Raw genomic sequence first — 57,671 nt, forward strand, 5'->3', positions numbered from 1 at the left:
GTCATGGTATTTCTGTTTTTAAAAAATGGATTATTGTTTTATTTTTAAAAAAATAAATGCTGGCTAAATTAGTTCTTTTTTTAAATTTTATTGCAATATTTTGTCAAGTAATTTTTTTGATTTTTTACCCCTAAATAAAAAATAATCCTTTTATTTTTGAGTAAAATATAGAAGTATTTTCGTAATTAACGACCTTTTAAAGTTTAGAAGATACTATTATGGTTAGAATGCCTTATAATTTTAAAGTTCTTTTTTCAAAAATTTGGCAGTATAACTTGTTTTGTGTTTTGCAACTTGTTCAGGTGTTCCGGTTACCAATATTTTTCCACCTTTTTTTCCACCTTCCATACCAACATCAATTACATAATCAGCTAATTTTACAACATCCAAATTATGTTCAATAATCAATACCGTATTGCCTTTATTGGCTAGTTTATTCAAGACTTCCATTAAAACTCGAATATCTTCAAAGTGCAAACCTGTTGTGGGTTCATCTAAAATATAAAAGGTGTTTCCCGTATCTCTTTTAGATAGTTCTGCGGCTAATTTTATACGCTGGGCTTCACCACCAGATAGTGTTGTAGATCTTTGTCCTAGAGTGATGTATCCTAAGCCAACATCTTTTATTGTTTTTAATTTTCTGTGTATTTTAGGAATCAATTGAAAGAAATCTGTAGCATCTTCAATCGTCATATTTAAAACATCAGAAATTGACTTTCCTTTGTATCTAATTTCTAGCGTTTCTCGGTTAAAACGTTTTCCTTGGCAGGTTTCACATTCTACATGCACATCTGGTAAAAAGTTCATTTCTATGACTCTAACGCCACCTCCTTGGCAAGTTTCGCAACGGCCACCTTTTACATTAAAAGAAAAGCGTCCTGGTTTGTATCCACGAATGGCAGCTTCTGGTGTTTTTGCAAATAAACTTCTAATTTCATCAAAAGTTTTGGTGTATGTTGCTGGGTTAGATCGTGGGGTTCTGCCGATAGGAGATTGGTCTATATCAATTACTTTATCGACATGTTCTAAGCCTTCAATTTTTTTGTAAGGCATTGGTTTTTTAACACCTCTATAAATATGAGCGTTTAAAATAGGGTAGAGCGTCTCATTGATTAATGTAGATTTTCCACTTCCAGAAACTCCAGTAACGCAAATCATTTTTCCTAAAGGAAACTCAACCGATACATTTTTTAAATTATTTCCTGAAGCTCCTTTTAGTTTGATGCTTTTTCCGTTGCCTTCTCTTCTTGTTTTTGGAACTTCAATTTTTTTTCTTCCGGTTAAATAATCTGCGGTTAAAGTGCGCTCTTTTTTCATAGAATTAAAAGTGCCTTGGCTCACAATTTCTCCACCATGTCTTCCGGCTCCTGGACCAATATCTAAAACAAAATCGGCTTTTTTAATCATATCTTCATCGTGTTCTACCACAATAACAGAATTACCAACATCACGCAATTTAATTAAAGAATCTATTAATTTTTGATTATCTCGTTGGTGTAAACCAATACTCGGTTCATCTAAAATATATAAAACGCCCACTAATTGAGATCCAATTTGAGTTGCCAAACGAATTCTCTGAGCTTCACCACCAGAAAGCGATTTTGACGTTCTGTCTAAAGTTAAATAATCTAAGCCAACATCGAGTAAAAATTGTATTCTAGTGCTTATTTCTTTTAGAATTTCTGATGCAATGGTCAGTTGTTTTTCCGATAAATCTTTTTGAATCGTTGCAAACCAATTCGCTAATTCAGTGACGTCTAATTGCGCTAAATCGCTAATATTTTTATCCTTAATTTTAAAATGAAGTGCCTCTTTCTTTAATCTTTTGCCGCTGCAAGTGTTGCAGGTTACTTCATCCATAAAACCTTTTGCCCAGCGTTTTATAGAAGTGCTTTCTGCATGGTCATATTGTCCAGTGATAAAAGCTACGATGCCCTCAAAATCAATTTTATAATTTCTTGTGATGCCTACCGTTTTAGACTCAATTTCAAAAGATTCGTTGCCACCATGCAAAATAATCTCTAAGGCTTCTTTGGGGATATCTTTAATGGCATCCGTTAGTTTAAATTGATACCGTTCTGCAATATTTTGAACTTGTTTAAAAATCCAGCTATTTTTTTGTTCTCCTAAAGGAACAATACCGCCATTTTTTATGGAAACATCGGTGTCTGGAATTACTTTTTTTAGGTTGATTTCATTTGTGATTCCTAAACCATTGCAGGTATCACAAGCTCCTTTTGGCGAATTAAAAGAAAAATTATTCGGTTCAGGATTTGGATAAGCAATTCCTGTTGTGGGGCACATCAACTCACGACTAAAATAACGAGGATTGTTATCTTCAATATCAATCACCATCATGATATTATTGCCAGAATACAAGGCTGTTTTTATGGTTTCTTCAAGTCTTTTTTCTGCGGATTTGCTAATGGCTAATCGATCAATAACCACTTCTATATCGTGGGTTTTATAGCGATCTAACTTCATGCCTTTTTCAATTTCTTTGATCTTTCCATCAACCCGAACTCGTAAAAAACCTTGTTTAGAAATTTGTTCAAAAAGTTCGCGATAATGTCCTTTTCTAGATTTGATTAAAGGTGCTAAAATGGCTATTTTTTTATCCGCAAAATCTTTTAAAATAAGTTGTTTAATTTGTTCATCAGAATAACTCACCATTTTTTCACCTGTATTGTAAGAGTAGGCATCTGCGGCTCGGGCAAACAATAATCGTAAAAAATCGTAAATTTCAGTGATGGTGCCCACGGTAGAACGCGGACTCTTATTCGTTGTTTTTTGCTCTATAGAAATTACTGGAGAAAGGCCGTCAATTTTATCAACATCGGGTCTTTCTAGTCCTCCTAGAAATTGACGTGCATAGGCAGAAAAAGTCTCTATATAACGCCTTTGTCCTTCGGCATAAATAGTATCAAAAGCTAAAGAAGATTTTCCACTTCCGCTTAAACCAGTGATGACCACTAGCTTTTCTCGTGGAATTTTTACATCAATATTTTTTAAATTATGAACTCTAGCTCCGTAAACTTCTATATATTCTTGGTCTTTCAAAAAAAGGTGGTTTTGGCAAAAGCGCAAAGTTAATCAATAGAAATCATTTTAGATAAAAAAGTAGAGATCAAATAGGCAGATTATAGTATCTTGCATTTAAAATTTTACAAATGAAATCAATGCACGCTATTCGTCATTTTTTTGAAAGACATGGCTTTGGAGTTTTTTCAAGACTAGCCGATAGGTTGGGTATGCATGCAAAAAATGTGCGCATCTATTTTATTTATGTAACCTTTTTTACTGTAGGTTTATCTTTTGGGTTTTATTTAACTTTTGCATTTTTAATAAAGTTAAAAGATTTAATTTATACAAAAAGAAGCTCGGTTTTTGATTTATAGGTTATGAAGGTTTTAGATTCTAAAATAAATAAAATTCTAGTTTTAGTTGCATCAATTATGGCAATCGGTACCCTAGGTTATATGTGGTTGTCGCACTATACTTTTATCGATGCTTTATACATGACTGTAATTACAGTGACTACAGTAGGTTTTGGCGAATTAAGGCCATTTTCTCCAGAAGAAAAAGTATTTACAATTTTTTTAATTTTAACAAGTATTACGGTGTTTGGATATGCAATATCTTCATTTTCAGAATATTTAGTTAGCGGAAAACTATTTGATCATTTTAAACAAAGAAACGTGGAAAAAAAAATAAATAGATTAGCGGGGCATACGATTGTCTGTGGTTTTGGTAGAAATGGTAGGCAAGCAATTTTAAAATTAAAAAACTACAATATTGATTTTGTAGTGATAGATAATTTTAGAGATGTTATTGATTTTTTAGATTCTGAAAACGTACTAAATGTTCATGGAGATGCTACCACAGATGATGTGTTGCTAAATGCAGGTATTTTAACGGCATCTAATTTAATTACTACTTTACCTTCGGATGCAGATAATCTATTTGTAGTTTTAAGTGCAAGACAATTAAATCAAGGTTGTACCATAATTAGTAGAGCTTCTAAAGAAAGTTCTTATGGTAAATTAAAAATTGCAGGTGCAGATAATGTAATTATGCCAGATAAATTAGGAGGCAATCACATGGCATCTTTAATAGCAACTCCTGATGTTATTGAGTTTGTAGACCGATTAACAATTGAGGGAGAAACGACCGCAAATTTAGAGGAAATTGCGGTAAATGATTTACCTCTGATGTATTTGAATAAAACTATTTTAGATTTAGATTTAAGAAAAAAAACAGGTTGTACGGTAATAGGGTATAGAACCCCAAATAAAGATTATATTATAAATCCGGAAGCAAATTGTAAGCTAATTGAAGATTCTCAATTAATCGTTTTAGGAAGGCCAGAACAGATATTAAAATTAAGAGAAATTTTTTAAAATGATAAAAGTAGTTATTACAGGTAGTAACGGTTTATTGGGTCAATCACTATTAAATTTATTACTAAAGCAAAAAGAGAAATATCAAGTTTTTGGTTTTTCAAGAGGAGAAAATAGAAGTGGTAGAAAAGATTTTTCTTATGTTTCTATAGATCTTACCAATCAAAAAAATCTTAAAAAAAAGCTTCAAGATATTCATCCAGATTTTATTATTAATACTGCGGCGATGACTTTAGTGGATGTTTGTGAAAATCAAAAAGAAGCATGTGATTTATTAAATGTTTCTGTTGTAAAGTGGTTGTCAGAAATCGCTGATGAACTAGGTGTTCATTTAATTCATCTTTCTACAGACTTTGTTTTTGATGGAATAAAAGGAAATTATAAGGAAACCGATACACCAAATCCGGTGAGTTATTATGGAGTATCAAAGTTGAAATCTGAAGAAGTTCTTGTAAATTCAAAAATTAACTTTGCAATTTTAAGAACCATTCTTGTATACGGAAAAGTATTTGATATGAGCCGAAGTAATATTGTGCTTTGGGTAAAACAAATGCTAGAAGCTGGTAAAGAAATTACGGTTGTCAATGATCAATATAGAATGCCAACATACGTCAAAGATTTGGCTAGGGCTTGTAAAATTACTATGGACAAAAGGGCAACAGGAATTTATCATGTTTCATCAAATAAATTGTTCAGCGTATACGAAATTGCACAGCAAATTGCCGAGGTTTTTCAGTTAGATAAAAGCTTGATAAAACCAATTTCGTCATCCAGCTTAAACCAAATAGGAAAAAGGCCTCCTAAAACTGGTTTTGATTTATCTAAGACTCATAAAGAATTAGATTTCTATCCGAGACCATTTAAAGAAAGTTTACAAAAATTTAAAGAAAGCATTACTTAAAAAAATACTTTTAACGCTCAAAAGTTGTTAGAACTTCATTTTTTTATGATATTGCGCAAACTAATTGAAAAACTAATAATAAGATATTATGAATAAAAAACTTTTATCACTACTCTTTTTAATAGCACCATTTTTTACCTTTGCTCAAGAGAAAGGGTTAGATCAGCAAATCGACGAGGCATTTGGAAATGCAACAGGATGGTTTGTTGATTTTATTTTTTACCAAATCCCCTTTACAGATACAATTAACATTTATTGGGTTTTATTTCCTTTAATCTTAGGAGCAACTTATTTTACCTTCTATTTTAATTTTATTAATTTTAAAGGTTTTATTACGTCAATTAACATTGTTAGAGGTAAATATGATGATTTAGAAGGAAGAGAAGATCATCATGTAGAAATAGCTAAATCAGAATTTACAGACGAAGAAGACAATCCAGATACCATTAGAATAGAGGGCCATGATGGAGAGGTTTCTCATTTTCAGGCATTAACCGCCGCTTTGTCCGCAACCGTTGGTTTAGGAAATATTGCCGGTGTTGCAATTGCCGTTTCTATTGGTGGTGCAGGTGCTACTTTTTGGATGATTGTTGCCGGGTTTTTAGGAATGGCTTCTAAATTTGTAGAATGTACTTTAGGGGTAAAATACAGGGATATTGAAGCCGACGGAACGGTTTATGGAGGTCCTATGTACTATTTAACAAAAGGTTTAAAAAATAAAACATTAGGAAAAATTTTAGCAGGATTATTTGCAATTTTTGTAATCGGAGGTTCTTTCGGAGGCGGAAATATGTTTCAAGTAAATCAAGCTTTTCAATTAGTTGAGAATATTACAACGCCAGTTGGTGGCGTTTCTTTTTTACACGGAAAAGGATGGGCTTTTGGTCTTGTTATGGCAATCTTGGTAGGGATTGTAATTATCGGAGGAATTAAAAAAATAGCAAAAGTAACCGATAAAATTGTTCCTTTTATGGTGGCAATTTATGTAGCGGCATCAATTTTTGTGATTTTTGCAAATTATGATATGATTGGAGGTGCTTTCTTGCAAATTTTTAACGGAGCATTTAGTCCAGAAGGAATTGCCGGTGGAGCAGTCGGAGTTTTAGTGCAAGGATTTAGAAGAGCAGCTTTTTCTAATGAAGCCGGTATTGGATCTGCCTCTATTGCACATTCAGCTGTAAAAACAAAATATGCAGCAAGTGAAGGTATGGTTGCTTTGTTAGAACCTTTTATAGATACCGTTGTCGTTTGTACTATGACAGCTTTAGTCTTAATTATTACTGGAAACGTAAATGCAGAAAATGCTTCTTTGAATGATGCGCAAGCTATCTTATTAACATCTGGAGCCTTTGAGTCTGCAATTTCTTGGTTTCCATATGTATTAACTGTAGCTGTAGTTTTATTTGCCTTTAGTTCTATGATTTCTTGGTCTTATTATGGTTTTCAAGGTTGGGTTTATCTTTTTGGAAGGTCTAAAAAAATGGAATATACTTACAAAGTAATATTCTGTATATTCGTTGTCATTGGCGCGGCAGCTAGTTTAGGTTCTGTAATTGGTTTCTCTGATGCTATGGTTTTTGCAATGATGGTTCCCAATATGATCGGTTTAATTTTTCTAGCACCAAAAGTTAAAGAAGAATTAGTGAGATTTATGGATGCAATTAAAGCTAGCAAAGCATAAATAGTTTTTATGAAAATATATAAATCCCATTTCTGGTACAATAATAGCCAAAGAAATGGGATTTTCTTTTTGGTATTACTTATTGTTGTTTTTCAAAGTGCTATTGTTTTTGATGTTTTTTCTTCGGATAAAACTGTAGCTATAAATCAATCAAAAATACGTGCGTTTCAAAATCAAATAGATAGTTTAAAGATTATAGAAATAGAAAATAGAAAACCTAAAATTTATCCCTTTAACCCAAACTATATTACAGACTACAAAGGAGAACAATTAGGCATGTCTTTAGATGAAATTGATCGATTACTCGCTTTTAGAAAAACGAATAAATTTATCAATTCAAAAAAGGAATTTCAAAAAGTTACCAAAGTTTCTGATTCTTTATTAGCTAAAATTTCGCCATATTTTAAGTTTCCAGATTGGGTTGTAAAAAGAAATCAATCTAATAATTCTTCCTCTAAACAAGAATCTAAGTCTTATTTTAAAAAATCTAATAAGGAAATAGTTTTAACAACCACAGACATCAACAAAGCAACCGCAAAAGATTTGCAAACCATAAACGGAATTGGTCCTGCTTTTTCAGAAAGAATTATTAAGTATCGTTCTAAATTACAGGGTTTTTCTTTTAACAATCAGTTGTATGAGGTTTGGGGTTTAGAAAAAGAAATAGCAGATAAAGTACTTTTAACTTTTAAAATTGACCAAAAACCAGTCATCAAAAAGATAAACATAAACACAGTAACGTTTAAGGAATTGCTAAAAAACCCGTATATAGATTACGATTTATGCATTAAGATTTTTAATTATCGAGATGAGGTTGCTGAGCTCCAAAACATATCAGAATTAAAAAACATCAAAGATTTCCCAATAGATAAGTATGCTAGAATAGTACTATATTTGTTGGCAGAATAAATAACTCAAATTCGTAATTAATGAATAGCATGTATTTTACTGAAGAGCATGAAGCATTTCGCCAAAGTTTTAAAGATTTTTTACAAAAAGAAGTAGTTCCACACATCGAAAAATGGGAAAAAAATGGTTCGATAGAACGTTTCATTTGGAAAAAGTTTGGGGAAATGGGGTATTTCGGATTGTCAACTCCAGAAGAATTCGGAGGAATGGATCTCGATCTTTTTTACACCGTAATATTTTTAGAAGAATTACAGAAAATTAATTCCGGCGGATTTGCAGCTGCCATGTGGGCACACGAATATTTAGCAATGACCCACTTAAATAAAGAGGGTGATGATTTTATTAAAAATAAATATTTAGTTCCAAGTGTAGAAGGAGATATGATAGGGTGTTTATGCATCACAGAACCTTTTGGAGGCTCTGATGTTGCTGGAATGCGCTCTACAGCAATTAAGAAAGGGGACAAATATATTTTAAACGGGTCAAAAACATTCATTACCAACGGTGTTCATTCAGATTATTTAGTAGTTGCTGCAAAAACTGATCCTTCAGAGAAGTATAAAGGAATTAGTATGTTTGTAGTAGATAGAAGTTCAAAAGGAGTATCTGCAACAATGTTAAATAAACTAGGTTGGAAAGCAAGTGATACAGGAGAAATTGCTTTTGATAACGTAGAGATTCCGGTTTCAAATTTATTAGGAGAAGAAGGCAAAGGCTTTCCGTACATTATGCAACATTTTGCTTCAGAACGTTTAATTATGGGAGTAAATGCGCATGCTAGAGCAGAATTTGCTTTAGAATATGCAATCAATTATATGCACGAGCGCACTGCTTTTGGTAAATCTTTGGATAAATTTCAAGCATTACGCCATAAAATAGCCGAAATGGCGAGTAGAGTAGATATGTGTAAAGAATATAATTACTCCATTGCCAAACGCTTAAATGATGGTCATTATGTTGTAAAAGAAGCAAGTATGTCTAAATTGTTATCCACTAAAATGGCAGATGAAGTAATTTATGACGCTTTACAAATGTTAGGTGGGTATGGTTATATGGAAGAATATCCTATGGCGCGTTTGTTAAGAGACAGTAGATTAGGCCCAATCGGAGGCGGAACCTCTGAAATCTTAAAAGAGATTATCGCAAAAATGGTTATTGATAAAAAAGAATATAAACCAGCAACGTAATTATAGTCAGCTGATTCTTTTTGCGAAAATCATTCTGATTCGCAAAAATGGTTATTGACAAAAAGGAGTATAAACCAGCAACTTAATTATAATGAGGTAATTATTTTTTGCGAAAATCATTTTGATTCGCAAAAATGGTTATTGACAAAAAGGAGTATAAACCAGCAACTTAATTATAATGAGGTGATTACTTTTTGCGAAAATCATTTTTGATTCGGAAAAAAAATCATCGATAAAAAGGATTATAAACCAACAACTTAATTATAATGAGGTAATTACTTTTTGCGAAAATCATTTTTGATTCGGAAAAAATAGTTATTGATATAAAGTGTTGTAAATCTTGTGCTTAATCTTCTGAAATCAAATTTATTGTAAAACATCATCCTGCAAGTATTCCAAAAACTTGCAGGATTTTTTTAACTTTGAACATGGAAAACTTAATGTTTTTTTAAGGGCGTTCCTTTATCTTGAAAGGATTCAAGATAAAGGTCGGGCTTTCACTACTCGCTTTTTTTATGAAAAATAAAAAAGAGCTCAAACAAACCGTTCAATCCCTAACGCAAATTGAGTGTTTAAAAATAAATTGCAAATTTTAATTTGTAGTAAGTATTTAATAATTACATTTGCAGTCCAAAAAATAAACCAATAGTTTAAGGACTATACAAAATATAAAGATACGATGAAGGGAGGTGCCAACATATGTTAATTATACCAATTAAAGAAGGAGAGAATATAGATAGAGCTTTAAAGCGTTACAAAAGAAAATTTGATCGTACAAAAACGATGAAAAACTTACGTGCAAGAAAGAACTTTACAAAGCCGTCAGTAGCAAAAAGAGCTCAAAACATTAAAGCCTCTTATGTACAAAGATTAAGAACACAAGAAGAAGTAGGTTAAAGGAACTTAATTTTGAGTAGTTTTTAAAGAAACCATCAACATGATAAGTGCAATGAATTCCTAACTTTTTGAGGAATTTTTACTGAAAATTTTACAATATTAAACTCGTATTGATTTTTCAATACGAGTTTTTTTATGCGCTATTTTTTGTAAATTTACATTTATTTATAACCAATAACTCCTATTTTGATAGAAGCATTTCTAGATTATTTATCATTTGAAAAGAAATATTCTGACAACACAGTTACGGCGTATAAGAACGATTTAATATCATTTGCGGAATTTATTCAGATACAATTCGACCAAAAAGAATTAATAGAGGTTCATTATCCTCAAATTAGAAGTTGGATCGTTTCTCTTGTCGATGCTGAAATTTCGAATAGAACTATTAACAGAAAAGTTAGTTCATTAAAATCATTTTATAAATTTCTTCAAAAGAGCGAACAAATAACAATAAATCCACTTTCAAAACATAAAGCTTTAAAAGTATCTAAAAAAGTTCAGGTACCATTTAGTGCTAAAGAAGTAAAATCGGTACTCGATGTACATCATGCAGAAAACGATTTTATAGCAGTAAGAAATAAGTTAATGGTAGAATTATTTTATTCTACAGGCATAAGAAGAATAGAGCTCATCAATATAAAAGAAAGTGACATTAGTTTTTCTAACAAAACAATTAAAGTTTTAGGAAAAAGAAATAAAGAACGTTTTGTGCCACTTTTGCAAAGCGTTTTAAGTACTCTAAAAAAATATTTAGAATTAAAGGTAGAATTTTCTAAGGATTTAGATGATCTTTTTATCACAAAAAAAGGAAATAAAATTTACGAAACGCTTGTATACAGAATTATAAATTTGTACTTTAGTAGAGTCTCTTCAAAGGTGAAAAAGAGTCCTCATATTTTGAGACATTCCTTTGCTACTCACTTGTTAAACGAAGGGGCAGATTTAAATTCGGTTAAAGAATTGCTAGGGCATTCTAGTTTAGCCTCCACTCAAGTCTATACTCACAATAGTCTTGAGGCCATTAAAAAAGTGTATAACCAAGCTCATCCTAGGAGCAATAAAAAAGAGTAACTTATGAAAGTATTCACACAGTCAGTTAATTTCAACGCAGACAAAGAGTTAGTAGCCTTTGTAGAGAACAAAGTTGGTGCATTAGTAAAGTATCATGATAAAATTGTTGATGCAGAGGTGTTTTTAAAAGTTCAAAAAACAAGTGATAAGGAAAATAAAATCACCGAAGTAAAAATAAATATTCCAGGTAACGAGTTGATTGTAAAAAGAGAAACAAAAACCTTTGAAGAAGGTATTAACACTGCGGTAGACAATTTAAAAAGACAATTAAAAAAGTCAAAAGAAAAGCTTCGAGATTCTCTTATTTCATAAAAAGTAAAAAAAAAGTAAAAAAATAATTATAAAAAGTTTTAGAATATAAAAAAACTTTATACATTTGCAATCCGTTAGAAATAGCGGGTTGTTTTTTTGCAGCAGAAAGCCGATGTAGCTCAGCTGGCTAGAGCAGCTGATTTGTAATCAGCAGGTCGTGGGTTCGAGTCCCTCCATCGGCTCAAAAGCAAAAAATATAGTTCATTGAAATAGTAAATTTAAGGGGAGATACTCAAGCGGCCAACGAGGACGGACTGTAACTCCGTTGACTACGTCTTCGCAGGTTCGAATCCTGCTCTCCCCACAAATTTACATATTGCGAAAGTAGCTCAGTTGGTAGAGCGTCAGCCTTCCAAGCTGAATGTCGCCGGTTCGAACCCGGTCTTTCGCTCTAAGAGTTTTTGTTTTAAATATAAGTTTCGTGGCATAAGAACGTTACTTTAATGCAAAACAAAAGGCAAGTTGATAAATTTACGTAAGGCATGCTTAAGTTATTTTTAGTATTCCTTTATAAATAATCAGTAAGCCGGTGTAGCTCAGTCGGTAGAGCGCATCCTTGGTAGGGATGAGGTCGTGGGTTCAAATCCCATCGCTGGCTCATTAAAAACGTATTAATTAGACACTAAATATATTTAAACTAAGAATTAAAATCAATAATTATGGCAAAAGGAACTTTTGACCGTTCGAAACCACACTTAAACATTGGTACTATCGGACACGTAGATCACGGTAAAACAACTTTAACTGCGGCTATTACTAAAGTATTAGCTGATGCAGGATTCTCTGAAGCTAGATCTTTTGATCAGATTGATAACGCTCCAGAAGAAAAAGAAAGAGGTATTACAATTAACACTTCTCACGTTGAGTATCAAACAGCAAATCGTCATTACGCACACGTTGACTGTCCAGGTCACGCGGATTACGTAAAGAACATGGTTACGGGTGCTGCTCAAATGGATGGAGCAATTTTAGTTGTTGCTGCAACAGACGGACCAATGCCACAAACTCGCGAACATATCCTTTTAGGACGCCAAGTAGGTATTCCTCGTATAGTAGTATTCATGAATAAAGTGGATATGGTTGATGATGAAGAATTAATCGAATTAGTTGATATGGAAGTAAGAGAATTACTTTCTTTCTATGAATATGATGGAGATAATGGACCTGTAATTGCTGGTTCAGCTTTAGGTGCATTGAACGGAGAGCAAAAATGGGTTGATACCGTTTTAGAATTAATGGCTGCTGTAGATGATTGGATTGAAGAGCCTTTAAGAGAAATTGATAAAACTTTCTTAATGCCAGTTGAAGATGTATTTTCTATCACTGGTCGTGGAACTGTTGCTACAGGTCGTATCGAAACAGGTATTGCGAATACAGGAGATGCAGTAGATATTATTGGTATGGGTGCTGAGAAATTAGTTTCTACTATTACTGGTATTGAAATGTTCCGTCAAATCTTAAATAGAGGTGAAGCAGGAGATAATGCAGGAATCTTATTAAGAGGTATTGCAAAAGAAGATATTAAAAGAGGTATGGTAATCTGTAAGCCAGGTTCTGTAACACCACACGCTAAGTTTAAAGCTGAGGTTTATGTTCTTAAAAAAGAAGAAGGTGGTCGTCATACTCCATTCCATAACAACTATCGTCCGCAGTTCTATGTAAGAACTACAGATGTAACAGGTACTATTAATTTACCAGCAGGTGTTGAAATGGTAATGCCAGGAGACAACTTAACAATCACTGTAGATTTACATCAAGCAATTGCCTTAAATGTTGGTTTACGTTTTGCAATCCGTGAAGGTGGTAGAACTGTAGGTGCAGGTCAAGTAACTGAATTATTAGACTAATAAGTCATTAGTTTATTAATAAAATAAATAAAAGGTATTCCGTTTTTAACGGAATACCTTTATCAATGAATAAAATACGGGCGTAGTTCAGCGGTAGAGCACTGGTCTCCAAAACCAGCTGTCGGGAGTTCGAATCTCTCCGCCCGTGCAATAAAACATAAAAGAAAAATGAAATTTATACAATATATCAAAGATTCTTTTGACGAGTTAAGCAACCACATGACGTGGATCTCAAAAGAAGATGCTCAAAAAACAACTGTAACTGTAGCTGTATTTACAATTCTGTTTGCATTGGCAGTAGCTGGTATAGACTATGTTTTTCAATCTGGGTTAGATAATTTTTTCGAAATGTTTAAATCCAATTAATAATGGCAACTGATTCAGTAATGAAATGGTATGTTGTTAGAGCCATTGGAGGACAAGAAAATAAAGTAAAAGCATACATAGAAACAGAAATTTCTAGAGTAGGCTTATCAGATTACGTGAGTCAGGTAATTGTGCCTACTGAAAAAGTAGTGCAAATTAGAAATGGAAAAAAAGTAAACAGAGAAAGAGCCTTTTTTCCTGGTTATATTATGATTGAAGCGAATCTTTCAGGAGAAGTACCGCACGTAATTAAAGGGATAACAGGTGTTATAGGTTTTTTGGGTGAAGTAAAAGGTGGGGAACCTGTACCGATGCGTAAGTCTGAAGTAAATAGAATGTTAGGTAAGGTCGATGAGCTTTCTATACAAGATGAAAATATGGCAATTCCTTTTAATATAGGGGAAACTGTTAAAGTTGTAGATGGTCCTTTTAATGGATTTGACGGAACCATAGAAAAAGTAAACGAAGAAAAGCGTAAACTTGAAGTGATGGTAAAGATTTTCGGAAGAAAAACACCATTAGAATTAAGTTATATGCAAGTAGAAAAGATATAATTGTTACACAAATATATAGAACGATTTGTTTTTAGCTTCCAAATAAAATCAAATCATCATTAAACATTTTTAAAATGGCAAAAGAAGTTAGTAAAGTAGTTAAGTTACAAGTAAAGGGAGGCGCAGCGAATCCATCGCCGCCGGTTGGACCTGCTTTGGGTGCTGCTGGTGTTAACATTATGGAGTTCTGTAAACAGTTCAATGCAAGAACGCAAGACAAACAAGGTAAAGTTTTACCTGTTGTTATTACTGTTTTCAAAGATAAATCATTCGATTTTATTGTAAAGACTCCTCCTGCAGCAGTTCAGTTACTAGAGGTAGCCAAAATTAAAAAGGGTTCAGGTGAACCAAACAGAAAGAAAGTAGCATCGGTTACTTGGGATCAAATTAAAGTAATTGCAGAAGATAAAATGGTAGATTTAAATGCCTTTGAAATTTCTTCAGCAATGCGTATGATTGCAGGTACAGCACGTTCTATGGGTTTAACAGTTAAAGGTGATGCACCAGCATAAGCTTTATAAAAAGTAGCAAAATGGCAAAATTAACAAAAAAGCAAAAAGAATCGCACGCAAAACTAGATCGTTCTCAATCTTATGATTTAGCAGCGGCTTCAGAGCTAGTCAAAGAGATTACTAACGTAAAGTTTGATGCATCAGTAGATTTATCAATTCGTTTAGGAGTAGACCCACGTAAAGCAAATCAAATGGTTCGTGGTGTGGTAACATTACCTCATGGAACGGGTAAAGATGTAAAAGTTTTAGCACTAGTTACTCCAGATAAGGAGGCAGAAGCTACAGAAGCAGGTGCAGATTATGTAGGTTTGGATGAATATCTTCAGAAAATTAAAGGAGGATGGACAGATGTAGATGTAATTATTACAATGCCTAGTGTAATGGGTAAGTTAGGTCCCTTAGGAAGAATTTTAGGTCCTAGAGGTTTAATGCCAAACCCAAAAACAGGTACTGTAACAATGGATGTTGCAAAAGCTGTTCAAGATGTAAAGGCTGGTAAAATCGATTTTAAAGTTGATAAAACAGGTATCGTTCATGCGGCAATTGGAAAAGTATCTTTTGATGCAAAGAAAATTGAAGAAAACGCAAACGAATTAATACAAACAATCATTAAATTGAAACCAACAACAGCAAAAGGAACGTATGTAAAAAGCGTTTTTATGTCTAGTACTATGAGTCCTAGTATTGCTCTTGATGTAAAAACTGTTTAATACGTTAAAACTTATAATTATGACTAGAGAAGAGAAATCACAAGTAATACAAGATTTAACAGCAGTATTAGCAGACACAAACACGTTATATTTAGCAGATATTTCTGGACTAAATGCGCAAACAACTTCTAACTTACGTAGAGCTTGTTTTAAAGCGGGTGTTCAGTTATCGGTTGTAAAAAATACATTACTTGCAAAAGCAATGGAAGCATCAGACAAAGATTTTGGTGATCTTCCAACAGTATTAAAAGGGAATACTTCGATGATGATTGCTGAAGCTGCAAATGCTCCTGCTAAATTGATCAAAGATTTTAGAAAAAAATCAAAAAAGCCTTTATTAAAAGGTGCTTTTGCAGAAGAGTCTATCTATATTGGAGATGATCAATTAGATGCTTTAGTAGACATTAAGTCTAGAGAAGAGTTAATCGGAGATATTATTGGATTACTACAATCACCAGCGAAAAATGTTATTTCAGCATTACAATCGGGTGGTCAAACACTTTCAGGTCTTATCAAAACATTATCTGAAAAATAATTACGCGCACAAATAAACTATAATAAATACAATTTTTAAAAACAAATTAAATGGCAGATTTAAAAGATTTCGCAGAGCAATTAGTTAACTTAACAGTAAAAGAAGTTAATGAATTAGCTACTATATTAAAAGATGAATATGGTATCGAACCAGCAGCTGCAGCAGTAGCAGTAGCAGGACCAGCAGCGGCAGGTGAAGAAGTAGAAGAGCAAACTGAATTCGATGTAATCTTAACAGCAGCAGGTGGTTCTAAACTTGCAGTAGTAAAATTAGTTAAAGAATTAACTGGTTTAGGATTAAAAGAAGCTAAAGGTATCGTAGATAGCGCTCCTGCAGCCGTAAAAGAAGGAATCTCTAAAGATGAGGCGGAAGGTCTTAAGAAATCTTTAGAAGATGCTGGAGCGGAAGTAGAGCTAAAGTAAGCTTTCTATCCTGACGGTGTTTAGGCACAGCAGGACAACAAATTTAGGTTTAGGTACTAAAAACATATGTTTTTAGTCCTAAACCATTTTGTGTATATATTCGTTCTTTATTTTAATTCAGATTTTAATCAAAAAAATATTCTCTTTTGGCAACGAAAAACACTACTGAAAGAATCAATTTCGCCACTTCTCAAATGATTAAGGAATATCCAGACTTTTTGGATATTCAGGTAAAATCTTTTCAAGATTTTTTCCAACTTCAAACTAAGGCAGAAGAAAGAGGTGAAGAAGGTTTGTATAAAACCTTCATGGATAACTTTCCAATTACCGATACAAGAAATCAATTTGTATTAGAATTTTTAGATTACTTTGTAGATCCACCAAGATATTCAATTCAAGAATGTATTGAAAGAGGTCTTACACACAGCGTTCCTTTAAAAGCGCGACTAAAACTATATTGTACAGACCCGGAACACGAAGATTTCGAAACTATTGTGCAAGATGTGTATCTTGGTACAATTCCATACATGACAAATTCTGGTACCTTTGTCATTAATGGTGCAGAACGTGTGGTCGTTTCTCAATTACACAGATCACCAGGTGTGTTTTTTGGGCAATCTTTCCACGCAAACGGTACAAAATTATACTCGGCAAGAGTAATTCCTTTTAAAGGATCTTGGATAGAGTTTGCTACCGATATCAATCAAGTAATGTATGCTTATATTGATAGAAAGAAAAAATTACCCGTAACAACGTTATTCAGAGCCATTGGTTTTGAGAGAGATAAAGATATTTTAGAAATTTTTGATCTTGCAGAAGAGGTAAAAGTTTCTAAAGCTGGATTGAAAAAAGTATTAGGTAGAAAATTAGCAGCTAGAGTTTTAAAAACTTGGTTTGAAGATTTTGTAGATGAAGATACAGGAGAAGTGGTATCTATTGAAAGAAACGAGATCATTTTAGATCGTGATACTGTTTTAGAAAAAGAACATATTGATGAAATAATAGAGGCAGGTGCTAAGGCGGTTTTACTTCACAAAGTAGACAACGACATGGCAGATTATGCTATTATTCATAACACACTACAAAAAGATCCTACCAATTCAGAAAAAGAAGCAGTAGAACATATTTATAGACAATTACGTAATGCAGAACCGCCAGATGAAGAAACTGCAAGAGGTATTATAGATAAGTTATTCTTCTCTGAACAACGATATAATTTAGGTGAAGTAGGTCGTTTTAGAATGAATACCAAGCTTCAATTAAACGAACCAATAGATCAGAAGGTATTAACGAAGTTAGATATCATTACGATTATTAAATATTTAATTGAATTAATTAATTCTAAAGCCGAGGTAGATGATATTGATCATTTATCAAATAGGCGTGTTAGAACGGTTGGTGAGCAATTAGCAGGTCAATTTGGTGTTGGTTTAGCACGTATGGCTAGAACAATTCGTGAACGTATGAATGTGCGTGATAATGAGGTGTTTACGCCTATTGATTTGATTAATGCAAAAACATTATCATCGGTAATTAATTCCTTTTTCGGAACAAACCAGTTATCTCAATTTATGGATCAAACAAATCCATTAGCAGAGATTACACATAAACGTAGATTGTCTGCACTTGGACCTGGAGGTTTATCTAGAGAAAGAGCAGGGTTTGAGGTTCGTGATGTTCACTATACACATTATGGACGTTTATGTCCTATTGAAACTCCGGAAGGACCCAATATTGGACTAATTTCTTCATTAGCAGTTTTTGCAAAGGTGAATAATTTAGGATTTATTGAAACTCCATATAGAAGGGTTGAAAATGGAATCGTTTCTACAGATGAACCTGTATATTTAAGTGCTGAGGAAGAGGAAGGCATGAAAACTGCCCAATCTAATTTAGAGTTAAATGAAGATGGTTCTATCATTCTAGATAGAGTTATTGCTCGTGAAGAGGGAGATTTCCCGGTGGTTACGCCAGACAAAATAAATTTGATGGATGTAGCTCCGAACCAAATTGCCTCTATTTCGGCTTCTTTAATTCCTTTCTTGGAACATGATGATGCCAACCGTGCATTGATGGGATCTAACATGATGCGTCAAGCAGTACCATTATTGCGACCAGAATCTCCAATTGTAGGAACTGGATTAGAACGTAGAGTTGCAAAAGATTCTAGAATCTTAATAAATGCAGAGGGAGCTGGTGTCGTTACTTATGTAGATGCGAACAAGATTACCATTAGATATGATAGAACTGAGGAAGAAAAAATGGTTAGTTTTGATTCTGATGAAGTTTCTTATAATTTAATTAAATTCAGAAAAACCAATCAAGGTACTTCTATTAACTTAAAGCCAATTGTCGAAAAAGGAGATAGAGTTAATGAAGGACAGGTTCTTTGTGAAGGGTATGCAACACAAAAAGGAGAATTAGCTTTAGGTAGAAATATGAAAGTGGCCTTTATGCCTTGGAAAGGGTATAATTTTGAGGATGCAATTGTAATTTCAGAAAAAGTTGTTCGCGAAGATATATTTACATCCATTCATATAGATGAGTATTCTTTAGATGTTAGAGATACAAAATTAGGAACTGAAGAGTTAACGAATGATATTCCGAACGTTTCTGAAGAAGCTACTAAAGATTTAGATGAAAATGGAATGATTAGAATTGGGGCAGAAGTTAATCCTGGTGATATCTTAATTGGTAAAATTACACCAAAAGGAGAATCTGATCCAACTCCAGAAGAAAAATTATTACGGGCTATTTTTGGTGATAAAGCGGGAGATGTAAAAGATGCATCACTAAAAGCTTCTCCATCATTAAGAGGTGTCGTAATTGATAAAAAATTATTTAGAAGAGCTGTAAAAGATAAAAACAAAAGACTAAGAGATAAAGAAGCGGTAGCTACTTTAGAAGCTTCTTTTGTGAGTAAATTTGAAAGCCTTAAAGACGAACTGATCGATAAGCTTTTTACTTTAATTAGTGGAAAAACTTCTCAAGGTGTATTTAATGATTTAGGAGAAGAAGTTTTGCCAAAAGGTAAAAAGTATACTCTTAAAATGTTAAATTCAGTTGATGATTATATACATTTAACCGGTTCTTGGACAACTGATAAAGATTTAAATGATTTGGTTGGTGAATTAGTTCACAACTATAAAATCAAAGTAAATGATTTACAAGGTTCATTGCGTCGCCAAAAATTTACAATCTCTGTGGGTGACGAATTGCCAGCGGGTATTTTAAAATTAGCTAAAATTTATATTGCCAAGAAACGTAAGTTAAAAGTAGGTGATAAAATGGCGGGACGTCATGGTAACAAAGGTATTGTGGCTCGTATTGTAAGAGCTGAAGATATGCCTTTCTTAGAAGACGGAACTCCAGTTGATATTGTATTAAATCCTTTAGGGGTGCCTTCTCGTATGAACATCGGTCAAATTTATGAAACAGTTCTAGGTTGGGCAGGTCAAAAATTAGGAACTAAATATGCTACACCAATTTTTGATGGAGCTTCTTTAGACCAGATTAATGATATTACTGATGATGCAGGTGTGCCTAGATTTGGACATACATATTTATATGATGGTGGAACAGGAAAACGTTTTGATCAACCAGCAACGGTAGGTATAATTTATATGATTAAGTTAGGGCACATGATTGAAGATAAAATGCACGCGCGTTCTATTGGTCCGTACTCATTAATTACGCAACAACCCTTAGGTGGTAAAGCGCAGTTTGGTGGTCAACGTTTTGGAGAGATGGAAGTTTGGGCACTTGAAGCATATGGAGCATCAAGTATCTTAAGAGAAATCTTAACTGTAAAATCTGATGATGTGATGGGTAGAGCTAAAACATATGAAAGTATTGTAAAAGGTGAGGCAATGCCAGAGCCAGGTTTACCAGAATCATTTAATGTATTAATGCATGAACTGAAAGGTTTAGGCTTAGACGTTAGATTAGAAGAATAAATTTTTTCAGTAACCAGTTTTCAGTAGCATTATGTTACTGAAAACTGAATACTGCCAACTGAATACTTATTAAAAGACATGGCAAGAAAACAAGAAAAGTACACTGTAAAAAAGTTTAACAAAATATCGATTGGTTTATCATCACCAGAAGCAATTCTAGAGATTTCTAAAGGTGAAGTTTTAAAACCAGAAACTATAAATTACCGTACGCACAAACCAGAAAGAGATGGTTTATTTTGTGAGCGTATTTTTGGTCCTGTAAAGGATTACGAATGTGCTTGTGGAAAGTATAAAAGAATTCGCTACAAAGGGATCGTTTGTGATCGATGTGGTGTAGAAGTTACCGAGAAGAAAGTACGTAGAGATCGAGTAGGGCACATTAATTTAGTGGTTCCTGTGGCTCATATTTGGTACTTTAGATCATTGCCTAACAAAATGGGATACCTTTTAGGATTACCATCTAAAAAGTTAGACATGATTATTTACTATGAAAGATACGTAGTAATTCAACCTGGTATTGCAAAGAATGTAGAAGGAGAGCCATTGCAAAAAATGGATTTCTTAACTGAAGAAGAATATTTAGATATTGTGGATGAAATTCCACAAGAAAATCAATATTTAGAAGATACAGACCCAAACAAGTTTATCGCTAAAATGGGAGCAGAGTGTTTAATTGATTTATTAGCACGCATCGATTTAGATTCGTTATCTTTTGAATTAAGACACAAAGCAAATACAGAAACTTCTAAACAACGTAAAACGGAAGCTTTAAAGCGTTTAAATGTTGTTGAAGCATTTAGAGACTCTCAAAAAAATAGAGAGAATAAACCAGAGTGGATGATTATGAAGGCTGTTCCAGTAATTCCGCCAGAATTGCGTCCTTTAGTTCCTTTAGATGGTGGTCGTTTTGCAACTTCAGATTTAAATGATTTATATCGAAGAGTTATCATCAGAAACAATCGTTTAAAAAGATTGGTGGAGATAAAAGCTCCTGAAGTTATTTTGCGTAATGAAAAACGTATGTTGCAAGAATCCGTAGATTCTTTATTTGATAACACACGTAAATCATCCGCAGTAAAAACCGAATCTAACAGACCTTTAAAATCGTTATCAGATTCCTTAAAAGGTAAGCAAGGACGTTTCCGTCAGAATTTATTAGGAAAACGTGTAGATTATTCGGCACGTTCGGTAATTGTTGTTGGGCCAGAATTAAAATTATCAGAATGTGGTATCCCAAAAGATATGGCAGCGGAACTTTATAAGCCTTTTGTAATTAGAAAACTAATTGAAAGAGGAATTGTAAAGACCGTTAAATCTGCAAAGAAAATAATTGATAGAAAAGAACCCGTTGTTTGGGATATTTTAGAAAACGTAATTAAAGGACATCCGGTTTTATTAAACAGGGCTCCTACGTTACACAGACTTGGTATACAAGCATTTCAACCAAAATTAATTGAAGGGAAAGCAATACAATTACACCCATTGGTGTGTACTGCCTTTAATGCCGATTTTGATGGAGATCAAATGGCGGTTCACTTACCATTAGGACCAGAAGCTATTTTAGAAGCACAAATATTAATGTTAGCTTCTCATAGTATTTTAAATCCTGCAAATGGTGCGCCCGTAACAGTTCCTTCTCAGGATATGGTACTGGGTTTATATTACATGACCAAAGAAAGAATTTCTACTCCAGAAGTTCCAATTAAAGGAGAAGGTTTAACTTTCTATTCACCAGAAGAAGTAACCATTGCTTTTAACGAAGAAATGGTTGACTTAAACGCTGGTATAAGAGTAAGAACTCAAGATTTAAATGAAGAAGGAGAAATCGTAACCAAAATTATAAAAACTACCGTGGGTAGAGTTTTATTTAATGAAGTTGTTCCTCCTGCTGCAGGTTATATTAATGAAGTTTTAACTAAAAAGAACTTGCGTGGAATTATCGGTGGAATTTTAAAAGCTACAGATATTCCTACAACAGGAGCTTTCTTAGATGAAATAAAAAATATGGGATATAAATTTGCCTTTCAAGGTGGTTTATCGTTCTCATTAGGAGATATTATTATTCCGAAAGAAAAACAATCAATGATTGATACTGCGAATGCAGAAGTAGATATCATTGTAGGAAATTATAATATGGGTATGTTAACGCAAAAAGAGCGTTACAATCAGGTAATTGATGTTTGGGGTTCTACCAACAACAGATTAACTGAATTATCTATGAAGAATTTGCGTGAAGATCAACAAGGATTTAACTCAGTGTATATGATGTTAGATTCTGGAGCAAGGGGATCTAAAGAGCAAATTCGTCAGTTAACAGGGATGCGTGGATTAATGGCAAAGCCTAAAAAATCTACCGCTGGAGGTGGAGAAATTATCGAGAACCCAATTCTTTCTAACTTTAAGGAAGGATTGTCAATTCTTGAATACTTTATCTCTACACACGGTGCGCGTAAAGGATTAGCAGATACCGCTTTAAAAACGGCAGATGCGGGTTATTTAACACGTAGATTGGTGGATGTTTCTCAAGACGTTATTGTTAACGAAGAAGATTGTGGTACTTTAAGAGGTTTAGACGTTGCACCATTGAAGAAAAATGATGAGATTGTAGAATCTTTATCAGATAGAATTGAAGGTAGAATTTCTTTACAAAATGTATATCACCCATTAACAGATGAACTTCTTTTAGAAGCAAATCAATCGATTACTTCTAAATTAGCGGATGCTGTTCAAAAATCAGGAATTGATAGTGTTGAGGTAAGATCTGCTTTAACATGTGAATCTACCAAAGGTATTTGTGCAAAATGTTATGGTTTAAGCTTATCAACTCGTAACAAAGTACAAATTGGTGAAGCAGTTGGTGTCATTGCAGCACAATCTATTGGAGAACCAGGAACGCAGTTAACATTACGTACATTCCACGTTGGTGGGGTTGCTGGTAACATTTCTGAAGAGAATAAGTTAATTGCAAAATTTGATGGAAACGTTGTAATCGAAGATCTACGAACAGTAGAAGGTAAAGATAGCGATGGTAACATCACAGATATTGTAATTTCTAGAACTGCAGAAATTAAAATTATAGATAAGAAAACAGGCATTATTCAAAGTACAAACATTATTCCTTACGGTTCTATTATTTTTGATAAAGAAAGAAAGACCATTAAAAAAGGAGACGCTATTGTTCAATGGGATCCATTTAACGGTGTAATTGTTTCTGAATTCGCAGGAAAAGTGAAGTTTGATAATTTACAGCAAGGTATTAATTACTCTGTAGAAGTAGATGAGCAAACAGGTTTCCAAGAGAAAGTAATGACCGATTCTAAAAATAAGAAAATTATTGCTTCTTTAATTATTGAAGATAAAGACGGTAATGCTTTGCGTTCTTATAGTTTACCTGTAGGGGCACATTTAATGATTGATGATGGACAGATGGTTGAATCTGGTCATACATTGGTTAAAATACCAAGAAAATCTGGGAAAGCAGGAGATATTACTGGAGGTTTACCAAGGGTAACTGAATTGTTTGAAGCACGTAATCCTTCGAATCCATCTGTGGTTTCAGAAATTGATGGTGTAGTTTCTTTCGGTAAAATTAAACGTGGTAATAGAGAAATTATCGTAGAATCTAAAACAGGAGATATTAGCAAGTATTTAGTAAAACTTTCTAATCAGATTTTAGTGCAAGAAAATGACTTTATAAAAGCGGGAATGCCTTTATCAGATGGAGCAACAACTCCTTCAGATATTTTAAGAATTAAAGGACCATCGGCAGTGCAACAATACTTGGTAAATGAAATACAAGAGGTATATCGTTTACAAGGTGTAAAAATTAATGACAAGCATTTTGAAGTTGTAGTGCGTCAAATGATGCGTAAAGTTAAAATTATTGATTCTGGAGATACCTTATTTTTAGAGAATCAATTAATTCATAAAGCTGACTTTATCCAAGATAACGATGCTATTTACGGAATGAAAGTGGTCGAAAATGCTGGAGATTCTGAAAACTTAAAAGAAGGTCAAATTATTTCTGCTCGTCAATTAAGAGATGAAAATTCTTTATTGAGAAGAAATGATAACAACCTGGTGGAGGCTAGAGATGCAAAACCAGCAACCGCAGAGCAAGTTTTACAGGGTATTACCAGAGCATCATTACAAACAAAATCGTTTATTTCTGCAGCTTCTTTCCAAGAAACTACAAAAGTTTTAAATGAGGCTGCCGTAAGTGGTAAAATTGATACTTTAGAAGGTTTAAAAGAAAATGTAATTGTTGGTAAGAGAATTCCGGCAGGTACAGGTATGAGATCTTACGAAAATATCATCGTTGGATCTAAGGATGAAATGGAACAAGGTTTCTAAATAACATAAAATCGTTTATAGATTTAAAAGTTGAATTGTTTGCTGAAAGTTAATTTCAGTATTCAATTCAACTTTTTTTTTAATACCTTTAAGCCTTTATAGGAGTAAACAAATAAAAATTTTAATGATGGAAGAAAATCAAAACAAAGACGGTCAGTTAAATATAGAACTAGATCAGGAAATTGCGGAAGGAACCTATTCTAATTTAGCAATTATTAATCATTCTGTATCAGAATTTATTGTTGATTTTATCAATATTATGCCAGGAGTACCTAAAGCAAAAGTAAAGTCGAGAATTATTTTAACCCCGCAACATGCTAAAAGATTATCAAAAGCATTAGCAGATAACGTTCGAAAGTTTGAACTACAAAATGGAGAAATAAAAGATTACGAACAACCACCAATTCCTATGAACTTTGGGCCTACAGGTAAAGCTTAAAAATAGAAAGTGAAATGAAAGTTTCGCTTTTTTTTATGCCCTAAAAGAATATCATTAATATTATTTATGTAAATCATAAAAAACATAAATAAAAAAGGATGCTTAATTTTTTTGATCTTTGCGCCATCAAAAAACAATAAGATGAATACAACACAAATAAAACAAAAAGAAGTAAGTACAATTAAAAATAACGTTACTAAAGTTGCTGTAGCCTATGGCGATGGAATTGGTCCAGAAATTATGACGGCCACTTTACGAATTTTAGAAGCTGCAGGAGCAAATATTAAAGCTGAAAAAATTGAAATTGGCGAAAAAGTATATGTATCGGGCAATTCTGCGGGAATAGAAAAAAGTGCGTGGGAAACCATCAATAGAAATAAAATCATTTTAAAAGCACCCATTACAACACCGCAAGGAAAAGGGTATAAAAGTTTAAATGTAACCTTGCGTAAATCTTTAGGTTTGTTTGCAAATGTGCGTCCTGTAACGGCATATGCACCTTATGTGGAAACGAATTTTGCAGGAATGGATGTTGTGATTGTAAGAGAAAACGAAGAAGATTTATATGCCGGTATAGAGCATCAACAAACGCAAGATGTTGTACAATGTTTAAAATTAATTACGAGACCAGGTTGCGAAAAGATCGTAAGATATGCTTTTGAGTATGCACAAGCTTACGGAAGAAAGAAGGTAACTTGTATGGTAAAAGACAACATTATGAAATTAACTGATGGTTTATTTCATACTGTTTTCAAAGAAATTGCAGCAGAATATCCAAATATTGAAAGTAATTCTCAAATAATTGATATAGGATCTGCTCGTTTGGCTGCGAATCCTAAAAATTATGATGTGATTGTAACCTCTAATTTATATGGTGATATTATTTCTGATATCGCTGCAGAAATTGCAGGTTCTGTGGGGATGGCAGGTTCTGCAAACATCGGAACAAATGTAGCCATGTTTGAAGCAATTCATGGTTCTGCACCGGATATTGCCGGTAAAAAAATAGCAAATCCTTCAGGATTGTTAAATGCGGCAGTGATGATGTTGTCTCATGTGGGGAAAACTAAAATTGCAGACACCATCAAAAATGCTTGGTTAACTACTTTAGAGAAAGGGTATCATACAGCAGATGTATTTCAAGAAGCAATTTCAAAAGAATTGGTTTCTACAAGTGAATTTGCGGCTAAGGTTATCGAAAATTTAGGAAACCAACCAACAACTTTGCCAATCAGTAATTTAGCAGCAGGAAATGGTGAAATTGTAATACCAACTTATAAAAGAAAAAATCAAAAGCAAGTTTTAGTGGGTGTGGATATATTTATCAATTGGAAAGGAACTGATGCCAATATTATTGGTGATGCTTTATGTAATATTGAGGCTTTTAATTTGAAGTTAAAAATGATTACCAATAGAGGTGTAAAAGTATATCCAGAAGGCATGAAAGAAACCTATTGTACAGATCATTGGAGATGCAGGTTTGTAGATATTAATGCTAAAATTGATGGAGAAAAAGTGTATAATCAAGTAGATTTCGAAAAAATAATTGCCTTACAATCTTCGTTACATAATGAAGGTTTCCAGATTATAAAAACCGAAAATTTATATGAGTTTGACGGAAAAAGAGGCTTCTCTTTAGGGCAAGGTGAGTAACATTTTTTTTGGATTATTTAAAAAGCAGTTGTATTTTTTATAACTGCTTTTTTGTTGTTTATTATCATACTTTAAAGGTTTACCCAGTACCACTTTTATCCCTGAGTTTATCGATAAAACCTCTTAAATTTTTATATAAAAAGGCATTCGTTTTTACATAGTAAAATGAAATAAAACAAACACACGTTATAAATAACGATGCTCCAAAAACAGCTTGCCAAGGTGTTAGTGTTTTGCCAATTATTTTTAAACCAATACCAGTAAAACTTCCATAGATCAAGATGAAGTGAATTACATAAATAGACAATGTTTTTTGTCCAATTTTTAAAATCAAAGGAAATTTAAGGTAGTTTTCAAACGCATAAAAGAAAGCAAAGTAGAGCAAAACATTGCCTAATCTTGTAAAGAGGTAGTTGTAACTTGCGGCATCTAAAAACAATTGGGTGTTGGTTGCTTTGGCTATTTCACATAAAATATAGGAAGAATGGAAAATTAAGATACTGCCAATAAGTATAAAAGAACCTATGGCAATAGGTTTAAAGTATTTTTGATGTACATGGTTAAAAAATTGTGTGGCTAAAAAAGCGCCGAAAGAAACATAACCAAACCATGGAATAATAGTAAAAATAGATCCACTGCTTTTAGAAATATAATTGCGAAAAATAAGCGGAATATTTTCAAAGTTTACACCCCGATATAAGGGTTCTGTAACAAAGATAAAAGTTCCTAAAATTAGGGTAATGAATGAAAAAAGTAGTATTCTTTTTGCCGATAAAAAGTAAAGTAAAATAATAAAGATTAAACTTAATCCGATACATTGCAGCACATCAACCGCTAAAAAATACATATCAAAAGTTCCAAAAATCCATTCTAAAAATGGAATTCGTATTAAATATCCTACAAAAATTAAAAAGAATCCTCTAATGATTCCTTTTCGCATTCTTTTTTTTTCTTCTCCTTTTTCTTTGGCTTTCAATAATAAATAGGTAAAAATTAATCCCGAAATAGTAAAAAAAGTTGGTGCCGTAATCCCTCTAAAATAACTCCAAACAGCATACGGAATTGATTCTAAATCTCGATATCCAGTATCTAAAAGCGTATATATAAAATGCCCTTGTAACATCATTATAATGGCAAAAGCTCTAATAATATCAATAAAAAATAATCTCTCTGAATTCAATAAACTTCTTTAAATTTTAAAGATAGATAAATTATTGATTTTTAAGAATACTTATGATAAAATAAATATTCTCCGATTTTTTTAAACTGAATGGATTTAAGCGTTTCTAGTTCTAATTGCTAAAGAAAAAAGGGGATGTTATATATCATCCCCTTTTTTAATTTTTAAATTACACCATCTTCAGTTAGAAACTTTATGATATCATCACGTTTAAGAACGTTGTTTTTTATATATGAAAAATATTCATTTTGTGGAACTTTATCGCCTTTTATTTGCATAGAACGAAACGAACCATCTTTTTGAGGAGTTACGATGATAATGTTACCATATTCTAAATGAAACAACCTCATGTTTACTATTGCAAAACTTCCTTTATCAGGAGTTGTAAAGGCTACATAGTCAACTTTATTGTTTTTTGTTTGAATAGATCCTTGCCCACCATAATCTGGATGATTTCTAGAAATAAGTTGGAATGGGCTAATGGCAGTATTATTAGCAGCAACAGTATCAATTACGGTTATAATTGTAAAAAAAGCATGTTTTCTACTTTTTTCAGGGTAGAACTTACTCTTTCCATGAAATATGCTGTTAAATACAATTTCTTTATCCTTAACCATTAATTTATAATCAGAAAAGGACCTGGCCATAGTATTACCAATTTGTCCAAGACCTCCGTAAACCCCTAATAAGCTGTAATGTGGTACTGGAAAAGCACCAGAATGAAATGGGTTCCCATTATTTATGTTAGCATCAATGTCATTTTTCATTCTTTTGATATCCCAAAGTTCAGGTTTAGTAAGATTTTCGATTTGTTGTTTACGTAACTCTTCTAGATTTATAGTTTTATTTTCTTGAGAAAAGCTAAAAATACAGTTTAGTAATAAAGTTGTTAAAAGTAATTTTTTCATGGTTATATCTATTTTTTGTTTCCACAAAAGTAGTAACCATGCCAGGTATTTTTTTAATTTATATGGGTTGAAATGAGGACTAGTACCCGGGTTGATTTTTCATTTTCTCTGCAAAATCCGCTCTATTATTGACTTCAAACTTTGAGTAAAGATTTCTAACATGAGTCTTAACTGTACTTAACGAAATGAAAAGTTTTGTAGCAATTTCTTTATTAGACATTTCTTCTAGTATTAATTCTGCAACTTTTTGTTCTTGCTGAGTTAAATTTATAGACGCTAAGGAAGCTGTTGTTTTTTTTAGTTTTTTTATTCTAAGCATTAAATAAATAGTACTTCCTAATAGAATAAGAATAATAAAAAAAGAAAAATAATTAAGCCTTCTATGGTACACTAAATTTTCTTTAGTAGGTGTGATAGCAAATCTAGATAATTGATTTTCATAATTCAGTGTATAAGAGTTTTTGCCATATACTCTTAACAACCTTTCATATAAATTAATGTAGAAGTTAGCATTTGCTTCATAATCCTTTTTTAAAACACTTTCTGTAAAGCCGTTTATTACTAAGAGGGTTGGTAAAGGGTGAACTTTATTTTCTATAGAATATTGTTTCAATTCCTTTAATGTCTTTTCAACAGACTGCTTTCTAACCTCTGTGTTTTTAATGGTAACAAGTTGATTGGTTAATTCTCTTTCAACTTTTTTATAAACTTTCCATTCCTTATCAATTGGGTTGGTGTTTTTGGTATTTAAAAACCAAACTCCTCCAGATTTTTTAAAGACTATTGTGTCTGTGTTAGAAAAAATAAAATTTTCAAAATTTTTAACTTCAGGAGTATAAGCAAAATCAAAGCCAAGACTATTTTCGCTTAGGTTTGTATGAATTCTATAGATTTTATCTTCTTCAGAAAGCAATTTTCCGTTAAATTTAAAATATCCTGCACTGTCTGTTTCTGATGAAAACAATACTTGATCCTTGCGCATTGTAGTTAAGTTATCATATTGTAATAAACTTAAATATATTTTCTTGTTTTTATAGTCAGCACCCAGATCACCGGATATAGAATATTGTCCATAACAACCACTACTACTTATCAAATAAAGTAGTAAAAGATAATAAAAGTTAGAAATTTTCTTCATACATGATTCCTTAACTAATATTTTCTGGTTTTTTGAATGAGATAAAAATCAGCCAAAACTAAAGCAGTCATTGCTTCAACAATTGGCACCGCTCTTGGCACTACACAAGGGTCATGACGTCCTTTTCCTGTAATTTCTGTTACTTCATTTTCAGAATTAATCGTTTGCTGCGAACTCATAATGGTGGCAACAGGTTTAAAGGCTACTCTAAAATAAATATCCATGCCGTTGCTAATGCCACCTTGAATTCCGCCAGATAAGTTTGATTTCGTAGAGCCATCTTCGTTAAAAATATCATTATGTTCAGAACCTTTCATTTTGGCACCACAAAATCCACTTCCAAATTCAAAACCTTTTACAGCATTTATAGAAAGCATGGCTTTGCCTAATTCCGCATGTAATTTATTAAAAATTGGCTCGCCCAAACCAACGGGCATATTTTGAGCAACACACGTTATGGTTCCCCCAATAGTATCTCCAGCTTTTCTGATTTCTTTTATTTTAGCAATCATTTTTTCTGCGGATGCTGTATCTGGACATCGAACCATATTCTCTTCTGTTTTAGAAAAATCTAAATCTTGATACGGTTTGTCTATAAAAATATCGCCAACAGAAGATGTAAAAGCATTAATTTGGATACTCGCAATTAATTGTTTTGCCAAAGCCCCAGCAACTACCCAATTTGCCGTTTCGCGTGCAGAACTTCTTCCACCACCTCTATAATCTCTAATACCATATTTTTGGTCATAGGTATAATCTGCATGAGATGGTCGGTATACGTTGGTGTTATGATTGTAATCTTTACTTTTCTGATTGGTATTTCTAATGATAAAACCAATCGAAGTTCCTGTACTTTTTCCTTCAAAAACACCAGATAAAAATTCAACAGTATCGGGTTCTTTCCGTTGCGTAACAATTTTAGATTGCCCAGGTTTGCGTCTATTTAATTCCTCTTGAATGGCATCAAAATCAATTTTTAAACCTGCCGGAAATCCATCAATAACGCCGCCAATAGCAGTTCCGTGAGATTCTCCGTAAGTTGTTACTTTTAATAAGTTTCCAAAAGAGTTAAAAGACATAATTACATTTTGTTTAGTAGCAAATATACGAATCTATTGAAAACACATTGAAGTTTTAAAAGGTTTCCTACCGATTTCTAAAAACTTTAAAATTTGATTGTAGATTGATTTTTAGATGTTTGTGTTCTGGTTTTTAAGATACTCAAATAATTAGAAAAAATAATGATTTTTTTATTTCAGATAATAAAAAAGCTTTGTATATTTGCATCCGCATTCAGGGAAAACCTGATGAGACGCACTGGAGAAATGGCAGAGCGGTCGAATGCGGCAGTCTTGAAAACTGTTGACTGTAACAGGTCCGGGGGTTCGAATCCCTCTTTCTCCGCTGATAGATTTTCAAAAATCATCAAAACCCTTTAAAACCTATGTTTTAAAGGGTTTTTGCTTTTCCACAAAACCCATAAAATTCATTAAATCGTATATAAAAGGTGTCCAATTCGGTGTCACTTGCAAATCACTAATACAAGTGACACCGAATTTCTCGCTAGCCCTTTGATAGTAAGGGTTTCAAAATTAAAAACAAGGCTAAAACTAGTTCAAAAAACGTACATCTTGCGTAGAATTAGGGGTCAGTTTAAATTTAATATGAATTTTAAAGGTTACCAAAATGAAAACAATCACAGCAATTCTCTTTTATCCAAAGAGAGCAAAAGTAAATGCTAAAGGACAATGTGTTATTTATACACGCATTACAGTCAACGGAAAACGAATTGAATTTAGTACGGGAAGATACATTGATCCAGCTAAATGGTCCTCAGCTGCAGGTAAAATGAAAGGACAATCTGCAGAAGCTCGTTCAATAAATAAACATCTTGATATCTTAAAAACGAAGATCATCGACATTCAAATGGAGTTTATTCATTCGAAAACTCCTATTTCTGCAAAACTATTTAAAAGCAAAGTTTTAGGAGAAGAAGCAAAACGCCGAATGTTAATTCCAATTTTCGAAGATCATAATAAAAGAATTGAAGAACTAGTAGGAAAAGAATATGCTCCAGGAACACTAGAACGTTATAAGACATCATTAAAGCACACCAAAGAATTTTTAGAATGGAAGTTTAAAGAATCGGATATCGATATTCTAAAAATCAATCATGCGTTTATTACAGATTACGAATTCTATTTAAGATCAGTCAGAAACTGCAGTAACAATACAGCAGTAAAATACATTAAGAATTTCGGTAAAATCGTTAAAATATGTTTGGCCAATAATTGGATGGACAGGAACCCGTTTAGCAATTACAAATCTAAAGTAAGAACTGTAGAGCGTGTCTATTTAACAGAAGGTGAAATTCAAAAACTAATGGATAAAGAATTCTCAACAGAACGTTTGTCTTTAGTAAGAGATATTTTCTTATTCAGTTGTTACACAGGGCTGGCTTACATAGATGTAAAAAACCTAACCAAGTCGCACATCAGTATTGGTATTGATGGCGATAAATGGATTTTCACCCACCGTCAAAAAACAGAAGCAGCATCAAAAATCCCAATTTTACCAGTCACTCAAATGATGATTGATAAATATGAAGAGCATCCAAAATGTATAGCCAATAACTCTTTACTACCAATTTTTAGCAATCAAAAAATGAATGCCTATTTAAAAGAAATTGCGATTGTTTGCGAAATCAATAAAGAACTTACCTTTCATATTGCACGACATACATTTGCAACAACTGTAACTTTGTCAAATGGTGTACCCATAGAAAGTGTCAGCAAAATGCTCGGACATAAAAATCTAAGAACAACGCAACACTATGCCAAGGTTTTGGATAAAAAAGTGAGTCATGATATGAATATTTTAAAACAAAAGTTAGCCAATACATACACTTTAGGTAAAAGTCAAGGTATAGGCTAGTTTAGTGTCTGTTAATAACTTTTTAAGGTGTTCATTTCATAGATTTTATACAAAATGATTTAAATTGTAGCTTTCAAAATATATCATTTTAATTGCTATGAATTCGTTTTGCACACCATTCTTTCAAGAATTGGAGCGGGATTTTGTATTACTCAAAAATTCCGAAAGCAATCCTATTGTAGCAAGTCAAAACATAATTTTATTTTTAGAAAAGAAATTAAAAAAGCTCAATAAATGGCTGAAAATATATCGCTTTGAATCTGAAAAAGAAGAGATTTATTTCTTCAAAGAATTAAAGCCTTCCTTAATTTCTAAAATACTGTTTTACAAACATGTTTTAAAAATCGAATCTACATTACCTTCAAGTAAAAAAGGAAAACGAAAGCACTATCTCAAAGCATTAAACAAAGCTGCTCAAATGGCTAGAGAAAATTTTGATTTTTATGAATATTTCAGATCCAGAGCAACGTATAACGATCACCATTATTTTATCAGAAGGCCTTATAAAGATATCATTCGCGATCATCCAATGCAATTGTATTTCGATTCAAAAATATCTACATCTCATGAATATCAAGTCGCAAATTTGATATGTTCAGATATGCTCACAAACTACCTAGAACGTAAAATAGATGAAATCGATCAGAAAAGTGGAACTACAAATTTCAGAGAACCTGTAAATTATTCATGGTCTGGTTCCAAAATAGATTTAGTCGAATTAATTTATGCACTCAAACATGCGAGACTAATCAATAACGGAAATACAGATGTAAAAGAGTTGGCAAAACACATAGGCAAAATTTTTAATATAGAACTAGAAGATAATATTTACAGAATTTACCAAGACATCAAATTACGCAAAACAGTCAGAACAAAATTTATAAATCGTTTAGCAGACAACCTCAATCAAAAATTAAACGAAGAAGATTTGTAAATCCCAACTTGGGTCAGCTGTGGTTTTTGGCTTAAAAAGCAGCTTTTTTTAAAAGCTCTTTTTGGTAAAGAAATCAACAGACTTTCATTTTAAAATATTTTATCAATAGTAAAAGTAGTTTACAAGCTTTTGGTAAAAAATAACACCCACCTTACGTATACCTTGTGAATAGGAAACACACAATTGGTCTTGTTTTGTAGTATAATAATTTAAAACAAATCAATATGTATCTGCACTTAAAAAAACTATTTCCAGAAACCGAAAACCTCGACATCTTAAAACACCAACAAGTAACAAAGTTAGATTTACTAAACGCTCTAAACTTTTTAGTAGATGAGATAAAAACTAGTAAAAAAGAAGAACAACCTAAAAAGTGGCTAAAGTCTTCAGAAGTAAAAAGCTTATTAAGAATTTCTCCTGGAACATTACAAAATTTACGCATCAACGGAACCTTAACCTATACCAAAATAGGAGGAATCATTTTTTACTCTTATGAAGAAATTCTAAAAGTAATGGAACAAAACAAAGTAAAAGCAACATCAAATGAGTAACATGAATTATATAAAACACCTAACTGGTTTCTTTGATAAAGTCATCAACGATCATACGTTAAACCCAACACATATTAGTTTATACATAGCCTTGTTTCAATTTTGGAACTGCAATCGATTCAGAAATCCCATCAGTATTTCAAGAGACGAAGTAATGCGAATTAGTAAAATCAGTTCAAAAGCAACTTATCATAAATGCTTAAAGAATTTACACGCTTTAGGATATTTGAGGTACGAACCCTCATACAATCCCTATAAGGGAAGTATGGTGTATATGTTTAATTTCTCAGAAAACTTAAAGCCAAAAAAGAAATCATTTAATAAACAAGTAAAAGACAAGCAGGAGACAAGTAACTTACCAACTACTGAACAAGCAGAGGTATCTTATATAAACTATACAAACAGTATAAACAATATAAAAAGTTTAAAAGAAGGAGAGCAATCACGGAATTTAGAATTAGAAAATTTAGTAGAGATTTCAAAACAAAAAAAGTTGCGCCAAAAAAACAAAAGGAATGTGCCAATTTTAGAAGAGGTGATGAAATACTTTCAGGAACAAAACTTTCCAGAAATCGAAGCCAATAAATTTTTCAATTACTTTTCAAGCAACGGATGGTTAGTAGGAGGTAAGACCCCAATGAAAAATTGGAAAGCTGCAGCAAAAAATTGGATGCTCAATAGTGTAAAATATAGCAACAATGGTAACAGCTCAAAAGCAGTAATTCAACCACAAAACCTCAACACAGCAATTGATAAAAATTACTCAGAACCACTTTGATGCTAGCGTCATCCTGAACTTGTAAGTGCTGAACTCGTTTCAGTATTTCAGGATCTCATAATTGGGCGCAATCTCTCAAAATCAAGTCACAATCCAAAACCGCCATAGAATCTGGCAGGCGAGTGTCAATAGTTTGAAGTTGTCGTTAAAAAAGAAATGCTGTTTGAGCTTTTGCGAGTTCATTTCTTTTAGACAACAAAAACTTAATTGACCGCCGAAGATTCAGGGCTTGATCTTTTTTTTCGTTTTGCATCAAGGCAAAATGATATGAAGAAAAATATAAAAACCATTTCATCATTCCCAAAAAGAAAAGAAGTAACAACGAATAACGAAAACCGAACATGTACAACTACCAAAAAACCACAAACTGGTTAGAATCCAAAGGAAAGCAATTATTTGGTGATCATTTCAAAATATATGAAGAAGACAAAACCATTATCTACAAATTGATAGCCTACAGTTTACAAGATCAAAAAATGGTAAAAAGATGCAATATCTATTTAGAAAAAGGAGTCCTACTTTCAGGTCCCATTGGTTGTGGTAAAACCACATTAATGTCATTATTAAAATTCTTAGTACCAAAAGATCAGAAATACTATGTAAAATCTTGCAGAGAAGTAAGTTTCGAATTCATAAAAGAAGGTTATGAAGTAATACACAAATACAGCAAACCAAAACTCCATCAAAAAAAAGCAGGAATCATTTGTTTTGATGATTTAGGTACCGAAAGCAATCTAAAATACTTTGGGAATGAATGCAATGTAATGGGAGAAATCTTGCTAAGTCGTTATGATGCTTTTACACATCCAGAGCAAAGTCGAAGAACAAAAACACATCTCACTACCAATCTATCAGCATCAGAAATAGAACAATTTTATGGCAATAGAATCAGAAGTAGATTAAGAGAATCTTTTAATTTAATAGCCTTTAATAATAATACAAAAGACAAACGAAGGTAAATTTTACCTCTGTTTTTTAAACGAGTGTAAAAAATTAAATTATTTACCCTTGTCAACGTCATTGCGTGGAGTGCGCAGCTTGTATCGAGCGAAGTCGAAATGTGGCAATCTCATCAGTTTAAACCGATATCTTATTTGTTTATAAGGTCATATAAAAAGAATAAAATTATTATTTTGATTGTTATTTCAATCAATTAAACTATATTTGATTGAAATAACAATCATTTTGTTGTCATGAATAAAAAAATACAAATACTATTTCCTAAGCATAAGGACATTCTTAAGCAAATGGGAGAAAACATCAAATTAGCAAGAAAGCGACGTAAACTAACAACAACGCAAGTTGCTGAAAGAGCCGATATAGTAAGAAGTACATTATACCTGATTGAAACAGGGAGTCCTAGTGTAACATTGGGTGCCTATTTCAATGTATTAAGAGTATTAGGCTTACAAGACGATTTCTTAAAACTAGCAGCGGATGATGAGTTTGGAAGAAAATTACAAGATTTAGATTTATTATAAAATAACTGTCATTGCGAGAAGGCACGACGAAGCAATCTCATAAATTAGAAGTGTAAAATGGCTACTAAAAAACTAGATATATACGTATACGCACATTGGAAACCAATAATAGAACCCGAATTAATAGGCATTCTTTCAGCACTAAACGCAAAAGGAAAAAAGGCTTTTAGTTTCGAGTATGATAAAAACTGGATCAAATCTAAAAACCAAATGCTATTAGATCCAGATATTCAGTTTTATGGTGGTCCACAATATCCAAATAATAAAGAAAATTTTGGTGTCTTTTTAGACAGTATGCCAGATACTTGGGGACGTACATTAATGAAAAGAAGAGCGGCTCAAGAAGCAGCTGTAATTGGAGAGAAAGCAAAAACATTATATGAAATAGACTTTTTACTCGGTGTGTATGATGAAAGCCGAATGGGGGCATTAAGATTTAAAACAGATGTAGATGGTCCATTTTTAGATAATAACAATCTGTCTCCAACACCACCTTGGTCATCAATACGTGAACTTCAAGATGCTGCTCAAAACTTTGAAAATGATACCGAAAATGATGAAGCAAGACAATGGTTAGCTATTTTAATGGCACCTGGTTCCTCTTTGGGTGGTGCCAGACCCAAAGCAAATATTTTAGATAACGATAAAAATTTGTGGATAGCAAAATTCCCTGCAAAAAATGATACCACAGACAAAGCTGCTTGGGAATATCTAGCATATCAATTGGCATTAAAAGCAGGTATAAAAATGTCTGAATGTAAAATCCAAAAGGTTACCGGAAATTACAATACATTTTTTACAAAACGCTTCGATAGAGAAAATGGCGAAAGAATTCATTTCGCTTCGGCAATGACCATGACTGGTAATAACGAGGTGAAAATCAGAGATCATCAAGCAAGTTATTTGGAATTAGCAGAATTTATTCAAAATCATGGTAGTAATATAGAAAGCAATCTCGAGCAACTTTGGCGACGCATGATTTTTAATATTGCCATTTCCAATACTGATGATCATTTACGCAATCATGGGTTTATAATTACAAACAAGGGTTGGGAGCTCTCTCCAGCTTACGACCTCAATCCGTCTATAGATAAAGAGGGGCTGGCCTTAAATATCGATATGGATGATAATGCCTTAAACTACGATTTAGCCAAAACCGTAGGCATATATTTCCGTTTAGATGAAAACCAAATGAATAGTATTTTAGATGAGGTATTCGCTGCGGTTACTTCCTGGAAACAATTGGCAATAAAAATAGGCATTTCAAATAAAGAAATTCAACTCATGCAAAAAGCATTTAAGGTGTAGTTTTTTATTACCACAAACCACAAAACTAGAACAATTTTATGGCAATAGAATTAGAAGCCGTTTAAGAGAATCTTTTAATCTAATAGCCTTTCCAAATCATACAAAAGACAAACGCAAATAATAAATTTTAATTTCTTTTACTTCTTTTGTTGCTTATAATAAGTTTTCTTTCCCTTCATTTTTAATAAGTGAACTAATGAATAAGTTCTAAACAATAATTTAGTTATTCATGAACTCTCATAAAACACTAGACAAAATCAATTATTCTTTTTGAGATATAAATACTTTAAAATCTATGAAAGCTTTGTTTCCATAGGGTATTAATTTTTTATAATGTTCAATATTAAACAAAATCTGCAAAACTTCTTGGTTGGGAAATTCAACAACTATAATGATATATGGCTTTAATTCTAAAAACAGTCTTTAATATATTTTTTAAAAAATAGAACGAATCACACCTAATTCAATTTTTAAAAAGAATTATTTGGATTCAAAAATTCAAAACAAAAAAGTGCTTATTTTCTATTATATAGTGAATTTATCATAGATGTCATAACCTTGGCGCAAGCGTCAGTCAGGTTTGTATTTAATTTTGTCACATAAACATTAAATACATTATTATGACTCATTTTATTACGCGAATTACTTTACTGATTACCTTTCTTCTTTTAACTTCCATTAGTTTTAGTCAAAGCTATGCATGAAAAATAGACTCTATAGTTTCAATAGATTACGGCACAGAAGATCCTGGAATTTCAATTTTGGTAGCCAAAAATGAAAAAGCTATATATGATAATGCTTTTGGGAAATCAAATTTGGAACTAAATACACCAATGCAGTTGAATACTGTATTTCAAATTGGTTTAATTACAAAACAATTTACAGCAGTTTCTATTTTAATGCTTGCTGAGCAAGGAAAATTGAATATTAAGGATAACATTGAAAAATATTTTCCAGAATATGCTAGTAATTGGAAAGATATAACCATTTACCATTTATTAAATCATACGTTAAGAATAAAAAATAGCACACCTGTTGGCGGCAAAGGGTTTGTATCTAGAACGGATATGACATCTACAGAGCTAATTGCCTATTTTAAAATAAAAAATATTTTTTTGTGGTTTTAACTCTTTTATCCAATTACAAAACTTGAATCTAACAACTATAATCGTACTAAAGAATTTAAAAAATTAAAAATTCCAGTATTTTCTTTAAATCAATCTAACACCAATTTGTTTGTTTAAATGCCGTATTAAAATACCTTAAATAAAATATAATAATTAAAATATCATTTAGAGAATTCTCCATTTAGCCGTTTTATCTGTTCACAAATTTGCTGAAATATGTTTTTTATATTCTTTACAAGAGTTAATTGACTTATATTTATCTTTTATTTTAAGGATCGAAGAGTTTGATTGACCAAAAATCTATAGCAGTACTTCCATTCGTCAATATGAGCAGTAATATTGAAAACGAATATTTCTGCGATGGATTAACCGAAGAAATTATTAACGCATTAGCAAAAATCAAACAACTTTCGGTGACTTCCCGAACCTCTTCATTTTACTTTAAAAACAAAATAGTAACTGCTAAAGAGATAAGAGAGAATTTAAAAGTGGCTACTTTTATTGAAGGCAGTGTAAGAGTGTCAAAACATAAAATGCGTATTACGGTGCAGATGATAGATACTTTAGAGGACTTTCATTTCTGGTCAGAAACCTTTGATAGAAACCCGGAAAATGTTTTTGAAATTCAAGATGAAATCAGTCTGTTTATTGCTGAAAAATTACGCGAGCATATTGGTCATCTCGAAATAAAAGAAAAGCTGGTAGCGCCTGTTGATGTTGCAGTAGATGTATACAGAGAATATCTGAAAGGCAGATATTACATTATGAAGTTGGATTATAAAAACTCCATAAAAGGCATCAATATTTTAAAGGAAGTTATTAATAAGGCACCCAATTTTTCAAACCCTTACCTTGATATTAATTTGGCATATGTTAATATGGGAACCATGGGTATTTTGCCTTCAAATGAAGCATATGAGAAGGCCCAACCATATTTGTTAAAGGCGTTAGAGTTAGACCCAAACTCATCAAGATCACAATTGAATTTGGCTTGGATAGAATGTTGGCAAAACTGGAATCTTAAAAAAGCCTACAACCATGCAAATAAGGCTTTGGAAATTCAACCTGCAGACGATATTTACCTAACGATTTCTAATTTTTTGACCGTAGAAGGAAAATTAGATGCGGCACTTAATTATCTTGACAAAGCCTTACAATTAGATCCTTATGCGGCTATAAATCATCATTACAAGGGTTTTTTATACTACTTAAAAGAAGATTATAAAACTGCTATACCTCATCTAAAAAAGGCATTAGATTTAGACCCTAAATTACTCTTTCCACCAATTTATATAGGAATTTGCCTATTAATGTCAGGTCAGTCAAATGAAGCTTTGACATATTTCAGTTCACTTGAAGGCGTTTCTGTGAAAGACCTCACCAAATTAGGAGGTGAAACCATGTGCTATGCCAAACTCAACGAAACCGAAAAGTGTAATGACGGGTTAAGAGAACTAGAAACCTACTTAAAAACTGAACTTTTAGATAAGGCGTTCATGTTTTTGATATTAGTTAATGCCTTACTGGGTAATAATAAAAAGGTAATTGATTTAATAACCCAAGCATACGATAAACGTTTGCCTTTAATTCTATTACTAAATCCATCACCAATTCTTAAACCTGTAAAAAATCACAAAAGGTTTAAAGACATTATACTGAAAGCTATTCCGGATAACTTGAATTATAAGCAAAAGAAAAGTTACAAACAAATATTATTGGATACTAGTGAAATTAAAAAGTACAGCAAAGAATTGGAGCAAATTATGATAGATTATAAACTATACCTTAACCCAGATTTATCTTTAAAAGATTTAGCCTCTTATATAGAGCTTCCTGCCAATTATGTCTCGCAATTATTAAATCTCGGCTTTCAAAAAAACTTTTCTGAATATATCAATACTTTTAGGATTAATGAATTTAAAGAGCGCGTTCTTTTGGAAGAAAACAAAGGCTTAACTATAATGGCTGTTGCTTATGATAGTGGTTTTAATTCTAAAACAGTGTTCAATACCTTTTTTAAAAAAATAGAGGGGATAACACCAAATACTTACCTTAAGAGTAATAGTTAGTTCTGATTTAAAAAATAGAAACTTCCTTTTATAAGCTACAATTAGTTTTGCTTCATCAAATTAGTAACAATGTTTATTTTAAGTCTACTAATCAGTAATTAAACCTAAATAAATAAATTGAACACCACAATAGTAATGACCTCAAGTGCTTTATTTTTGGCCATTATTGTAATTCTTTTTTACCAAATGAAATAGTAGAATACCTAAATGTCGAGCCAAATACTATTACTACACTCTTTTTGAAAATAATGAGTGCATTATACTTGGGTTTTGGAATTTTAAATTGGATGGTTAAAGGAACGTTAATTGGAGGAATTTATAATAGACCGATTGCAATTGGAAATCTAATACATTTTGGGGTCGGGGCAATTGCACTAGGCAAAATTGCTTCTAAGATTCAAGCACATTCAGAAATTATTATTTCTCTTACAGCTGTGTATGTGATTTTTGCAATACTTTTTGTCTATGTCTTTTGAACTAATCCGACAAAAACACAAAAGTAAAATAACCCTAATAATAAATTGGAGAAATTAATAGAATAATTGAATTTGTTCTGTTTTACAAATACGAACCTTTAACAGCTCTATTTGTATCAACTTTGTAGTAAAATATTTTAATAATGAAAGCAATAGAATGTCTAAAGTATGGAGATGCAGAAAACCTAGTGCTAAGTACTGTTAAAAAACCAACACCAAAAGCTAATGAAGTACTTATAAAAATATGTGCTACTTCAGTTACCGCAAGCGATGTTCTTATTCGTAGAATGAATGAACCCATGATTCCTAAATTTATACTTCAACTTATATTTGGTTTTGGTCGTCCAAGAAATCCTGTGTTGGGTATGGTAACAACTGGAATTGTGGAGCGTAAAGGTAAAAATGTAACATTATTTGAAACCGGGGATGAGGTTTTTGCGTATTGTTCAATCTCGCCTACCAAACGTCGTTTTGGTTCTTATGCAGAATATATTTGTTTACCAGAAGATTGGAATCTGGCATTAAAACCTGCAAATCTTAGTTTTGAGGAAGCAGCAGCCATTCCTTATGGAGGCTTGCTAGCTTCTCATTTATTAAAAAAGGCGAGTATAAACAAGGGCGACAAAGTTTTAATTTATGGAGCGTCAGGAAGTATAGGTACAATGGCGATACAATTGGCGAAACATATGGGTGCATATGTTACTAGTGTCTGTAGTCGTAAAAACTTCGATTTAGTAAAATCTTTAGGAAGTGATAAGATGATTGACTACACCTTAAAAAATGCTGAAGCACAATTAGAAACCTATAACTATGTGATTGATGCTGTAGGTAATTCGAAATCATCGACACTTAAAGAGAAGAGCAAAAAAGCATTGACTTCGAATGGTAAATACATATCCATAGATCATGGGACGCCATTAACACCAAAAGAAGCTTTTTTAAATTTAAAAAGTTTAGCAGAACAAGAGAAGATTACACCTGTTATTGATTGTATATATCCTTTAGAAAAAATGGCTGAAGCACATAAGTACGTTGAAATGGGGCATAAAAGAGGAAATGTGATTATTACTATTTAGTTGCGCTATAGAATATTTCAATTTGTAAATTATTAGTAAAAAACCCACCTATGTTTTTGTAAAGGGTCGAAAATTGAACAGAGAGACTTTGGATTCTTTTAATGAAAAGGCAAAAAATAGAAAGAACTTAATGGCTACTGCTATTAGATATTTGGAAAACCTAATCGTTGAAAAATAAGTTTTATGTAAAAATGTAAATGGAATCATAAAAATTAAAATAAGATATGATGTAAAGACTTACTTGCATCATAATTTTTAATTAATCATCAAACTTCATACTTAGTGCTACACAAGTGTTTAGAGGCATATTGCTTCTTTATGGATCTTTGTAGAGATAAAACGAGGTAATTAAATATTAGAAATTGAAACAATCAAAAAACAAACAATTATGAAATTAATTGAAAATAAAAAAGGGATTAGACTTGCTACAGGCATCGTTTCAGGAGTATTATTAGGCCTATTAACTTCAAACATAGCTTTGTGGTTTTCCATTGGAATTGCACTTGGTGCAGCGTTGGAATATTCAAAAAATTCTTGATGTATTTACCAAGAATACAAAATAGATCATCAATCAAAAAACGAACACTTTGAAATCAATTAAAATGAAAAATCTGATAATTTATCTTTCAGTATTACTAACAGTAATATTATTAAGTGCTTGTAAAACTAATAATTCAAATGCGAAAGAAAATGACTCTTCGACTTTAGAAACCCCATATCTTGGGCAAAAACTACCTGGTTTTAATCCAATTCCATTTGCTCCAGGTCTTGTATCTACAGATTTGTATGAAGTCAATAGTGCATTTACTCCAGATATGAAGGCGTTTTATTTTATTAGAAGAGGAGAAGAACATAAAAAGTCGGCTTTTTACGAATATAAATACAACGAAACCAACGGGAAATGGGAAAAATCAGAAATAGCATCTCCATGGATAGGAAGACCAGTAATTTCTCCAGACGGTGAAACCATGCATTTAGGTGATAGATATTTAAAAAGAACGGAAACTGGATGGTCGGAATTACAAAACCTTGAACCTCCCACGGTAAGTAATGATTCTATGTATATTATGCGTCTTTCATCATCTGCAAATAGCACGTTTTATTTTGACACCTATAAAGAAAATGATTCAATATTTCCAATTCGCTATTCACGTTTAATTAACGGTAAGCATGAAGAGCCAAAAGCATTGCCCAAAGCAATAAACACTGGAACTTTTTTAAGCCATCCCTTTATAGCTCCAGATGAATCGTATTTGTTATTTGATGCTCAAAGAGAAGATGGTTTTGGAGACTCTGATATTTATATCAGTTTTAAACAAAATGATGGTACTTGGGGTAATGCAATTAATTTGGGTGATAAAATAAATACCGATGCATGGGAAGCTTCAGCAAGCATAACGCCAGATGGCAAATACCTTTTCTTCAGTAGAAATGTTGGGTCGGATAAATACGAGAACGTAGATATCTTTTGGGTAGATGCAAAAATAGTTTTTGATCTCAAAACCAAATAATGATGCATAAAGATTTGTTCTAGTTTCAAAATACGAACTTTTAAACTTTACGCATTAACCAACTTTGCAATGAATAATAGTATTCATAAAAACAATAAACAATTACAATATCAAACAAAATAAAAATAATTAAAATGAAAACAATCAAAAAACAAATTTTATTAAAAATGGCTTGTGTAGCCTTTGCTTTAGTATCTAGTATAACAGGTGCGCAAAACACAAATACAGAAACAACAAACCAAAGAGAGGGATTCTTGTTTGAATTTACAGTAGGTGGAGGTATCATCAGTATAGAAGATAGTGAAGGTATTCAAACTTTCGATGAATCTCAAGGAACCTTTGTTTTTCCAGATATAAAACTGGGCTATATGTTAAATGAAAAATTGGCTATTACTGTCTCAATGCCTGGAAATATTTACAAATTTCAGGATAATGATAGGAATTTTGGAGGACTTATTCCATCTGTGCAATATTGGGTAAAGGATAAGTGGTGGATCCATGGAGGAATTGGTTTAGCAATGGATTCGCCTGCATTATATGATATTAAAGACGATGTAAATGACGATTGGAATTTTGGAACTGCTGTAATGATAAGTTCTGGTTACGAAATGTATAAAAAGAAAAACTTTGCACTAAATGTGCAGTCTAAATTAGTTTTAGGTCATGCTTCATTAGATGGAGATGCACAAAGAGATGCCTTAATTTTTAATGTAGGGTTAGGATTTAGCTGGTTTTAAAAATTTATCTATGGCCATATATTCTATTGTTACCAAACATATAAAGCAAATTATGAAAAATTTGACATTTGTAATTTTATATATTCTTCTTTCAGGAGTACAAACCACATTTGGACAGCATGAAACAGATGATATTATAGTAGGAAGTAAGTTCGTTATTAAATCTAATATTTTAGATGAAGAAAGAACCTGTTTAATAAGTCTTCCTGATTCATACAATAATTCATCTGAAGTTGATAAAAAATATCCAGTTATCATATTATTGGATGGATATACTCATTTTAAAACAGCATCTGGAATAGTACATTTTATGAGTTCTAATAAGAATCGAAACAATTTAATGCCTGAAAGTATTATTATAGCCATAGAGAATGTTGACCGAGAACGAGATTTTACAGTTACAAAAATTAAGACCAAACGACCGAATAATATGGGAGGTGGAAGGATTTTTTTGAATTTCATTGAGAAAGAACTAGTACCTTATATTGATAAAAAGTATAAGACAGAACCGTTTAGAACTCTTATTGGGCACTCTTTAGGAGGACTACTTACACTAAATTCCTATATGGATAAAAATAGCGTATTCAATGCTTACATTTCTTTAGACCCAAGTATTTGGTGGAATGAGGAGATGATGAAAAACAAAGTTGATTCTATTTCCTCAATATCATTAGATAAAAAACTTTATATCGCTACTGCCAATCAAGGAGAGGCTAATTACGAAAGGAATAAACAAAGACACGACGCTCTCTATACTTTAATAAAAAAGAAATCGGATAAACCTCTAAATATCGAAATAGAATATTTTGAAAAAGAAAACCATCGCTCTGTACCATTAGTAGCCCTATACGAAGGGTTAAAATATATTAATCAAGAGGAATGATTTCGAAGCTGGTAATATCAACGAATACGTTTGGTAACAAAGTACTGTGGTGAAAAACACGCAACAAACCATATACAAACATGTTGTGTGCCATTAGGGCAAAACTGTAACAATTAATCTTTTACAGAGTCCGAATTAGTATTAAATAATAAAAATAAATAAACTATGATTGCAAATACAGAACAGAAAAATTTAATTAAGACTGCTAGAATAACTGGCTTATGGTACTTAATGATGGCTATTACAGGAATTCTAGGCTTTATGGTCTTTCATTCTCAAATATTTGTGTCTGGTAATCCTGAACAAACGCTAACAAATTTAGTAGAATTAGAATCTACAGCAAGAATTCGGTTGCTATTAGAATTTGGTATCGTAATTTCTCAGGCACTTACCGCAGTTTGGTTTTTTAAATTATTTAAAGATAGTTATGAATGGGAAGCTTGGACGCTAGGCATATGGGGAATGGTAAATGCTTTAGTCATTATGATCAGTGCAATTTCAATGGCCTCAGCAATAGGTATTGCCAATTCTGATATAAGTGCTATGGAAGACAAAGTTTTACTAATTCAGGTTTTTCAACAAATAATTTCTAATGCCTGGGGTATTGGTGGTCTTTTCTTTGGACTTTGGCTGTTTCCTATGGGATACATAGTTATCAAATCTAAAAGAATGCCCATCTGGTTGGGAAGAGTTATTGTTTTAGGTGGTATTGGCTATGTATTAAGCACCTTAATCCACTATGCAGGCATTGATTTTAGCTTCAATGAATATCTTACGCTACCGGCAACTATTGGTGAATTTTGGATGATTGGTTATTTATTAATTTTTGGCATAAGACCTAGCTATAAGTAAAATTAAACAAAAAATGTTAAATAAAAGTTTTGAAAAAGCAAAAGAGCAAAGCAAATTATTAGAAAATGATTTGTATAAGAATCCTCATAAGTATCGCGTATTGACGGGAGATAGACCTACAGGTAATTTGCATCTTGGACACTATTTTGGCTCAATTATAAACCGATTAAAATTACAAAGCTTAGGAATTGAGACTTATATTTTAATTGCTGATTATCAAGTGTTGACAGATAGAAATGTTTTTAATGAAATTTCAAAATTCACATATGAACTAACTTTGGACTATTTAGCCTGTGGATTAGACCCTGAAAATTATAAAACTCATATTTTTCCACATAGTCATATTCCTGAATTAAATCAACTAACTATTCCATTTCTGACATTAGTTTCCAGTTCAGAATTAAACAAAAATCCAACTGTTAAAGAAGAAATTACTGCTTCAGGACTGAGTAATATTAATGCAGGAATGTATATCTATCCAGTTCATCAAGCTGCTGATATTTTGTTTTGTAAAAGTAATGTGGTTCCTGTTGGAAAAGATCAATTACCTCATATAGAATTAACTCGGAAAATTGCAAAGCGCTTTAATACCAAATTCAATAAAAATATTTTTACAGAACCAGTTGCACTTTTTACTGATACCCCTACTATTCTTGGGTTAGACGGTATTCAAAAAATGAGTAAAAGTCGCAACAATTCAATTATGATAAAGTCAACCGCTGATGAAACAGTAAAACTAATAAAATCTGCCAAAACTGATTCAAGTCGTTACATATCTTACGACCCCGAAAACAGACCAGAGGTTTCCAACTTACTTAAGTTAGCTTCCTTATGTTCAGATATAAGCCCAACAGATATTGCTGATAAAATTGGCGACCAAGGTGCAGGAAAACTTAAACAGCTAACAGCAGAAGCTATAAATACATATTTTGAGCCTATTAGAAAAAAAAGAATAGAGCTTGAAAAAAATAAAGATTATGTCAGGGATATTTTGCTTAAAGGTATAAGTAAAGCGAGAGGAACAGCTATTGAAACGTTGAGTGAAGTCACTGAGGCAATGAATATGAAAATATAATCACTTCTCATAACAATGTATAAACGTAATTCGGGCTAAAGTATTAAAATTGAACGAATTAAATTACAACAAACATATCAGTAGATTGATAGTTAAGAGCTTCTAGTCCCGCATTACGCTTATACTTGCCGTTAGGCGCAATCTTAACTAAGTCGAAAATAATATTACCTTACTCAATAGCATTTTTAGAAAGGTGCGTCCCAACAAAATAAATCACCCACGAAAAAGCTAATTTGAATGTGATAAAAAACTCAGATTATCGTCTCTAAAATTCAACTTGCATAAGTTCATTTAATAACCAAATTCAAAAATAACAATGAGTAATCTTATAATATCCAATAAAATAATCAATGTTTTAGCATTGTATATAATTAGCTTAAATTTTTCCTATGGGCAAACTGAAGGCTCAAAAAAACCAAAATTAGTTATTGGTATCGTTGTAGATCAAATGAGGGCTGAACAACTATACAGATATGAAACAAAATACAGCGAAGATGGTTTTAAAAGAATTTTACGAGATGGATTCAATTATAAAAATACGCAATATAATTATACTCCAACGGTTACTGCAGCAGGCCATTCATCAATTTATACAGGTACCACACCAGCCATACATGGTGTAATAGGTAATAGTTGGTACAATCGGTATAATGAGAAACATACTAGTTGTGTGAAAGATACTACCGTAGTTTTAATTGGCAGCAAGAATCAAAATAATATAGGAGCTTCACCCAAGCAACTATTGACGACTACAATTTCTGACCAACTACGAATGAGTACTAATTTCAGATCAAAAGTAATTAGTGTCTCATTAAAAGACAGAGGGGCTGTATTACCTGGAGGTCATCTTGCTAATGCAGCATATTGGTATGATATTGAAACAAGTCCTGGGTATTTTGTTTCCAGCTCTTATTATATGAATGAGTTACCTAAATGGGTAAGTAAGTTTAATAAATTAGAGAAATCGAGTAAGTATTTAGATACCGTTTGGAATACACTTTACCCGATAGAGAGTTATACTGAAAGTTATGGAGATAACAACAAATATGAGGTTGTCCTTGGAGATAACAACCCGACCTTTCCTTATGACTTCAACAAACTTAGAGAAAAATACAGAAAAAGAAATATAGAATATTTGATGTTAGGGTTTTCGCCAGCTGGAAACACATTACTCACTGAATTTGCTATGGATGCAGTTAAAAATGAAAAATTGGGTAGCGATGAAGAAACAGATATGCTTACAATTAGCTATTCTGTCACGGATAAAGCAGGGCATATTTTTGGCCCAAATTCAGTTGAAATAGAAGACATTTATTTAAGATTAGATCTTGAAATAAGTAAACTTCTAAAATTCTTAGATAAAGAAATTGGTAAAGGAGAATATACGTTATTTCTTACGTCTGATCATGGTGCAGTTCCTATCGCCTCTTATTTAAATGATATAAAGGTTCCTACTGGAGTCGCTAGAATAGCAAGATATAAAGACCAATTGAGTAAATATTTAAGCACTAAATATGGAGAAGGTTCATGGATTCAAAATTTTGAAGATGACCAGTTGTATTTGAACAGAACTGCTATCCTTGAAAAAGGATTACAATTAGAAAGTATGCAGCAAAATGCTGTAAATTTTTTAGTAAATCTTAAGGGAATCAGTGGGGCTTTAGCTTCCCATCACTTACAAACCAGTCAATATAATTCTGGTTTAAAGAAGCTCGTTCAAAATGGATATCACCAAAAAAGATCTGGAGACGTTCTTCTTACTTTTGATGCTGGTTTAGTTCAAGATGATGATTCTGAAATTGAGGTGTCTTCAGTAAAAGGGACCATTCATGGTTCAGGCTATAGTTATGACACTCATGTTCCTTTACTTTGGTTTGGAAATGGAATAACACATGGAGAATCGGTAAGAAAAGTTTCGCCTATAGACATTTCATCAACACTAACAATGATTCTGAATCTTCAATTGCCAAGTGGAAATAGTGGGTATCCATTGAAAGAACTATTTAAATAATTTTAGGTTGAATTAAATATGCACTTGCGAATAGGGTATAGTTGCCTTTAATTAAAAATTGTAACAGTTTAATAAATTTATTGTCTCTTAATAATTTTCCAAAATGAATAAAATAAAAATTCTAATTTTTCTAATATCAATAATCTTTTTCACAAGCTGTCAGAATAAAAATAATCCCAAGACAACGGATTTATCTGAAATATCAATAAACCAAATAGACACATTGATGGAGGTGTCCTATGAACGTGGATTGTTCAATGGGAACATCCTTGTGGCACAGAGCAATACTATTATATATCAAAATGAATTTGGATATTCCGATGCCTCTAGATCAAAAAAACTTAGTAGAAACTCAATATTTAACATTGGTTCTATTGCAAAAGAATTCAACGCAGTTGCTATTATGATCTTGAAAGAACGAGGATTACTTCATCTTGAAGATAAGCTATCAACGTTTGATTTACAGCTACCAAATTGGTCCCACAAAGTAACGATAAAACATCTATTACAATATTCTAGTGGGTTACCAAAAGTAAAATGGAATAGTGTGAAAAATGATAAAGATATATATACTGATATAAAGAATATCGACAATTTAATATTTGAGCCAGGGTCTGATTATCTCTATAGTAACAATAATGTTTTTCTACAAAGAAGAATTGTGGAGAAGATATCTGGGATGTCTTTCAATGATTTTATCCAAGAAAACATTCTAATTCCTAGTAAAATGTCAGATGCTATTATAGATGCAACTTCCAAAAATACTCAGCTAGTAACTTCATTTAATAATGATTTAGTGAATGATAGCTCTGGTGATATTGAATTTTCAGGTTGGGTGTTTCCTAGCATATCTGACATGTTCAATTGGGTTAATAGTTTACATTCAGGTAAGATAATCTCAAAGGAGTCTCGAATGCTATTATTCGATTCCTTTTCAAAAAACAGCGAGTCTGCTTTAGGGAAAGGTGTTTTTAAGAGTAATGAGTTAATGATATACCAACATCAAGGTTCTTCCTTTAATTACGAGTCTTTAATACATTATAACCTAAAAGAAGATGTAATGGTCATATTAATGACTAATAATAAAAACTTAAAACTTAGGAATATTGCTGAGGCCATAGAAAACATTACAAAAGGAAACTCTTTTAAAATTCCTCAAAAATCAGTTTATCTCTCAATAAGACAAAAATGTTATAATAATGTAGATGATGGTATCGAATATTATAAACAATTAAAGAAAAATTATCCTGATACTTATAATTTTTCTGAAGAGGGAGAATTAAATAGATTAGGATATAAACTAATTGAGAAAAACCAAATTAAGGAAGCAATTAAAATCTTCAAATTGTTAGTTTCGGAGTTTCCTAACTCGGCCAACCCTTATGATAGCCTTGGCGAGGCTTACTATCTTAATGGGAATAATAGTATGGCATTACAAAATTATAATAAGGTTTTAGAATTAAACCCAAATAATACCAACGCAAAAAAAATGATTAAAAAAATTAAAATGAAAAATTAAAATAAGATACCATATAAAGCTTATTTGCATCATTATTTATATACCTGCATCATAATTTTCATTTAATCATCAAACTTTATACATAAGGCGCCATAAGGCTTAAGAAGTATGTCGCCTATTGATAGATCTTTGTTGAAGCAAAAACAAGCAGAAAGAACCTGGTTAATAATTAAAAAAATAACAACCGGAAATTATTGAAAAATGGGTTGAAAACAGACGTCTAAGGCTCATTATTTACGTTCATGTATTTACCATTGCGTTTCACATCGTTTATAAATTTCTTTGTGAAAAGCAACAGGTAAATTGAATAATTAAACAACTAATTACATTACAAAAGGTTCAAAGACAACCGAATTACCAGTTGGAATAAATCAAATATGTCAAAGTACTTAAAATAAGGATAATGCTTAAAAAGGAATTAGAAACATACTGCCCTAAAAACCGATTGGAATGGCGTGGCTGGTTAGAAAAAAATCATCACTCAACACATGCTATTTGGCTTGTATATTATAAAACAGCAACAAAAACACCTTCTCTTAGTTGGAGTGAAGCGGTTGATGAAGCATTATGTTTTGGGTGGATAGATAGCACTAAAAAGACTATAGATGACAAAAGATATATGCAATATTTCAGCAAAAGAAAACCTAAAAGTGTTTGGTCTAAGATAAATAAAGAAAAGGTTGACTTACTCATTCAAAATAAACAAATGACAAAAACAGGTTTTGAAAGTATCGCTATTGCTAAACAAAATGGGTATTGGTCAATTATGGATGATGTAGAAAACTTAATCATTCCAAATGATTTGCAAAAAGCGTTAGCCGCTCATCAAAATTCATTCAAAAATTTTCTGAGTTTGAGTAAATCGAAACAAAAAGAACTGTTAGGCTGGATTGTTTTAGCGAAGCTCCCTGAAACCAAACAGAAAAGAATACGTAAAATTATAGAATATGTCAATCAAGGAATTTAAAAACAAATTATTATGAATAGAATCTTTAAGAGTAATAAGAAAGAAAACAGGCGAGTATTTAAATATATAATACCTATAGATTATTCTAGAAAATAAATAATACAACTAAAAAATTAAACTTATTAAAAATAAAATATCATGAAAAAAACATTAATTACTTTGATTTTGTGCGGAATAACATTAACCGCTAAATCTCAAAACACAAGCGTAGAAAAATCAATATTCGGATTACAAACTGGAGTTTTAGGAATCTGGGCATATAATGAAACAAAACTATCAAATACCATAGCATTGAGAACAGAAATTGGTTTTGATTTTGGAATATGGGAGACTACTTATTATGATGATTACAATTCTCCTTTTATCCTCACACCTGTTATAGTAATTGAGCCTCGATTTTATTATAACCTCGAAAAACGTTCAAAAAACTCAAAAAGAATTGATGGGAATAGTGGTAGTTTTATTGCCTTAAAAACCAGTTATCATCCAGAATTGGCTTTGTTTAATGCAGACGATGCTCCTGTGGTAAGTGATTTTGCCATTATACCTACTTGGGGAATTAGAAGAAATATAGGGAATCATTTCAGTTACGAAGCAGGTATAGGAATAGGATATAGTTACACATTTGCTAAGCGCGCAGGTTATTTAGAAGACGAAAGTGGAATAGAACCAAATATGCATCTGCGAATAGGGTATAGATTCTAGTAAATAAAAAACAATTACAATTACAATATCAATAAAAAAACAAAAAGAAAATGTTTTTCAAATCAAAAGAAGGAAAAGAAAAAATCTTAACGCTTTACAATCAGAAGCTAGATGAACTGAATATTGAATATTCAGAAAAATTGATAGAAACTACTTTCGGAGTTACAAATATCATTATTACAGGCGATACAAAAAATCCGCCTTTACTACTTATTCATGGTACAGGAGGTTGTGCTCCTTTAATTTTAGAATCACTCCCAAATTTATCTTCAAAATATTGTGTCTATGCAATTGATGTATTGGCACAACCGAATAAAAGTGCAGAGAATCGATTAGATATGAAGTCGCTAGATTATGGAAAATGGGTTACAGAACTTATAGCAATCTTAAGGCTTACAGAAGTTACTTTAGTTGGATTTTCTTTTGGAGGTTTTATTTCTTTAAAGACTTTAGAATTTAAAGAAACTCATATTAAAAAAGCATATTTAATTGCACCAGTGTACATCGTAAATGGAAACCCTTTTAAAGGACTGTTTAAAATGTTTATTCCTTTAAAGAAATTCATAAAAACAAATAATGACAACTATCTAAAAAAAGTAATAAACGTTCTTTTTACTGAGGCTGATGATTTTGCCATCCAATTTATGGGAACTACTTTTCAAAACTGTAATATGGATTTTTCTCCTTTACCAGTTATTTCCAAACAATCTGCCAACAATATAAAAACGCCGATAACTATTGTAGCTGCTGAAAAAGACATCCTATTTCCCGGAAAAAAAATGATAAAAAGAGCCAAACGAATATTCTCATCACTTAGTGAAATTGTTTTACTAGAAGATTCAAAACATGTACCTAGCAATAGGAACTTTAAAAAAATAGAAGATTTAATAATAGGTAAAAACTAATAATAAAATGGAAGCAGAATTAGAATCTTTAAAATTCCCTAATCCAAATATAATTTCTATAAACGGAATTGAGTTAGAAGTATTTGAAGCAGGTAAAGAAAATATGGGCAATCCCATTGTACTTTGTCATGGTTTTCCAGAACACGCTTTTTCATGGCGTTATCAAATCCCAGCGCTTGCTAAAGCTGGTTTTCACGTCATTGTTCCAAATCAAAGAGGATATGGTAATTCATCATGCCCTAAAGAAGTAACGGCATATGACATAACCCATTTAACAGATGATTTGGTGGCTTTACTAGATTTTTACAATTACAGAGATGCTGTTTTTGTTGGGCATGATTGGGGCGCAAATGTAGTTTGGAACCTTGCACTCTTGCATCCAGAGCGTGTCAATAAAATTATAAATCTTGCATTGCCTTATCAAGAACGTGGTGAAAAACCATGGATTCAGTTTATGGAAGAGTTTTTCGGAGACGATTTCTATTTTGTTCATTTTAATAAAAAACCAGGTGTGGCAGACGCTGTATTAGAGAATCATACAGAAAATTTTCTACGTAATTTATTTCGTAAGAATGTACCTCTTGCTCCACCAGAGCCTGGAATGTTAATGATGAATCTTGCAAAAGCGGATAAACCACTTGGTGAGCCTATGTTGAACGAGGATGATTTGTCTGTATTCGTAAAAGCCTTTAAAAATTCTGGATTTAATGGAGCTATCAATTGGTATAGAAACCTTGACCGAAACTGGCACATATTAGCGGATATTGATCCAATTATCAAACAGCCAACACTTATGATCTATGGCAACCTAGATATGATTCCAAAATTTGAAAGACTAAAGGATTTTGTTCCGAATTTGGATGTGATTAGTTTAGCGTGTGGTCATCACATTCAACAAGAGTTACCACAAGAAACAAACCAATCGATTTTAAAATGGTTGGGACAATTTAATGCTTAAAAAGAAAAAGAAACAAATTTATTGGAGACTATAAACAAGCTCAAATTTTTAAAACAATTTAACATGAAAAAATTAACTCAAAAATCACTAATACATTGCTGCATAATTATACTTCTAGGTATTACAGTTTCGTGCTCTAGTGATAATAACAATTTACAGGTGCCTGATAATTATTTAAATATTCCTGATGAAAATTTTGAAGCAATACTTATAGAAAAAGGAATTGATTCTGACGGTATTGTAAACCAGCAGATGCTAAGAAGTGATGCTGAAAAAGTGACAAAATTATCTCTAAATGGAGCAAATATAAATACATTAGAGGGTATTGAAGCATTTGTTAATTTAAAGAGACTTGAAGCAGATGCAAATAATTTAACAACATTAGATGTAAGTAAAAACGTTTTATTAGATACTATTAGTTTAACTTCTAATAGGTTAATAGAAATAGAAGGTTTAGAAAAAGCCAAAAACTTAACATGGTTAAGTTTATCTTGGAACTATTTTACAGAATTTACATTGGATAATGATAATGTGAAAAATTTTCTCATTGATCATAACGATCTAACTTCTTTAGAGATAGTACATGCTCCAAAATTAGAAAGTGCGGTGCTGAACTTAAATCAAATAGCAGATTTAGATTTTAGTAATAGTCCATTACTTAAAGTGTTGGTTTTTTCTGCTAACAAAGTACAAACCATAAACTTAGATAACAACGTAAACTTAGAGTACATCTATGGTTCAAGTAATTTGCTTACACAATTTGATATCAGTAATTTACCAAATCTTATTGATGTTAGAGTAGATAGAAACCCAACATTAACTTGTATTAAAATTGCAAATGGGCAAGAGATTCCAAATTTAAAATTATCAACATATCAAACAGCAAATGTAGATTGCAATTAAAAAATCATTGCATTAAATCATCAAAATAGTCAACTAAAACCACTTTTAGACACTTGTTGTGCTTCATTAAATAATCAAACTAGAAAATATGGACAAAAAAGTATTATTCTCCACTTTATGGGTATTTGTAACAGTCAATTATATTTTTTGTGATGTGTTTACACTTTTTTATGCTCCTGATCTCAATCAGTTTTTAACAGGTAAGGTTGGAGACATAGAACTTACTCAAGGTTTCTTGCTAACTTTTGCCATCATAATGGAATTTTCGATGGTAATGATTGTCTTGTCAAGAGTTTTGAGATATTTTTTAAATCGTTGGTTTAACATTGTTGGAGGAATTGCTTTCACATTAATTCAAGCTGGAACACTAGTAGACGGTGACTTTACTATGCACTACCTCTTTTTCAGTATTGTAGAAATCTCAACTACCTTATATATTGTAAGGGCTGCATGGACTTGGAGAAACCCGGAAAAAATTAAAATATAAAAAACAAACTTAAGTGGTGTATAATGCATACCCTGCGGGATATGCACCATACACTAACCGTTAGCTACATGCATAAAAAAGAAACCATTAAATTACAAAATGGATGAGTAAAAAAATTCATATAGTTTTTGGACGACAAGGTGCGGGTAAATCAACCTATTCAAAGAAACTAACCAAAGATATAAAAGGAGTTCATTTTTCAATTGATCAATGGATGTGGAAATTGTATGGGAAAGACATGCCCAAATCAATGAATCTAAAATGGATCATGGAAAGAGTTGATAGATGTGAACAACAAATTTGGGAAACTGCGAAAAACATTTCTGATTGTGGTGTTGAAGTTGTCCTTGACCTTGGTTTTACTAAATTCGAAAAAAGAGAATTATTCACATCCTTGGCTAAAGAACTAGATATTTCAACACAAATCCATTACATCAAAGCACCACATGATTTAAGAAAGAATAGAGTATTAAAAAGAAATAACGAAAAAGGTGAAACATATTCATTTGAAGTAACACCGGGAATGTTTGATTTTATGGAAGGTGAATTTCAAATTCCAAGAGAAAAGGAACTAAAAAAAGCTATAATCATTGATACAGGTGAAACAGAAAATAATGAAAATAAATAAAGTATCAACTAACAATATATATAATGGTATGGGCGAAGATTATTAGCTGAATGGAAATAATGATTTAGCGCTAATCAATTATAAAAAGTCACTAGAATAAAACCCAGAAAATTCTTAAGTAATAGAAATGATTAAAAAATACTCAAAAAAATAAAATTATGCCACATTTTGTAATTGATTGTTCTAAAAACATTCTTAAAATTAAATCACCAAATGAAATTATTAAAAAGGTTTATGACACAGCAGCATCAACCAATCTTTTTGATAAAGGTGATGTTAAAGTAAGAATTAATCCTTTTGAGTATTATACTATAGGAGACACTCAAGATGATTTTATTCATATTTTTGGGAATATAATGGAAGGACGAAATACGTCTCAAAAAAAGAATTTATCAGAAAAAATCGTATCCGAATTAAAATTAATGTTTCCTGACGTCCCTGTTATTTCAATGAATATTAGAGATTTTGAAAGAGCAACATATTGCAACAAATCAATGATTTAAAAACAACATCCATGAAGTCATTCTATATTTTTTTCATCTTTTCTTTTCTAACTGTAATAGGTTTAGCACAAGAAAATAAATTTTTACAAAACATTGGTGTTTTAGATAGCATATATTCCGAAAATCTAGAAGAATACAGGGAAATATATGTGCAATTACCTGAAAATTACAATCCTAATTCAAAACAAAAATATCCTGTAGTTTATGTTTTGGATGGCGAAGTTTTTTTACCCACTGTTTATAGTGTTCATAGTTTTTACAGTGGTGGCTTTATGCCAGAAATGGTTATTGTTGGTATTTCAAATGCTAATAACAGGATGCGTGACTTGACAATTTCAAAAGTTACAGAAATGTATGGA

The 57,671-nt window shown here is 32.0% G+C and carries 54 protein-coding genes, 6 tRNA genes and 1 pseudogene (2 of these 61 only partly in view); 55 read left to right on the plus strand and 6 right to left on the minus strand.

The annotated features are described in order from the left end of the window. Both K8354_RS03040 and uvrA read right to left on the minus strand, forming a co-directional pair. On the minus strand, positions 1–5 hold the beginning of the coding sequence (locus K8354_RS03040) for an LOG family protein (protein WP_223445297.1). The gene continues 703 nt to the left of window position 1, outside the view; the window shows 5 of its 708 coding nt (coding positions 1–5); it begins with the start codon at positions 3–5; its stop codon lies beyond the left edge, outside the window. A 235-nt stretch (positions 6–240) separates the two neighbouring features. Continuing rightward, positions 241–3,060 (minus strand): excinuclease ABC subunit UvrA, encoded by a 2,820-nt coding sequence (uvrA, locus tag K8354_RS03045; protein WP_223445298.1) that lies wholly within the window; start codon positions 3,058–3,060, stop codon positions 241–243. Between the two features lie 119 nt (positions 3,061–3,179). Between uvrA and K8354_RS03050 the strand changes: the two genes are divergently transcribed. The 25 genes from K8354_RS03050 to K8354_RS03170 all read left to right on the plus strand — a co-directional run bounded on the left by K8354_RS03050 (position 3,180) and on the right by K8354_RS03170 (position 26,708). Continuing rightward, positions 3,180–3,398 carry a PspC domain-containing protein gene (locus K8354_RS03050; protein ID WP_437440124.1) on the plus strand — a complete coding sequence of 73 codons (219 nt, stop codon included), beginning with the start codon at positions 3,180–3,182 and terminating at the stop codon, positions 3,396–3,398. Between the two features lie 3 nt (positions 3,399–3,401). Further along, positions 3,402–4,400 (plus strand): potassium channel family protein, encoded by a 999-nt coding sequence (locus K8354_RS03055; RefSeq protein WP_223445300.1) that lies wholly within the window; start codon positions 3,402–3,404, stop codon positions 4,398–4,400. Between the two features lies 1 nt (position 4,401). Next, positions 4,402–5,301 (plus strand): dTDP-4-dehydrorhamnose reductase, encoded by a 900-nt coding sequence (gene rfbD, locus K8354_RS03060; protein WP_223445301.1) that lies wholly within the window; start codon positions 4,402–4,404, stop codon positions 5,299–5,301. Positions 5,302–5,389: 88 nt separating this feature from the next. Next, positions 5,390–6,982, plus strand: a complete 1,593-nt coding sequence (locus K8354_RS03065; protein ID WP_223445302.1) for an alanine/glycine:cation symporter family protein — start codon at positions 5,390–5,392, stop codon at positions 6,980–6,982. A 9-nt stretch (positions 6,983–6,991) separates the two neighbouring features. Next, complete coding sequence (locus tag K8354_RS03070; RefSeq protein WP_223445304.1) at positions 6,992–7,891, plus strand: ComEA family DNA-binding protein; 900 nt, start codon at positions 6,992–6,994, stop codon at positions 7,889–7,891. 20 nt (positions 7,892–7,911) lie between these two features. Beyond that, on the plus strand, positions 7,912–9,078 hold the full coding sequence (locus K8354_RS03075; RefSeq protein ID WP_223445306.1) for an acyl-CoA dehydrogenase family protein: 1,167 nt from the start codon (positions 7,912–7,914) through the stop codon (positions 9,076–9,078). Between the two features lie 699 nt (positions 9,079–9,777). Further along, positions 9,778–9,975 (plus strand): 30S ribosomal protein S21, encoded by a 198-nt coding sequence (rpsU, locus tag K8354_RS03080; protein WP_223445307.1) that lies wholly within the window; start codon positions 9,778–9,780, stop codon positions 9,973–9,975. A 183-nt stretch (positions 9,976–10,158) separates the two neighbouring features. Further along, a complete protein-coding gene (locus K8354_RS03085; protein ID WP_223447574.1) occupies positions 10,159–11,049 on the plus strand; it encodes a tyrosine-type recombinase/integrase in 891 nt (296 codons plus the stop codon). Positions 11,050–11,052: 3 nt separating this feature from the next. After that, entirely contained in the window at positions 11,053–11,361 is a 309-nt protein-coding gene (hpf, locus tag K8354_RS03090) for a ribosome hibernation-promoting factor, HPF/YfiA family (protein ID WP_223445309.1), read from the plus strand. A 108-nt stretch (positions 11,362–11,469) separates the two neighbouring features. Continuing rightward, positions 11,470–11,543: transfer RNA gene (locus K8354_RS03095), tRNA-Thr, on the plus strand. A gap of 40 nt (positions 11,544–11,583) precedes the next feature. Then, positions 11,584–11,665: transfer RNA gene (locus tag K8354_RS03100), tRNA-Tyr, on the plus strand. A 14-nt stretch (positions 11,666–11,679) separates the two neighbouring features. After that, a tRNA-Gly gene (locus K8354_RS03105) sits at positions 11,680–11,752 on the plus strand. Positions 11,753–11,886: 134 nt separating this feature from the next. Next, positions 11,887–11,959, plus strand: a tRNA-Thr gene (locus K8354_RS03110). 61 nt (positions 11,960–12,020) lie between these two features. Continuing rightward, positions 12,021–13,208, plus strand: a complete 1,188-nt coding sequence (tuf, locus tag K8354_RS03115; protein WP_223445311.1) for an elongation factor Tu — start codon at positions 12,021–12,023, stop codon at positions 13,206–13,208. A 76-nt stretch (positions 13,209–13,284) separates the two neighbouring features. After that, a tRNA-Trp gene (locus tag K8354_RS03120) sits at positions 13,285–13,356 on the plus strand. A gap of 20 nt (positions 13,357–13,376) precedes the next feature. Next, positions 13,377–13,574: a preprotein translocase subunit SecE gene (gene secE / locus K8354_RS03125; protein ID WP_223445313.1), complete on the plus strand. Its 198-nt coding sequence runs from the start codon at positions 13,377–13,379 to the stop codon at positions 13,572–13,574. Positions 13,575–13,576: 2 nt separating this feature from the next. Beyond that, positions 13,577–14,128 (plus strand): transcription termination/antitermination protein NusG, encoded by a 552-nt coding sequence (gene nusG, locus K8354_RS03130; protein WP_223445315.1) that lies wholly within the window; start codon positions 13,577–13,579, stop codon positions 14,126–14,128. 74 nt (positions 14,129–14,202) lie between these two features. Further along, positions 14,203–14,640, plus strand: coding sequence for a 50S ribosomal protein L11 (rplK, locus tag K8354_RS03135; protein WP_223445317.1), 438 nt, complete (start codon positions 14,203–14,205; stop codon positions 14,638–14,640). Between the two features lie 20 nt (positions 14,641–14,660). Beyond that, positions 14,661–15,350, plus strand: a complete 690-nt coding sequence (gene rplA, locus K8354_RS03140) for a 50S ribosomal protein L1 (protein ID WP_223445319.1) — start codon at positions 14,661–14,663, stop codon at positions 15,348–15,350. Positions 15,351–15,369: 19 nt separating this feature from the next. Further along, complete coding sequence (gene rplJ, locus K8354_RS03145; RefSeq protein WP_223445321.1) at positions 15,370–15,885, plus strand: 50S ribosomal protein L10; 516 nt, start codon at positions 15,370–15,372, stop codon at positions 15,883–15,885. A 50-nt stretch (positions 15,886–15,935) separates the two neighbouring features. Beyond that, on the plus strand, positions 15,936–16,307 hold the full coding sequence (gene rplL / locus K8354_RS03150; RefSeq protein ID WP_223445323.1) for a 50S ribosomal protein L7/L12: 372 nt from the start codon (positions 15,936–15,938) through the stop codon (positions 16,305–16,307). Positions 16,308–16,453: 146 nt separating this feature from the next. Beyond that, positions 16,454–20,263 carry a DNA-directed RNA polymerase subunit beta gene (gene rpoB, locus K8354_RS03155; RefSeq protein WP_223445325.1) on the plus strand — a complete coding sequence of 1,270 codons (3,810 nt, stop codon included), beginning with the start codon at positions 16,454–16,456 and terminating at the stop codon, positions 20,261–20,263. A 78-nt stretch (positions 20,264–20,341) separates the two neighbouring features. Next, positions 20,342–24,616: a DNA-directed RNA polymerase subunit beta' gene (gene rpoC / locus K8354_RS03160; protein ID WP_223445327.1), complete on the plus strand. Its 4,275-nt coding sequence runs from the start codon at positions 20,342–20,344 to the stop codon at positions 24,614–24,616. 127 nt (positions 24,617–24,743) lie between these two features. Further along, positions 24,744–25,055: a DUF3467 domain-containing protein gene (locus K8354_RS03165; RefSeq protein WP_223445328.1), complete on the plus strand. Its 312-nt coding sequence runs from the start codon at positions 24,744–24,746 to the stop codon at positions 25,053–25,055. A 141-nt stretch (positions 25,056–25,196) separates the two neighbouring features. Then, a complete protein-coding gene (locus tag K8354_RS03170; RefSeq protein WP_223445329.1) occupies positions 25,197–26,708 on the plus strand; it encodes an NADP-dependent isocitrate dehydrogenase in 1,512 nt (503 codons plus the stop codon). A 79-nt stretch (positions 26,709–26,787) separates the two neighbouring features. Here the strand turns inward: K8354_RS03170 and K8354_RS03175 are convergent, their stop codons facing one another. The 4 genes from K8354_RS03175 to aroC form a co-directional block, all read right to left on the minus strand. Next, positions 26,788–27,888, minus strand: coding sequence for a heparan-alpha-glucosaminide N-acetyltransferase domain-containing protein (locus K8354_RS03175; protein WP_223445330.1), 1,101 nt, complete (start codon positions 27,886–27,888; stop codon positions 26,788–26,790). Positions 27,889–28,052: 164 nt separating this feature from the next. Next, positions 28,053–28,796, minus strand: coding sequence for a hypothetical protein (locus K8354_RS03180; protein ID WP_223445331.1), 744 nt, complete (start codon positions 28,794–28,796; stop codon positions 28,053–28,055). Positions 28,797–28,875: 79 nt separating this feature from the next. Beyond that, positions 28,876–29,934 carry a response regulator transcription factor gene (locus K8354_RS03185; protein WP_223445332.1) on the minus strand — a complete coding sequence of 353 codons (1,059 nt, stop codon included), beginning with the start codon at positions 29,932–29,934 and terminating at the stop codon, positions 28,876–28,878. Positions 29,935–29,948: 14 nt separating this feature from the next. Continuing rightward, positions 29,949–31,013: a chorismate synthase gene (gene aroC, locus K8354_RS03190; RefSeq protein WP_223445333.1), complete on the minus strand. Its 1,065-nt coding sequence runs from the start codon at positions 31,011–31,013 to the stop codon at positions 29,949–29,951. A gap of 240 nt (positions 31,014–31,253) precedes the next feature. On the opposite strand from aroC, the gene K8354_RS03195 reads away from it, so the two are divergent. The 30 genes and pseudogenes from K8354_RS03195 to K8354_RS03340 all read left to right on the plus strand — a co-directional run. Then, positions 31,254–31,338, plus strand: a tRNA-Ser gene (locus tag K8354_RS03195). 282 nt (positions 31,339–31,620) lie between these two features. Further along, positions 31,621–32,868 carry a site-specific integrase gene (locus K8354_RS03200; protein ID WP_053975189.1) on the plus strand — a complete coding sequence of 416 codons (1,248 nt, stop codon included), beginning with the start codon at positions 31,621–31,623 and terminating at the stop codon, positions 32,866–32,868. A 97-nt stretch (positions 32,869–32,965) separates the two neighbouring features. Next, the gene (locus K8354_RS03205; protein ID WP_223445334.1) at positions 32,966–33,802 is read left to right on the plus strand and encodes an RteC domain-containing protein; all 837 of its coding nucleotides are present in this window, start codon (positions 32,966–32,968) and stop codon (positions 33,800–33,802) included. Between the two features lie 224 nt (positions 33,803–34,026). Next, a complete protein-coding gene (locus tag K8354_RS03210) occupies positions 34,027–34,353 on the plus strand; it encodes a helix-turn-helix domain-containing protein (protein ID WP_081817027.1) in 327 nt (108 codons plus the stop codon). A gap of 1 nt (position 34,354) precedes the next feature. Then, positions 34,355–35,131, plus strand: a complete 777-nt coding sequence (locus K8354_RS03215) for a transcriptional regulator (protein ID WP_053975382.1) — start codon at positions 34,355–34,357, stop codon at positions 35,129–35,131. Between the two features lie 341 nt (positions 35,132–35,472). Further along, entirely contained in the window at positions 35,473–36,090 is a 618-nt protein-coding gene (locus tag K8354_RS03220) for an ATP-binding protein (protein WP_053975186.1), read from the plus strand. Between the two features lie 288 nt (positions 36,091–36,378). Further along, a complete protein-coding gene (locus tag K8354_RS03225) occupies positions 36,379–36,612 on the plus strand; it encodes a helix-turn-helix transcriptional regulator (protein WP_223445336.1) in 234 nt (77 codons plus the stop codon). Between the two features lie 57 nt (positions 36,613–36,669). Continuing rightward, on the plus strand, positions 36,670–37,920 hold the full coding sequence (locus tag K8354_RS03230; RefSeq protein ID WP_053975184.1) for a type II toxin-antitoxin system HipA family toxin: 1,251 nt from the start codon (positions 36,670–36,672) through the stop codon (positions 37,918–37,920). Between the two features lie 22 nt (positions 37,921–37,942). Beyond that, positions 37,943–38,041, plus strand: a pseudogene (locus K8354_RS03235) (ATPase); the annotation flags it as partial. Between the two features lie 637 nt (positions 38,042–38,678). Beyond that, complete coding sequence (locus K8354_RS03240) at positions 38,679–39,047, plus strand: serine hydrolase domain-containing protein (protein WP_255164378.1); 369 nt, start codon at positions 38,679–38,681, stop codon at positions 39,045–39,047. 284 nt (positions 39,048–39,331) lie between these two features. After that, complete coding sequence (locus K8354_RS03245) at positions 39,332–41,116, plus strand: helix-turn-helix domain-containing protein (protein ID WP_496559639.1); 1,785 nt, start codon at positions 39,332–39,334, stop codon at positions 41,114–41,116. A 248-nt stretch (positions 41,117–41,364) separates the two neighbouring features. After that, positions 41,365–41,592, plus strand: coding sequence for a hypothetical protein (locus K8354_RS03250; protein ID WP_223445340.1), 228 nt, complete (start codon positions 41,365–41,367; stop codon positions 41,590–41,592). 143 nt (positions 41,593–41,735) lie between these two features. Then, positions 41,736–42,668: an NAD(P)-dependent alcohol dehydrogenase gene (locus tag K8354_RS03255; protein ID WP_223445342.1), complete on the plus strand. Its 933-nt coding sequence runs from the start codon at positions 41,736–41,738 to the stop codon at positions 42,666–42,668. 388 nt (positions 42,669–43,056) lie between these two features. Continuing rightward, complete coding sequence (locus K8354_RS03260; protein WP_223445344.1) at positions 43,057–43,206, plus strand: glycine zipper domain-containing protein; 150 nt, start codon at positions 43,057–43,059, stop codon at positions 43,204–43,206. Positions 43,207–43,270: 64 nt separating this feature from the next. Then, entirely contained in the window at positions 43,271–44,179 is a 909-nt protein-coding gene (locus K8354_RS03265; RefSeq protein WP_223445346.1) for a TolB-like translocation protein, read from the plus strand. 134 nt (positions 44,180–44,313) lie between these two features. Then, positions 44,314–44,916: a hypothetical protein gene (locus tag K8354_RS03270; RefSeq protein ID WP_223445347.1), complete on the plus strand. Its 603-nt coding sequence runs from the start codon at positions 44,314–44,316 to the stop codon at positions 44,914–44,916. A gap of 10 nt (positions 44,917–44,926) precedes the next feature. Continuing rightward, positions 44,927–45,799, plus strand: coding sequence for an alpha/beta hydrolase (locus tag K8354_RS03275; RefSeq protein ID WP_223445348.1), 873 nt, complete (start codon positions 44,927–44,929; stop codon positions 45,797–45,799). Between the two features lie 165 nt (positions 45,800–45,964). Further along, positions 45,965–46,651 (plus strand): DUF4386 domain-containing protein, encoded by a 687-nt coding sequence (locus tag K8354_RS03280; protein WP_223445349.1) that lies wholly within the window; start codon positions 45,965–45,967, stop codon positions 46,649–46,651. A gap of 13 nt (positions 46,652–46,664) precedes the next feature. After that, positions 46,665–47,726 carry a tryptophan--tRNA ligase gene (gene trpS / locus K8354_RS03285; protein WP_223445350.1) on the plus strand — a complete coding sequence of 354 codons (1,062 nt, stop codon included), beginning with the start codon at positions 46,665–46,667 and terminating at the stop codon, positions 47,724–47,726. 316 nt (positions 47,727–48,042) lie between these two features. Continuing rightward, positions 48,043–49,737, plus strand: a complete 1,695-nt coding sequence (gene pafA / locus K8354_RS03290) for an alkaline phosphatase PafA (RefSeq protein ID WP_223445351.1) — start codon at positions 48,043–48,045, stop codon at positions 49,735–49,737. Between the two features lie 226 nt (positions 49,738–49,963). After that, the gene (locus K8354_RS03295) at positions 49,964–51,256 is read left to right on the plus strand and encodes a serine hydrolase domain-containing protein (RefSeq protein WP_223445352.1); all 1,293 of its coding nucleotides are present in this window, start codon (positions 49,964–49,966) and stop codon (positions 51,254–51,256) included. A 403-nt stretch (positions 51,257–51,659) separates the two neighbouring features. Next, positions 51,660–52,223, plus strand: a complete 564-nt coding sequence (locus K8354_RS03300; RefSeq protein ID WP_223445353.1) for a YdeI/OmpD-associated family protein — start codon at positions 51,660–51,662, stop codon at positions 52,221–52,223. Positions 52,224–52,361: 138 nt separating this feature from the next. After that, positions 52,362–52,928 (plus strand): hypothetical protein, encoded by a 567-nt coding sequence (locus tag K8354_RS03305; RefSeq protein ID WP_223445355.1) that lies wholly within the window; start codon positions 52,362–52,364, stop codon positions 52,926–52,928. 50 nt (positions 52,929–52,978) lie between these two features. Then, on the plus strand, positions 52,979–53,833 hold the full coding sequence (locus K8354_RS03310) for an alpha/beta fold hydrolase (protein ID WP_223445357.1): 855 nt from the start codon (positions 52,979–52,981) through the stop codon (positions 53,831–53,833). A gap of 7 nt (positions 53,834–53,840) precedes the next feature. Beyond that, positions 53,841–54,791 (plus strand): alpha/beta fold hydrolase, encoded by a 951-nt coding sequence (locus tag K8354_RS03315; protein ID WP_223445358.1) that lies wholly within the window; start codon positions 53,841–53,843, stop codon positions 54,789–54,791. Between the two features lie 63 nt (positions 54,792–54,854). Beyond that, positions 54,855–55,694: a leucine-rich repeat domain-containing protein gene (locus tag K8354_RS03320; RefSeq protein ID WP_223445359.1), complete on the plus strand. Its 840-nt coding sequence runs from the start codon at positions 54,855–54,857 to the stop codon at positions 55,692–55,694. An 88-nt stretch (positions 55,695–55,782) separates the two neighbouring features. Further along, positions 55,783–56,181 (plus strand): DUF6326 family protein, encoded by a 399-nt coding sequence (locus K8354_RS03325; protein WP_223445360.1) that lies wholly within the window; start codon positions 55,783–55,785, stop codon positions 56,179–56,181. A gap of 103 nt (positions 56,182–56,284) precedes the next feature. Then, complete coding sequence (locus tag K8354_RS03330) at positions 56,285–56,809, plus strand: P-loop nucleotide/nucleoside kinase family protein (RefSeq protein ID WP_223445361.1); 525 nt, start codon at positions 56,285–56,287, stop codon at positions 56,807–56,809. A gap of 158 nt (positions 56,810–56,967) precedes the next feature. Further along, entirely contained in the window at positions 56,968–57,312 is a 345-nt protein-coding gene (locus tag K8354_RS03335) for a 5-carboxymethyl-2-hydroxymuconate Delta-isomerase (RefSeq protein ID WP_223445362.1), read from the plus strand. 11 nt (positions 57,313–57,323) lie between these two features. Further along, positions 57,324–57,671 carry the start of an alpha/beta hydrolase-fold protein gene (locus K8354_RS03340; protein WP_223445363.1) on the plus strand. Its footprint extends 894 nt past the window's final position, so 348 of the gene's 1,242 nt are visible here — the first part of the coding sequence; it begins with the start codon at positions 57,324–57,326; the stop codon falls past the right edge of the window.

Origin of the sequence: Polaribacter litorisediminis, assembly GCF_019968605.1 — a bacterium.
Classification (GTDB): Bacteria; Bacteroidota; Bacteroidia; order Flavobacteriales; family Flavobacteriaceae; genus Polaribacter; species Polaribacter litorisediminis.

Coding starts and splice junctions, on each gene's coding strand:
- K8354_RS03050 (WP_437440124.1), top strand. CDS start 3,180: ATGCACGCTATTCGTCATTTTTTTGAAAGACATGGCTTTGGAGTTTTT.
- K8354_RS03055 (WP_223445300.1), top strand. CDS start 3,402: ATGAAGGTTTTAGATTCTAAAATAAATAAAATTCTAGTTTTAGTTGCA.
- rfbD (WP_223445301.1), top strand. CDS start 4,402: ATGATAAAAGTAGTTATTACAGGTAGTAACGGTTTATTGGGTCAATCA.
- K8354_RS03065 (WP_223445302.1), top strand. CDS start 5,390: ATGAATAAAAAACTTTTATCACTACTCTTTTTAATAGCACCATTTTTT.
- K8354_RS03070 (WP_223445304.1), top strand. CDS start 6,992: ATGAAAATATATAAATCCCATTTCTGGTACAATAATAGCCAAAGAAAT.
- K8354_RS03075 (WP_223445306.1), top strand. CDS start 7,912: ATGAATAGCATGTATTTTACTGAAGAGCATGAAGCATTTCGCCAAAGT.
- rpsU (WP_223445307.1), top strand. CDS start 9,778: ATGTTAATTATACCAATTAAAGAAGGAGAGAATATAGATAGAGCTTTA.
- hpf (WP_223445309.1), top strand. CDS start 11,053: ATGAAAGTATTCACACAGTCAGTTAATTTCAACGCAGACAAAGAGTTA.
- tuf (WP_223445311.1), top strand. CDS start 12,021: ATGGCAAAAGGAACTTTTGACCGTTCGAAACCACACTTAAACATTGGT.
- secE (WP_223445313.1), top strand. CDS start 13,377: ATGAAATTTATACAATATATCAAAGATTCTTTTGACGAGTTAAGCAAC.
- nusG (WP_223445315.1), top strand. CDS start 13,577: ATGGCAACTGATTCAGTAATGAAATGGTATGTTGTTAGAGCCATTGGA.
- rplK (WP_223445317.1), top strand. CDS start 14,203: ATGGCAAAAGAAGTTAGTAAAGTAGTTAAGTTACAAGTAAAGGGAGGC.
- rplA (WP_223445319.1), top strand. CDS start 14,661: ATGGCAAAATTAACAAAAAAGCAAAAAGAATCGCACGCAAAACTAGAT.
- rplJ (WP_223445321.1), top strand. CDS start 15,370: ATGACTAGAGAAGAGAAATCACAAGTAATACAAGATTTAACAGCAGTA.
- rplL (WP_223445323.1), top strand. CDS start 15,936: ATGGCAGATTTAAAAGATTTCGCAGAGCAATTAGTTAACTTAACAGTA.
- rpoC (WP_223445327.1), top strand. CDS start 20,342: ATGGCAAGAAAACAAGAAAAGTACACTGTAAAAAAGTTTAACAAAATA.
- K8354_RS03165 (WP_223445328.1), top strand. CDS start 24,744: ATGGAAGAAAATCAAAACAAAGACGGTCAGTTAAATATAGAACTAGAT.
- K8354_RS03170 (WP_223445329.1), top strand. CDS start 25,197: ATGAATACAACACAAATAAAACAAAAAGAAGTAAGTACAATTAAAAAT.
- K8354_RS03180 (WP_223445331.1), bottom strand. CDS start 28,796: ATGAAAAAATTACTTTTAACAACTTTATTACTAAACTGTATTTTTAGC.
- K8354_RS03185 (WP_223445332.1), bottom strand. CDS start 29,934: ATGAAGAAAATTTCTAACTTTTATTATCTTTTACTACTTTATTTGATA.
- aroC (WP_223445333.1), bottom strand. CDS start 31,013: ATGTCTTTTAACTCTTTTGGAAACTTATTAAAAGTAACAACTTACGGA.
- K8354_RS03200 (WP_053975189.1), top strand. CDS start 31,621: ATGAAAACAATCACAGCAATTCTCTTTTATCCAAAGAGAGCAAAAGTA.
- K8354_RS03205 (WP_223445334.1), top strand. CDS start 32,966: ATGAATTCGTTTTGCACACCATTCTTTCAAGAATTGGAGCGGGATTTT.
- K8354_RS03210 (WP_081817027.1), top strand. CDS start 34,027: ATGTATCTGCACTTAAAAAAACTATTTCCAGAAACCGAAAACCTCGAC.
- K8354_RS03215 (WP_053975382.1), top strand. CDS start 34,355: ATGAATTATATAAAACACCTAACTGGTTTCTTTGATAAAGTCATCAAC.
- K8354_RS03220 (WP_053975186.1), top strand. CDS start 35,473: ATGTACAACTACCAAAAAACCACAAACTGGTTAGAATCCAAAGGAAAG.
- K8354_RS03225 (WP_223445336.1), top strand. CDS start 36,379: ATGGGAGAAAACATCAAATTAGCAAGAAAGCGACGTAAACTAACAACA.
- K8354_RS03230 (WP_053975184.1), top strand. CDS start 36,670: ATGGCTACTAAAAAACTAGATATATACGTATACGCACATTGGAAACCA.
- K8354_RS03250 (WP_223445340.1), top strand. CDS start 41,365: ATGAGTGCATTATACTTGGGTTTTGGAATTTTAAATTGGATGGTTAAA.
- K8354_RS03255 (WP_223445342.1), top strand. CDS start 41,736: ATGAAAGCAATAGAATGTCTAAAGTATGGAGATGCAGAAAACCTAGTG.
- K8354_RS03260 (WP_223445344.1), top strand. CDS start 43,057: ATGAAATTAATTGAAAATAAAAAAGGGATTAGACTTGCTACAGGCATC.
- K8354_RS03265 (WP_223445346.1), top strand. CDS start 43,271: ATGAAAAATCTGATAATTTATCTTTCAGTATTACTAACAGTAATATTA.
- K8354_RS03270 (WP_223445347.1), top strand. CDS start 44,314: ATGAAAACAATCAAAAAACAAATTTTATTAAAAATGGCTTGTGTAGCC.
- K8354_RS03275 (WP_223445348.1), top strand. CDS start 44,927: ATGGCCATATATTCTATTGTTACCAAACATATAAAGCAAATTATGAAA.
- K8354_RS03280 (WP_223445349.1), top strand. CDS start 45,965: ATGATTGCAAATACAGAACAGAAAAATTTAATTAAGACTGCTAGAATA.
- trpS (WP_223445350.1), top strand. CDS start 46,665: ATGTTAAATAAAAGTTTTGAAAAAGCAAAAGAGCAAAGCAAATTATTA.
- pafA (WP_223445351.1), top strand. CDS start 48,043: ATGAGTAATCTTATAATATCCAATAAAATAATCAATGTTTTAGCATTG.
- K8354_RS03295 (WP_223445352.1), top strand. CDS start 49,964: ATGGAGGTGTCCTATGAACGTGGATTGTTCAATGGGAACATCCTTGTG.
- K8354_RS03300 (WP_223445353.1), top strand. CDS start 51,660: ATGCTTAAAAAGGAATTAGAAACATACTGCCCTAAAAACCGATTGGAA.
- K8354_RS03305 (WP_223445355.1), top strand. CDS start 52,362: ATGAAAAAAACATTAATTACTTTGATTTTGTGCGGAATAACATTAACC.
- K8354_RS03310 (WP_223445357.1), top strand. CDS start 52,979: ATGTTTTTCAAATCAAAAGAAGGAAAAGAAAAAATCTTAACGCTTTAC.
- K8354_RS03315 (WP_223445358.1), top strand. CDS start 53,841: ATGGAAGCAGAATTAGAATCTTTAAAATTCCCTAATCCAAATATAATT.
- K8354_RS03320 (WP_223445359.1), top strand. CDS start 54,855: ATGAAAAAATTAACTCAAAAATCACTAATACATTGCTGCATAATTATA.
- K8354_RS03325 (WP_223445360.1), top strand. CDS start 55,783: ATGGACAAAAAAGTATTATTCTCCACTTTATGGGTATTTGTAACAGTC.
- K8354_RS03330 (WP_223445361.1), top strand. CDS start 56,285: ATGAGTAAAAAAATTCATATAGTTTTTGGACGACAAGGTGCGGGTAAA.
- K8354_RS03335 (WP_223445362.1), top strand. CDS start 56,968: ATGCCACATTTTGTAATTGATTGTTCTAAAAACATTCTTAAAATTAAA.